The 57,671-nt window shown below is 50.3% G+C and carries 56 protein-coding genes (2 of these 56 only partly in view); 13 read left to right on the top strand and 43 right to left on the bottom strand.

Going from position 1 to position 57,671, the window contains the following annotated elements:
- The 10 genes from tolA to EHSB41UT_RS03205 form a co-directional block, all read right to left on the bottom strand.
- A protein-coding gene (gene tolA / locus EHSB41UT_RS03250) for a cell envelope integrity protein TolA (RefSeq protein ID WP_087106816.1) crosses the window boundary here: on the bottom strand, nt 1-774 show its 5' portion. Its footprint begins 69 nt before the window's first position; 774 of the gene's 843 nt are visible here — the first part of the coding sequence; it begins with the start codon at nt 772-774; the stop codon falls past the left edge of the window.
- 26 nt (nt 775-800) lie between these two features.
- Entirely contained in the window at nt 801-1,232 is a 432-nt protein-coding gene (gene tolR / locus EHSB41UT_RS03245) for a protein TolR (protein ID WP_242667222.1), read from the bottom strand.
- A gap of 2 nt (nt 1,233-1,234) precedes the next feature.
- Nucleotides 1,235-1,936 carry a protein TolQ gene (tolQ, locus tag EHSB41UT_RS03240; RefSeq protein ID WP_242667221.1) on the bottom strand — a complete coding sequence of 234 codons (702 nt, stop codon included), beginning with the start codon at nt 1,934-1,936 and terminating at the stop codon, nt 1,235-1,237.
- A gap of 32 nt (nt 1,937-1,968) precedes the next feature.
- Nucleotides 1,969-2,397 (bottom strand): tol-pal system-associated acyl-CoA thioesterase, encoded by a 429-nt coding sequence (ybgC, locus tag EHSB41UT_RS03235; RefSeq protein ID WP_087106917.1) that lies wholly within the window; start codon nt 2,395-2,397, stop codon nt 1,969-1,971.
- Nucleotides 2,398-2,645: 248 nt separating this feature from the next.
- Nucleotides 2,646-3,107 carry an outer membrane lipoprotein gene (locus tag EHSB41UT_RS03230; RefSeq protein ID WP_087106810.1) on the bottom strand — a complete coding sequence of 154 codons (462 nt, stop codon included), beginning with the start codon at nt 3,105-3,107 and terminating at the stop codon, nt 2,646-2,648.
- A gap of 6 nt (nt 3,108-3,113) precedes the next feature.
- Complete coding sequence (gene ruvB / locus EHSB41UT_RS03225; protein WP_087106808.1) at nt 3,114-4,121, bottom strand: Holliday junction branch migration DNA helicase RuvB; 1,008 nt, start codon at nt 4,119-4,121, stop codon at nt 3,114-3,116.
- A 30-nt stretch (nt 4,122-4,151) separates the two neighbouring features.
- Nucleotides 4,152-4,763 (bottom strand): Holliday junction branch migration protein RuvA, encoded by a 612-nt coding sequence (gene ruvA / locus EHSB41UT_RS03220; RefSeq protein WP_087106806.1) that lies wholly within the window; start codon nt 4,761-4,763, stop codon nt 4,152-4,154.
- Nucleotides 4,764-4,800: 37 nt separating this feature from the next.
- The gene (gene ruvC, locus EHSB41UT_RS03215) at nt 4,801-5,325 is read right to left on the bottom strand and encodes a crossover junction endodeoxyribonuclease RuvC (RefSeq protein WP_087106804.1); all 525 of its coding nucleotides are present in this window, start codon (nt 5,323-5,325) and stop codon (nt 4,801-4,803) included.
- A 352-nt stretch (nt 5,326-5,677) separates the two neighbouring features.
- Nucleotides 5,678-6,298 carry a hypothetical protein gene (locus EHSB41UT_RS03210; protein ID WP_133060372.1) on the bottom strand — a complete coding sequence of 207 codons (621 nt, stop codon included), beginning with the start codon at nt 6,296-6,298 and terminating at the stop codon, nt 5,678-5,680.
- Nucleotides 6,299-6,477: 179 nt separating this feature from the next.
- Nucleotides 6,478-7,224 carry a YebC/PmpR family DNA-binding transcriptional regulator gene (locus EHSB41UT_RS03205; RefSeq protein ID WP_087106800.1) on the bottom strand — a complete coding sequence of 249 codons (747 nt, stop codon included), beginning with the start codon at nt 7,222-7,224 and terminating at the stop codon, nt 6,478-6,480.
- A 367-nt stretch (nt 7,225-7,591) separates the two neighbouring features.
- On the opposite strand from EHSB41UT_RS03205, the gene EHSB41UT_RS03200 reads away from it, so the two are divergent.
- Nucleotides 7,592-9,742, top strand: coding sequence for a hypothetical protein (locus EHSB41UT_RS03200; RefSeq protein ID WP_087106798.1), 2,151 nt, complete (start codon nt 7,592-7,594; stop codon nt 9,740-9,742).
- Between the two features lie 79 nt (nt 9,743-9,821).
- Here the strand turns inward: EHSB41UT_RS03200 and gltS are convergent, their stop codons facing one another.
- The 3 genes from gltS to EHSB41UT_RS03185 form a co-directional block, all read right to left on the bottom strand.
- Entirely contained in the window at nt 9,822-11,018 is a 1,197-nt protein-coding gene (gene gltS / locus EHSB41UT_RS03195; protein ID WP_087106796.1) for a sodium/glutamate symporter, read from the bottom strand.
- A 240-nt stretch (nt 11,019-11,258) separates the two neighbouring features.
- Entirely contained in the window at nt 11,259-13,043 is a 1,785-nt protein-coding gene (aspS, locus tag EHSB41UT_RS03190; protein ID WP_087106794.1) for an aspartate--tRNA ligase, read from the bottom strand.
- A gap of 93 nt (nt 13,044-13,136) precedes the next feature.
- Nucleotides 13,137-13,412 (bottom strand): FmdB family zinc ribbon protein, encoded by a 276-nt coding sequence (locus EHSB41UT_RS03185; RefSeq protein WP_087106792.1) that lies wholly within the window; start codon nt 13,410-13,412, stop codon nt 13,137-13,139.
- A 350-nt stretch (nt 13,413-13,762) separates the two neighbouring features.
- On the opposite strand from EHSB41UT_RS03185, the gene EHSB41UT_RS03180 reads away from it, so the two are divergent.
- The 4 genes from EHSB41UT_RS03180 (at nt 13,763) to EHSB41UT_RS03165 (ending at nt 19,252) form a co-directional block, all read left to right on the top strand.
- Nucleotides 13,763-15,241: an OprD family outer membrane porin gene (locus EHSB41UT_RS03180; RefSeq protein WP_087106790.1), complete on the top strand. Its 1,479-nt coding sequence runs from the start codon at nt 13,763-13,765 to the stop codon at nt 15,239-15,241.
- 300 nt (nt 15,242-15,541) lie between these two features.
- The gene (locus EHSB41UT_RS03175; RefSeq protein WP_087106788.1) at nt 15,542-16,816 is read left to right on the top strand and encodes an OprD family outer membrane porin; all 1,275 of its coding nucleotides are present in this window, start codon (nt 15,542-15,544) and stop codon (nt 16,814-16,816) included.
- Between the two features lie 153 nt (nt 16,817-16,969).
- The gene (locus EHSB41UT_RS03170) at nt 16,970-17,821 is read left to right on the top strand and encodes an SDR family NAD(P)-dependent oxidoreductase (protein ID WP_087106786.1); all 852 of its coding nucleotides are present in this window, start codon (nt 16,970-16,972) and stop codon (nt 17,819-17,821) included.
- Nucleotides 17,822-18,079: 258 nt separating this feature from the next.
- Nucleotides 18,080-19,252, top strand: coding sequence for a tyrosine-type recombinase/integrase (locus EHSB41UT_RS03165; protein WP_087106785.1), 1,173 nt, complete (start codon nt 18,080-18,082; stop codon nt 19,250-19,252).
- Here EHSB41UT_RS03165 and EHSB41UT_RS25015 read toward each other — a convergent pair.
- From EHSB41UT_RS25015 to EHSB41UT_RS03140, 5 genes are all read right to left on the bottom strand, one after another.
- Entirely contained in the window at nt 19,230-19,490 is a 261-nt protein-coding gene (locus EHSB41UT_RS25015; RefSeq protein WP_423226864.1) for a pyocin activator PrtN family protein, read from the bottom strand. The two genes, EHSB41UT_RS03165 and EHSB41UT_RS25015, sit on opposite strands and share 23 nt — an antisense overlap.
- A gap of 131 nt (nt 19,491-19,621) precedes the next feature.
- A complete protein-coding gene (locus EHSB41UT_RS03155) occupies nt 19,622-19,819 on the bottom strand; it encodes a hypothetical protein (protein ID WP_087106783.1) in 198 nt (65 codons plus the stop codon).
- A 130-nt stretch (nt 19,820-19,949) separates the two neighbouring features.
- Entirely contained in the window at nt 19,950-20,171 is a 222-nt protein-coding gene (locus EHSB41UT_RS03150) for a DUF4224 domain-containing protein (protein ID WP_087106781.1), read from the bottom strand.
- A gap of 18 nt (nt 20,172-20,189) precedes the next feature.
- Nucleotides 20,190-21,149, bottom strand: coding sequence for a hypothetical protein (locus EHSB41UT_RS03145; protein ID WP_133060371.1), 960 nt, complete (start codon nt 21,147-21,149; stop codon nt 20,190-20,192).
- Nucleotides 21,150-21,242: 93 nt separating this feature from the next.
- Nucleotides 21,243-22,025, bottom strand: coding sequence for a DUF6387 family protein (locus EHSB41UT_RS03140; RefSeq protein WP_087106777.1), 783 nt, complete (start codon nt 22,023-22,025; stop codon nt 21,243-21,245).
- Between the two features lie 176 nt (nt 22,026-22,201).
- Between EHSB41UT_RS03140 and hsdR the strand changes: the two genes are divergently transcribed.
- The 5 genes from hsdR to EHSB41UT_RS03115 all read left to right on the top strand — a co-directional run bounded on the left by hsdR (nt 22,202) and on the right by EHSB41UT_RS03115 (nt 29,144).
- Nucleotides 22,202-24,613 carry an EcoAI/FtnUII family type I restriction enzme subunit R gene (gene hsdR, locus EHSB41UT_RS03135; RefSeq protein ID WP_242667220.1) on the top strand — a complete coding sequence of 804 codons (2,412 nt, stop codon included), beginning with the start codon at nt 22,202-22,204 and terminating at the stop codon, nt 24,611-24,613.
- A gap of 5 nt (nt 24,614-24,618) precedes the next feature.
- A complete protein-coding gene (locus tag EHSB41UT_RS03130) occupies nt 24,619-25,209 on the top strand; it encodes a DUF2002 family protein (RefSeq protein ID WP_087106773.1) in 591 nt (196 codons plus the stop codon).
- 70 nt (nt 25,210-25,279) lie between these two features.
- Nucleotides 25,280-26,752: a type I restriction-modification system subunit M gene (locus EHSB41UT_RS03125; protein WP_087106771.1), complete on the top strand. Its 1,473-nt coding sequence runs from the start codon at nt 25,280-25,282 to the stop codon at nt 26,750-26,752.
- The gene (locus EHSB41UT_RS03120) at nt 26,752-28,494 is read left to right on the top strand and encodes a restriction endonuclease subunit S (protein ID WP_087106769.1); all 1,743 of its coding nucleotides are present in this window, start codon (nt 26,752-26,754) and stop codon (nt 28,492-28,494) included. The genes EHSB41UT_RS03125 and EHSB41UT_RS03120 overlap by 1 nt, the downstream gene beginning before the upstream one ends.
- Nucleotides 28,495-28,505: 11 nt before the next feature.
- Nucleotides 28,506-29,144 carry a 3'-5' exonuclease gene (locus EHSB41UT_RS03115; RefSeq protein WP_087106767.1) on the top strand — a complete coding sequence of 213 codons (639 nt, stop codon included), beginning with the start codon at nt 28,506-28,508 and terminating at the stop codon, nt 29,142-29,144.
- Nucleotides 29,145-29,298: 154 nt separating this feature from the next.
- Here EHSB41UT_RS03115 and EHSB41UT_RS03110 read toward each other — a convergent pair whose 3' ends face one another.
- Nucleotides 29,299-30,747, bottom strand: coding sequence for an endonuclease domain-containing protein (locus EHSB41UT_RS03110; protein ID WP_087106765.1), 1,449 nt, complete (start codon nt 30,745-30,747; stop codon nt 29,299-29,301).
- Between the two features lie 195 nt (nt 30,748-30,942).
- Nucleotides 30,943-31,368, bottom strand: a complete 426-nt coding sequence (locus tag EHSB41UT_RS03105) for a terminase small subunit (RefSeq protein WP_087106763.1) — start codon at nt 31,366-31,368, stop codon at nt 30,943-30,945.
- 793 nt (nt 31,369-32,161) lie between these two features.
- Here EHSB41UT_RS03105 and EHSB41UT_RS03100 point away from each other — a divergent pair.
- The gene (locus EHSB41UT_RS03100; protein ID WP_087106761.1) at nt 32,162-32,743 is read left to right on the top strand and encodes a recombinase family protein; all 582 of its coding nucleotides are present in this window, start codon (nt 32,162-32,164) and stop codon (nt 32,741-32,743) included.
- A gap of 77 nt (nt 32,744-32,820) precedes the next feature.
- On the opposite strand, the gene cydX is transcribed toward EHSB41UT_RS03100, so the two are convergent.
- The 7 genes from cydX to nagE form a co-directional block, all read right to left on the bottom strand.
- On the bottom strand, nt 32,821-32,931 hold the full coding sequence (cydX, locus tag EHSB41UT_RS03095) for a cytochrome bd-I oxidase subunit CydX (protein WP_087106759.1): 111 nt from the start codon (nt 32,929-32,931) through the stop codon (nt 32,821-32,823).
- A 13-nt stretch (nt 32,932-32,944) separates the two neighbouring features.
- Complete coding sequence (gene cydB / locus EHSB41UT_RS03090) at nt 32,945-34,090, bottom strand: cytochrome d ubiquinol oxidase subunit II (protein ID WP_087106757.1); 1,146 nt, start codon at nt 34,088-34,090, stop codon at nt 32,945-32,947.
- 11 nt (nt 34,091-34,101) lie between these two features.
- Nucleotides 34,102-35,682, bottom strand: coding sequence for a cytochrome ubiquinol oxidase subunit I (locus EHSB41UT_RS03085; protein ID WP_087106755.1), 1,581 nt, complete (start codon nt 35,680-35,682; stop codon nt 34,102-34,104).
- A gap of 231 nt (nt 35,683-35,913) precedes the next feature.
- Nucleotides 35,914-37,800 (bottom strand): hypothetical protein, encoded by a 1,887-nt coding sequence (locus EHSB41UT_RS03080; protein WP_087106753.1) that lies wholly within the window; start codon nt 37,798-37,800, stop codon nt 35,914-35,916.
- Nucleotides 37,801-37,940: 140 nt separating this feature from the next.
- Complete coding sequence (locus EHSB41UT_RS03075) at nt 37,941-39,737, bottom strand: diguanylate cyclase (protein ID WP_087106751.1); 1,797 nt, start codon at nt 39,735-39,737, stop codon at nt 37,941-37,943.
- 315 nt (nt 39,738-40,052) lie between these two features.
- Nucleotides 40,053-40,613 carry an ATP-dependent zinc protease family protein gene (locus EHSB41UT_RS03070; RefSeq protein WP_087106749.1) on the bottom strand — a complete coding sequence of 187 codons (561 nt, stop codon included), beginning with the start codon at nt 40,611-40,613 and terminating at the stop codon, nt 40,053-40,055.
- 208 nt (nt 40,614-40,821) lie between these two features.
- On the bottom strand, nt 40,822-42,246 hold the full coding sequence (gene nagE, locus EHSB41UT_RS03065; RefSeq protein WP_087106747.1) for an N-acetylglucosamine-specific PTS transporter subunit IIBC: 1,425 nt from the start codon (nt 42,244-42,246) through the stop codon (nt 40,822-40,824).
- Between the two features lie 208 nt (nt 42,247-42,454).
- Between nagE and EHSB41UT_RS03060 the strand changes: the two genes are divergently transcribed.
- A complete protein-coding gene (locus EHSB41UT_RS03060; protein WP_087106745.1) occupies nt 42,455-42,991 on the top strand; it encodes a GNAT family N-acetyltransferase in 537 nt (178 codons plus the stop codon).
- Between the two features lie 21 nt (nt 42,992-43,012).
- Here the strand turns inward: EHSB41UT_RS03060 and sctV are convergent, their stop codons facing one another.
- The 4 genes from sctV to EHSB41UT_RS24585 all read right to left on the bottom strand — a co-directional run bounded on the left by sctV (nt 43,013) and on the right by EHSB41UT_RS24585 (nt 46,211).
- On the bottom strand, nt 43,013-45,109 hold the full coding sequence (gene sctV, locus EHSB41UT_RS03055; RefSeq protein ID WP_087106743.1) for a type III secretion system export apparatus subunit SctV: 2,097 nt from the start codon (nt 45,107-45,109) through the stop codon (nt 43,013-43,015).
- A gap of 57 nt (nt 45,110-45,166) precedes the next feature.
- Nucleotides 45,167-45,538: a tetratricopeptide repeat protein gene (locus EHSB41UT_RS03050; RefSeq protein WP_133060370.1), complete on the bottom strand. Its 372-nt coding sequence runs from the start codon at nt 45,536-45,538 to the stop codon at nt 45,167-45,169.
- Between the two features lie 17 nt (nt 45,539-45,555).
- Nucleotides 45,556-45,948: a hypothetical protein gene (locus EHSB41UT_RS03045; protein WP_087106739.1), complete on the bottom strand. Its 393-nt coding sequence runs from the start codon at nt 45,946-45,948 to the stop codon at nt 45,556-45,558.
- 107 nt (nt 45,949-46,055) lie between these two features.
- Complete coding sequence (locus EHSB41UT_RS24585) at nt 46,056-46,211, bottom strand: hypothetical protein (RefSeq protein WP_165767132.1); 156 nt, start codon at nt 46,209-46,211, stop codon at nt 46,056-46,058.
- Between EHSB41UT_RS24585 and sctC the strand changes: the two genes are divergently transcribed.
- Nucleotides 46,204-48,066 (top strand): type III secretion system outer membrane ring subunit SctC, encoded by a 1,863-nt coding sequence (sctC, locus tag EHSB41UT_RS03040; protein WP_165767131.1) that lies wholly within the window; start codon nt 46,204-46,206, stop codon nt 48,064-48,066. The two genes, EHSB41UT_RS24585 and sctC, sit on opposite strands and share 8 nt — an antisense overlap.
- Before the next feature lie 25 nt (nt 48,067-48,091).
- On the opposite strand, the gene EHSB41UT_RS03035 is transcribed toward sctC, so the two are convergent.
- From EHSB41UT_RS03035 to EHSB41UT_RS02980, 12 genes are all read right to left on the bottom strand, one after another.
- Entirely contained in the window at nt 48,092-48,880 is a 789-nt protein-coding gene (locus EHSB41UT_RS03035; RefSeq protein ID WP_087106735.1) for an HrpE/YscL family type III secretion apparatus protein, read from the bottom strand.
- Entirely contained in the window at nt 48,877-49,530 is a 654-nt protein-coding gene (locus EHSB41UT_RS03030; protein ID WP_087106733.1) for a SctK family type III secretion system sorting platform protein, read from the bottom strand. Before EHSB41UT_RS03030 ends, EHSB41UT_RS03035 begins: the two co-directional genes overlap by 4 nt.
- Nucleotides 49,530-50,360 (bottom strand): type III secretion system inner membrane ring lipoprotein SctJ, encoded by an 831-nt coding sequence (sctJ, locus tag EHSB41UT_RS03025; RefSeq protein ID WP_165767130.1) that lies wholly within the window; start codon nt 50,358-50,360, stop codon nt 49,530-49,532. Before sctJ ends, EHSB41UT_RS03030 begins: the two co-directional genes overlap by 1 nt.
- A 61-nt stretch (nt 50,361-50,421) precedes the next feature.
- Complete coding sequence (gene sctI, locus EHSB41UT_RS03020; protein ID WP_087106731.1) at nt 50,422-50,850, bottom strand: type III secretion system inner rod subunit SctI; 429 nt, start codon at nt 50,848-50,850, stop codon at nt 50,422-50,424.
- 138 nt (nt 50,851-50,988) lie between these two features.
- Entirely contained in the window at nt 50,989-51,363 is a 375-nt protein-coding gene (locus EHSB41UT_RS03015; protein ID WP_087106729.1) for a type III secretion system chaperone family protein, read from the bottom strand.
- A gap of 14 nt (nt 51,364-51,377) precedes the next feature.
- Complete coding sequence (locus EHSB41UT_RS03010; RefSeq protein WP_087106727.1) at nt 51,378-51,704, bottom strand: TyeA family type III secretion system gatekeeper subunit; 327 nt, start codon at nt 51,702-51,704, stop codon at nt 51,378-51,380.
- A complete protein-coding gene (locus EHSB41UT_RS03005) occupies nt 51,697-52,557 on the bottom strand; it encodes an HrpJ domain-containing protein (protein ID WP_087106724.1) in 861 nt (286 codons plus the stop codon). Before EHSB41UT_RS03005 ends, EHSB41UT_RS03010 begins: the two co-directional genes overlap by 8 nt.
- 19 nt (nt 52,558-52,576) lie before the next feature.
- Entirely contained in the window at nt 52,577-53,677 is a 1,101-nt protein-coding gene (sctB, locus tag EHSB41UT_RS03000) for a type III secretion system translocon subunit SctB (RefSeq protein ID WP_087106722.1), read from the bottom strand.
- A 44-nt stretch (nt 53,678-53,721) separates the two neighbouring features.
- Nucleotides 53,722-55,476, bottom strand: a complete 1,755-nt coding sequence (sctE, locus tag EHSB41UT_RS02995; protein WP_165767129.1) for a type III secretion system translocon subunit SseC family protein — start codon at nt 55,474-55,476, stop codon at nt 53,722-53,724.
- A gap of 4 nt (nt 55,477-55,480) precedes the next feature.
- The gene (locus EHSB41UT_RS02990) at nt 55,481-55,975 is read right to left on the bottom strand and encodes a SycD/LcrH family type III secretion system chaperone (RefSeq protein WP_242667219.1); all 495 of its coding nucleotides are present in this window, start codon (nt 55,973-55,975) and stop codon (nt 55,481-55,483) included.
- Between the two features lie 40 nt (nt 55,976-56,015).
- Nucleotides 56,016-56,642: a hypothetical protein gene (locus EHSB41UT_RS02985; RefSeq protein WP_087106718.1), complete on the bottom strand. Its 627-nt coding sequence runs from the start codon at nt 56,640-56,642 to the stop codon at nt 56,016-56,018.
- Nucleotides 56,643-56,656: 14 nt separating this feature from the next.
- Nucleotides 56,657-57,671, bottom strand: the 3' portion of a protein-coding gene (locus tag EHSB41UT_RS02980; RefSeq protein ID WP_133060369.1) for a hypothetical protein. It continues 521 nt past the right edge of the window; the window shows 1,015 of its 1,536 coding nt (coding positions 522-1,536); its start codon lies beyond the right edge, outside the window; it ends in the stop codon at nt 56,657-56,659.

Genomic DNA, 57,671 nt, shown 5'->3' with positions numbered 1-57,671 from the left:
CTCCAAAGCCTGCAACTCTGTAAACGGTGCGGCACGTTCTACCGCCTGCCAGGCGGAGCGGTCAAAAGCCTCATCGCCACTACCGGTCACAATCTGAACACTGATCAGCTCACCGGTTGGCAACAGCTGAATACGCAACACGGTTTCCATTCCGCGTTTGGCCGAAGCCGGACGTGACCACTGATCTTCCACCAGCTGCCTGATAACACCCTCTGCAGAAGCACGGGCTTCCCCGTCTGCGCGGGCCTGGGCAGCAAGCTGCTGCTCACGAGCCATTGCAGCCAGCATCTCTTGTTCCTGCTGCTTTTGCAACTGTTCCCTGCGCAGCTTTTGCTGGCGTTCACGCTCACGCTGATCAGCCAGTTCTTTCTCCCGTTTGAGGCGTTCCTGCTCTTTCTTTTTAGCCAGCTCCTGCTGCTTGCGGCGCTCCTCTTCCTTCTTGCGTTTGAGGGCTATCGCCTGCTGATCCGGCTTTGGCTTAGGTTTTACGACAGGCTGTTTAACCGGTGTTTTTTTCTCAGTACGAACCGGTCTGACTTTTTTCGGAGGAGGTTTAGGAGCGGCCTGCTCCATCGTAACCATACGGGCCGTGACAAAGCTCGGTGTTGGATCAATTTTGCGCTCTTCTGCCCGAGGAACAACCAGCAGCAACATCGCAACCACAACCGCGTGGAGCACCAGCGAGACAACAACCGGCACCAGCCAGCCTTCCTCCCGCAGGTTATCCACACGCTGCCCTGCCCAGGCTACCGGAGCAGAGAATACTTTTGCCATCCGTGAGAAGAACTGTCCTGACACGCTTAGTTCAGCTCCCCGGGTTCGGTAATCAGGCCGACATCACTGACACCGGCCTTTTGCAGAACGGCCATGGCCTCGACAACGGCACCGTAGCTTGCTGCCTTGTCCCCTTTCACCAGCACCATCGTGGAAGGACGCGCCTTTTTGATTTTGCTGACCTTGTCGGACATCTCGCTAAGCGACAGTGACTTCTCACCAGTGGATTCCAGGCTCAGGTAATAACTGCCGTCTGGCTTGATCGAAACCACCAGTGGCTCTTCGCCTTTGGGAATCTCAACCGGATTGCTATCGGTCTTTGGCAGCTCAACCTGTACACCCTGAGTGAACATGGGCGAGGAAACCATAAAGGCCACCAGCATAACCATCATGATGTCGATAAACGGCACCATGTTGATTTCCGACATGGGCTTGCGGCGCCCGGACTTGCGCGCCACGATCAGCCCTCCCCCTGGGCACGGCTCTTACCATGCACCTGACGGTGGAGAATACTGGAGAACTCTTCGGCAAAGGTTTCGTAGCTGGTCAGCAGAGATTCAACGCGGGCATTGAACCGGTTGTAAGCCACCACGGCAGGAATCGCCGCCACCAGGCCAACAGCTGTGGTTACCAGTGCTTCCGCAATACCGGGAGCGACCGCAGCCAGAGTGGTTTGCTGAACACCCGCCAGACCACGGAAGGAGTTCATAACCCCGACTACCGTACCGAACAGACCCACGTAAGGGCCGGTTGAACCCACGGTTGCCAGAAACGGCAAATTGGTTTCCAAACGTTCCTGCTCACGGGTTACCGCAACACGCATGGAACGCTGCACGCCATCCATCAACGCATCGGCATCCATGCCCTTACCACGCAGGCGGGTAAATTCACGGAAACCGGCCATAAAGATACGCTCCATACCGGTGCCGGTACCTTTATCAGCTTCTTCATGGACTTCGCGGTAAAGCTGGCCCAGATCCATACCCGACCAGAAGCGGTCTTCAAAGGCGACAGCCGCCTTACGGGCATTACGCAGAACAATACTGCGCTGAACAATAAACACCCAGGACAATACCGAGGCCGCAATCAACATCAGCAGAATCAGCTGAACAAACCAGCCGGCATCCAGCACCAGCGCCCACATGGAGGTATTTTCTGTCACTCTGTTCTCTCTTATCTCAATCCGTGTTTGACTCAGGCGTCTGACGGAGCATCCTGCGACGACAAAAGCATGGCCTGACGAATATTCACCGGCAGTCCAACCGGCTTAAGGCTGTTGGCACTGACACAGGCGATCGACACCCGGCTTTTGCATAATTCTTCACCATCACGCCAGATGGACTGAACCATATCGAAGCCCGCGCGTCCACGACGGGACAGGCTTACAGTTACATCCAGCGCATCATCCAGACGGGCGGGTTTGAGGTATTCGATAGCGGTGTTTCTTACCACAAACAGGATGCCATCATGCATCAGTGCCTGCTGATCAAACCCCAGGCTGCGCAGATATTCAGTCCGAGCCCGCTCCATAAACTTCAGGTAATTGACGTAGTAAACAATACCACCGGCATCAGTATCTTCGTAATAGACCCGCACCGGCCAGTTAAACACCCTATCGGCCACAGCCACACCTCTGATTTGAGCCTGAAACAGTGACAACCACCAAGAACTGACACTGTCTGGAAGGTGCTCTCACACCCTCCCTAAAAAAGGGACCACTGTCATCTGTGCTACGCACAACTGCCTGCGTTATACCATGGTTCAGATCACACTGTTACATGCATTTGTTACAGTAGGAGCTGACTGGCAGACAGATTCATTAGAAAGGCACTATTCACAACTGCGTTAAAACTGCGTTTAAACGGCGCCATCTAAAAAGGAACTACCCGACTGCTGCCCGGCTGGCTGTAGACCAGCACCTGCTCGCCGATCTGGAACAGAACATTCGGTTCCACTTCCTGCACGACCGAGATCAGTTCTCCATCCTTCAAGCGGATGGTGATATTCACACCCTGCTTTTTGGTTATGTTCTGCTCGGCCATATTACCGAGAATACCACCCAGCACGGCACCACCAACAGCAGCAAGATCACTGCCGCGACCACCGCCAATGGCACTGCCGGCAATACCGCCAGCCACACCACCGGCCAGAGTGCCGACAGCATTTTCATCATCTTTGATCATCACTGGAGCCAGTGCGATCACCGTCCCTTCGCGGACAGTCTGCACCTGCTGAGCCTGCGCTGAGGAGTAAACATTGGACCCCATATTATTGGCACAGCCGCCAAGTACGGCACTGACAACAATCAATGGGACGGCAAGCTTCCGAATCATAAGCCATCACTCACTTTTAACAGATAAGCCAAAATGTTCATACGCATGACGGGTTACAACCCGGCCGCGTGGTGTGCGCATAAGATAGCCCTGCTGAATCAGATAGGGCTCCAAAACATCTTCTATGGTATCCCGTTCTTCGCCGATCGCCGCAGCAAGGCTGTCGACGCCCACTGGGCCACCATCAAATTTCTCGATCATGGCCAGCAGCAAACGCCGGTCCATATGATCAAAGCCCTCACTATCGACATCCAGCATGTTCAGGGCCGCATCCGCCACATCACCGGACACCACACCATTGGCACGCACATCCGCATAGTCACGCACCCGGCGCAGCAAACGGTTGGCAATACGCGGTGTTCCCCGGGAGCGCCGTGCCACTTCCCGCGCACCTTCAGTGCCCATATCCATACCCAGAATCCGGGCAGAACGCTCCACAATGGTGGTCAGATCCGGAACACTGTAGAACTCCAGACGCTGAACAATACCGAAACGGTCTCGGAGCGGTGAAGTCAGCAGACCGGCACGGGTCGTTGCGCCCACCAGCGTAAACGGCGGCAGATCGAGTTTGATGGAACGGGCTGCCGGACCTTCACCGATCATAATATCCAGCTGATAATCTTCCATAGCCGGATACAAAACTTCTTCCACCACCGGGCTCAAGCGATGAATCTCATCGACAAATAAAATATCGTGGGGCTCAAGGTTGGTCAGCATGGCGGCCAGATCACCGGCCTTTTCCAGTACCGGACCAGAGGTGGACTTGAGATTCACACCCATCTCATTGGCAAGAATATTTGCCAGCGTGGTTTTACCCAGCCCCGGCGGGCCAAAGATCAAAGTATGGTCCAGAGCATCCTGACGCAGGCGGGCAGCTTTGATGAAAATCTCCATCTGCTCGCGTACGCCCGGCTGGCCGATATAGTCACTGAGTTTATCCGGGCGGATTGCACGGTCGATTCGATCTTCAAGGGGCGCTTCCTGCGCTGAGATCAGTCGGTCGCTTTCGATCATCACGGTTCCATTATTCTCTTCACGCCTTTCTTACACCATGGCTCGCAGAGCCTGACGGATCAAATCATCCGTACTCATGCCTTCCGCTTCAACCGCAGCAATGGCCTTGCTGGCTTCCTGCGGTTTATAGCCAAGGGCAATCAGGGCGCTGACGGCATCCTGAACCGGATCCTGCTTTACAGCGGCCGGAGCCGGTTTGCCGGCAGCTGCCAATTCCAAAGGCGCGAGTGCGGATTGCCATTCATTCAGGCGATCCTTCATTTCCACAATCAGACGTTCTGCGGTCTTCTTACCCACACCAGGAATACGGGTCAGCATCGTGGCATCCTGCTCATGAACGCTGCGGGCAAACATTTCCGCTTCCATTCCGGAAAGGATGGCCAGTGCCAGCTTCGGGCCAACACCATTGACCCGAATCAGGGTACGAAACAGCTGTCGCTCGCTTTTATCAGCAAAGCCATACAGCAGCTGGGCATCTTCCCGCACCACAAAGTGGGTGTACAGGGTCACTTCCAGCCCGGGTTCAGGCAGGCGGTAACACGTCGACATCGGCGCTTCCAGCTCGTAGCCGACACCACCCACATCCACCAGCAAACTGGGAGAGTGCTTTTCAACCAGCGTTCCGCGCAGTCGTCCAATCATCATAATTTCCTGTGAGCAGCCCCAGCTTTGCTGAGACTCAACGTAAACGGCCACGGACAATCTTACGCCCGCCAGTGCTTGATAATCCAATAAGACCTTGTCGTGTATGAGCGTGACACAGGGCAACCGCCAGCGCATCCGCCGCATCGGCCTGGGGTTTGCGGTTCAATCGCAGCATGGCCATCACCATATGCTGCACCTGTTCTTTATCCGCAGAGCCTGTGCCGACCACCGCCTGCTTGATCTGTCGGGCGGAATACTCACTCACAGGCAAGCCGTTATTCATGGCAGCAACAATCGCCGCGCCGCGTGCCTGCCCCAGTTTCAAGGCGGAGTCGGCATTCTTAGCCATGAACACCTGTTCAATACCGACCATCTGCGGCGTCCAGGCCGCGATCACCTGATCAATGCCATCATAAACCTGTTTCAAACGCTCGGGCAGCTCGCCCGGCTGAATGCGGATACATCCGGAATCGACGTATTCAATGGTGCGCCCGTTATGGTTGATAACACCATAACCCGTGATACGGGAGCCGGGGTCAATTCCAAGAATGATTGCCATAGTCTGGTTAGAACAGTCTTATCAAAACAAAGTAGTACTGTTTATTTTTACAGTAAAAGAAGGACGTGTGAAGAAGTTTCTCCCGCAGAGACCTGCTAAGAGTTGCCAAGAAGAGCAAAGTTTACGAAGTCACGCAATTGGATAACCAAAGGCTACAAACAAAAAAAACAAGTCAATTAAGCTTATGCTCAACTGTATGACAAAGAGATAGGCTACAGAAATGAAGGAATGGATGATTCCTCTCGCGATAGTCACCACCTGCACTGTTATTCTATTCGCCATGACATTGGCACTGAACATGAAGGTCTAAAGCGTGGCTCGCAGATGCGAAAGGGCGCCCTTCAGAGAAAAGTTAGTCGAAGGCACTCGGGTGATAGTTCTCCAGCCTTACTGATAACTCCTTATCCAATTGCAACAACCGAAGCTGGTTACGGCAATTCAACAGAGACTGAGTCACTGAACACACACAGCGGACACCAATAAAGGTCGAAGCCAACCCGCCCCACAATGGAGTCGCTGACACTGCCACCAAGCCCAGACCGAGCAGCGTCACCGCATCGTTCAAGGAGGGACATCCAAACGCACGACGACAATAGCTTGTGCGAAGGTCTGCAATTCTGGATCGCATCTCAATGACATCACCATCCTCGGCGTCTCTGCACTCCGTGACCAGTTGAGGAATTTGCCGATCAGCCCATACTTGATAAAGTGGAGCAACCGACCACCCCAGCATATAGCTAAAAGCCAATGTAGAAACGACCTTCCGGAATATAGCTCCTGAACCCGGCTCGTAATGCGTATCAAGATATTGCTCAGCAGCTTCCAGCTGACGTGATACAGGCTCCCCGACATTCGTCACCATAAAACCACGCCAATCGCTAGAGTGAATCACCCTGTCAACATGACCATAGGCACTGACATAAGCACTAGAAAGAGTGCTTCTGAATGTCTGTATGAAATCCGCCTGCGCCATAACCCCACCACGGCCCGTGAAAACTATCACTTAGGCTTATGCCAAATCATAAAGTTCAGCTGCGATGAGGAATGTTAGATGGAATAACAACCAGTAAGACAATCAAGAGAGAAAAACGATCGAGAGAGGAAAAAACAAGAAAGGCTCTGCCCGTAGAACACGGGCAGATAACCAATGGATCAGCCCAGCTGTTCCATAATTTCCGCAGAGATATCAGCGTTACTGTATACGTTCTGCACATCGTCCAGATCTTCCAGACGATCAATCATCTTCATGATCTTTTCCGCACCGGCCAGATCCAGCTCAGACTGGGTAGAAGCGATCATGGTCACTTCACTTTCTACCGGTGTCAGGCCCGCCGCCTCCAGCGCTTCTTTCACCGCAGACAGCTCAGTCCACTCGGTCAGCACTTCGATGGAACCGTCATCATTGGTGACAACATCTTCCGCACCGGCTTCCAGGGCGGCTTCCATCACAGCGTCTTCATCAGCACCGGCTTCAAAGTAGATCTGACCTTTTCTCTCAAACAGGTAGGCAACAGAACCGTCAGTACCCAGATTGCCGCCATGCTTGGAGAAAGCGTGACGCACTTCGGAAACGGTACGGTTACGGTTGTCGCTCAGGCACTCAACCAGAACAGCAACACCGCCAGGGCCGTAACCTTCATAGGTGATCTCTTCCATGTTGGAATCTTCACCACCGCCACAGCCACGCTCGATAGCACGGTTGATGGTATCGCGGGTCATGTTGGAGCCCAGCGCCTTATCAACCGCCGCGCGCAGACGCGGGTTATCGTTCACATCACCGCCACCAGCCTTGGCAGCAACCACCAGCTCACGGATCAGCTTGGTGAAAATCTTACCGCGCTTGGCGTCCTGAGCCGCCTTACGGTGTTTGATGTTGGCCCATTTACTATGACCGGCCATCGGCTTTCCTCAAAATTTTAAAAACCGCAATTATATCGTTATCAGCGCAGTCAGCCTAGCTTAGGCGTCGATAGAGCCCGCTCACGTCTAACCAGCCGGTCACAGACCTCCCTCAAAGCCTTCTCGGCACAGTCTATTCCCTACAGCCGCCAACTCAGAAAGAACTTATATGAAACGTTTATCATCATTTCGCGACCTCGCCAGCCAGCTTATTCAACTAGGCCCCTTAAAGCGGCCTAGAGCCGAGACCACCTTCTCAACATCCTCTTTGACAAGCACTCACACACGAGAACGACAGCACACCATACGCCCGCTGAGCACCTATACGATTCAACCGGATTCGTCGGGGATCGATGTCGGCTTTTGCATGGCTGCAAGCGATTCTGAGAGTGATATGGAAAGTGAATCCTCGTACGGTGATTACTTTATCGCTGGCGATGAAGATACGCCTGAAACAATCGGCTCCTATCAAAAAAATCATTACCAGCACAGCAAGATCGAGGAGGCCTGCCAGCAAATAGACAGCCTTCCCGATGATTCAAGCGACCATACCGGCAAGCGGTCAGTCGCCATAATCACCCAGTTTCTGGACACAATCGAGGCTACAGATCACCTCCGCAAGCTTTATTGTGATCGGTTTGGTAAGACGCTTCATCGTAAATTCCCTGAACACTTCAGGCAGAACCCGAATCAATACTTCTTTATCGGGGAAGCCCACAGTAAGTACACCGGCAAATTCCATAACGTGCGCTCCCACGCAGAAGAGCAAGACCTGAAACAGCAGAAATCCCTGACAGACACACTGCATAGTCTCCATAGCGATCAACTGCTGAGCTGGGAAGCCCTGATCATTGATATCGAAAGCGCCTGCCCCCCAAAAACCCAAGGTGACGATGGCAGACTTCTCCCCCAGAGCCTGCACCAACACCAAAGCGTTATGACCCACCTTTACCTTATGAGTCAGAGCATCAGCGAACCGGAGCGTCCCACGCTATGGCAAATGACTCAGGATATTTTCCAGCACCCTGCGCGTCTGGCACTGATTGAACTGCTTTCGTCGCTGCTCACTTATGATAATGATCCATCACTTTTTACCGACAGCCTCTACCTCGCACTCCTCTCACTCTCAGAGGAACAAATGCGCAGCCTGCACGCATTTCTATTGATCATGATTGACAAGTATCGTGCCGGTGACCCGAGAGATGTTTATTCCGTTCTGAGCAGCATGTTGAAACCAGAATACCGATGGGCACTGTCCAAAACAGTTCAGGATCAATGCTGGACTCCCTTCCCCGAAAACCCTCGAGCATTCAATCTGCACGATATTCCGGGGAACCTGAAACACATTATGGACATCAAGAGAGCAGATCCCGGGGAAGAGACCATGGCACGGGCTCAGGAACTGAGAAAAGTACTGGCCGGGTTTGTTGGAGAACTCCACCAGCCCGATACCGATATTGATACTTATCACAACTCACGCATTGTCCACGCGCCATCGGTAGAACAAAGCACACTGGACACTATGAAGAGTCTTGCTGATTTTGGCTATCTGACCGAGGTTGGTAGAGCGTTTATATCCCGAGGCACCCTCAAACGCTATCCGGGGCTGTTCACTGAGTCAGACATTGGTAAACCACTGGATCTGGAGATCATTCTGAGAAAAATGGAAGAATCCCTGGACGAAATCCAAACGGATCTGAAGCGAGAAATGAGATCCAGAAAGAAGCTGGCCAACCGTCCTGAAGACGACAACCTGAACACATTAAAACTCCCTCATTGCGAAGCCGCCAAACGGCTGATTATTGAAATGAAGGAAGATTACGCCCAGCACGGTCAGAGCAAGAGACTCGCCAAAGACAATCCAGACAAAACAGATTTCGAGGTGACAATCCGTGAGGCTGCCGCACTGTTCTTTCTGGCCTTTCATGCCAGAGGGGACTTTAGAGACAGCTCGATCTCCCGCCGCACCTGCCTGGAAGCCTTCTTTATGGGGCTTTATGCCTATCGTCGTGGGGAAAACCTCTCATCCAACGATGTCGACAATGGCGATGAAACCGACAAATCGGTCTGCCCTGAAGGCCTGATCACTAATATGTGTATGCGGCTCTCTCTATTTAATCCAAAGGCAAAAGTTATTCTCATAACGCCACAAACCGTATCGGAAAACTTCCCGATACGGGTGAGAACAATGGTTGAAGAATATAGCCAGACACTCTCACCAACAGCCAGAGCAAGGCTTGCAAGTGATATCACACCGGAGAACACAATCATTGTTGGTAGCCGGCTGTATAACCACCTCATCTCTGAACTGCAAAGAATCCTGCCCGAAGAACACCCTGCGATTTACGGTGACGAGGGAATGGGTAACGAACTGGAACTGCCGCTACTTCTGGACAATCTGGAGTACGTCACACTGAAACCGGAGTTTGTTACCTCACTCGCACCTGAGCGCCCATCAGCAGCAGACCGCCCCAAAGGAAAGGCCAAAGCCAGAAAGCGGCGTGTATCCACACGATAACCCTGAAAAACCGCTTAACAACAAAAATGACCCGCTCCCTTTTGCAGGGAGCAGGTCATTTTTACTAAGGGGCCTTAGCTTAGCCTACCCAGCTCAGGAACATCTGAATCACGAGCGAATTAGCAATATCGATAAAGAAGGCACCCACCAACGGCACCACCAGGAATGCTTTAGCAGATGGTCCGTAATGCTTGGTAACAGCTGTCATATTAGCAATCGCATTCGGCGTTGCCCCCAGAGCCATCCCCATATAACCGCTACACATCACCGCCGAGTCATAATCTCTTCCCAGTACCGGAAAGAGTATGAAATAACTGAACACCACCAGCACCACGATCTGACAAGCCAGAATCAATAGGATTGGCAATGCAAGGTCAATCAGGCTCCACAGCTGCATACTCATCAGCGACATGGACAGGAACAGGCCCAGAGAGATATCCGAGATCAGTGCCAAAGATTTACAGTCTGCCGGATCAGTCATGCCCTTAAAGACATAAGGCACGGTGTTTGACAGCACAATCCCCAGGAACAGACAGGTCACGTAGGTTGGCAGGAAGAACCCCCACTCCTCAAAAACCTCGGTCAGCTCATAGCCGGCGGTGATGACCACGGCAATCATCAACAGATTACGGAAGATGCCGTCGGCATCAATCGGCTCGTGTTCTTCACCATAACGGGAACCGATAGTGATATGTTCGGAGCTGTTTGGCTTCAGTCCATCCCGAGCAATCAGCTTACGGGCAACCGGCCCACCAACAAGACCACCCAGAATCAGACCAAAGGTTGCACAGGCCGCACCCGCTTCGGCAGCATTCTTCAAACCATACTGCTCGGCAATAATGGGCGCCCAGGCAAACGCTGTACCATGGCCACCACTGAGTGTGACCGAGCCACCAATAACACCATAAATCGGGTTAATCCCGGTCAGCTCGGCAACGCCCACACCGACACCGTTCTGCACCAACAGGAACAGACTGGCTGCCGTTAACAGGATAATCAGCGGAAGACCGCCCGCTCTCAGCGTTGAGAACTGGGAAGAGAGGCCAATGGTGCTATAGAACACCAGCAACAGGCTGTTGCGAGTATCCAGATAGAAATCAACTTCAATGCCAAAGATCAGATAGATAGCACCAAAAATCAGGGAAGCCAGAAAGCCCCCGGTGACCGGCTCTGGAATATTGAAATCACGAAAGAAGGGAACAACCGTGTTCAGTCCCCGCCCCAGAAACAGCACAAGAATAGCCAGCGCCAGCGTCTGCCATAGGGTAAAAGACATTGAATCTCCTCAAATTTAACACCGGCCAACGGTAGACCGGTCTTACGCAGTTTATACGACCACGTAACAACATCACTCAAACAACTGGGTAAAGCAGACAGCTCTGTGGCAACCGCGGATATATAGAAATCAATAGCACAAGAACACCATCCCTGCCTTTTCAACAGGAAATAGAGTTATAAATAGCGGAAGGTTTAGAACCGGTATGGATAACAATTATCCATACCGGCAAGGACAGGGTCAGTGGCTGGTCGCAGAGGCCGGATCGCGACGGATACGGATATTCAGCTCGTGCAGCTGCTGAACATCAACCGCGCTTGGCGCCTGGGTCATCACACAGGAGGCAGACTGAGTTTTCGGGAAGGCAATCACTTCACGAATGTTCTCAGTACCGCACAGCAGCATCACCAGACGGTCCAGACCAAAGGCCAGACCACCGTGAGGCGGTGCACCGTACTTCAGAGCGTCCAGCAGGAAGCCGAACTTCTCACGCTGCTCCTCTTCCTGGATATTCAGAACGCGGAATACCGCCTGCTGCATATCCTGATTGTGGATACGGATGGAACCGCCACCCACTTCATAACCGTTCAGAACCATATCGTAGGCACGGGACAGAGCGGCACTCGGGTTGGCTTCCAGCTCTTCCGGTGTACAGGTTGGGGAAGTGAACGGGTGGTGCATGGCGGTCAGGCTGCCATCATCGTTCTCTTCGTACATCGGGAAGTCAACAACCCACAGAGGCGCCCACGCCTTGGTGTACAGATTCAGATCCGCACCCAGCTTGCAGCGCAGCGCGCCCAGCGCATCGCAGACCACCTTGGCACTGTCAGCGCCAAAGAAGATGATATCGCCGTTCTGGACTTCCAGGCGCTCCATGATCGCCATGGCTACGTCCTCACCCAGGAACTTCAGGATCGGGGACTGCAGACCGTCAACGCCATTCTCGATAGCGTTCACCTTCACCCAGGCCAGACCTTTAGCACCGTAGAGGCCAACAAACTTGCCGTAGTCATCAATCTGCTTACGGGTCAGTTGCTCGCCACCACCTGGCACTTTCAGAGCCGCAACACGACCTTTAGGATCGTTGGCCGGGCCCTTGAACACCTTGAACTCCACACCAGCAACCAGATCATCGATATCTGTCAGCTGCAGAGGAATACGCAGGTCAGGCTTGTCTGAACCGTAGAGACGCATAGCGTCGGCAAAGGTCATGTGCGGGAACTCACCCAGTTCAACGTTGATCACGTCCTTGAACAACTTGGTGACCATGCCCTGAGTCAGGGACATAACATCATCCTCGTTCAGGAACGAGGTTTCGATATCGATCTGGGTAAATTCCGGCTGACGGTCGGCACGCAGGTCTTCGTCACGGAAGCACTTCACAATCTGATAGTAACGATCAAAGCCGGATACCATCAGCAGCTGCTTGAACAGCTGTGGAGACTGCGGCAGTGCGTAGAAAGATCCAGGATGCACACGGCTTGGCACCAGATAGTCACGGGCACCTTCCGGAGTCGCACGGGTCAGAACCGGGGTTTCGATATCCAGGAAGCCATTTTCTTCCAGATAATTACGAACCACACGGGTCGCCTTGCTGCGAATAATCAGTTTCTCTTGCATCTCAGGACGACGCAGGTCCATATAGCGATAGCGCAGGCGAACGTCTTCACCGACATCGGTGTAGCCATCAAGCTGGAAAGGAGGGGTTTGTGCGGTATTCAGAATTTCAACATCCAGACCCAGCACTTCAATTTCACCAGTGGCCATATTGGGATTAATGGCACCTTCCTGGCGTCGGCGCACACGGCCAGTGATTTTCAGAACATATTCACTGCGGGCCTTGTCAGCCAGAGCAAAAGCTTCTTCGGTGTCTGGATCGACAACAACCTGAGCAACACCCTCACGATCGCGAAGATCCAGGAAAATAACACCACCATGGTCACGACGGCGATGCACCCAGCCACACAGAGTGACAGTTTCGCCGTCATGGCTCAGATTCAGGTTGCCACAGTAATGGCTGCGCATGATTAACCTCAAACTTTATGCCGGCCTTTGGCCGGACCTGCCAGTTTCCCCGCCCGGGACGCCAACCGGGGCACTCAATTTCATTTGCGGTCGTCAGTCACTGGTTGCCGCACAGGATCCACAGCCACTTTTATTATTGCTTTTGTTTGGGCAGTGATTATCACTGGTCGACACATTCTTTGTCTTCCCGCCCTTGAAATCCGTTTCATACCAGCCACCGCCTTTTAAGCGGAAGGCAGGCGCAGATAAAAGCTTCTTCAACTCCGGCTTGCCGCATTCGGGACAATCGGTGAGAGGAGCATCGCTGAACTTCTGGATAGCTTCAAGGGAAGTACCGCAATCCTGACAAAGATACTCATAGATAGGCATGAATAAACCGCCAACCAACCAAAACCACTAAAACGACCGGGCATTATCACAAGGCATGACCGGGTTGTCATTACCATTTTCACGTGTTTATCCGTAATTCAAGCCAGATCAACTTCTATTACGGCAAATTGCCAACAGTCTTACTCCTGAAGCCCCTGCTTTTTTCACTCATCAGTTTGCAGAAAACCGAGTCCTTGACTATTTCATAGCGAATAAAAAATCAGAACATCGCCTGAACGGCAAAGCATCACACACGCCAAAACAGACGATGAAACAAGGCTTTAACAAGGTTTGCAGCCAGTCACGAGTTAACTACCAACACAGCTAGCAAGAAGTCGGAGTAAAAGCGTATGTCATTTGCACAAAAGCCAGGAACAGGGCCGATAACCGATAACAGTCATCACCACTCTTTTTTATCCAACGCACGCACCGGCAAACGAACTCCTCTCTCCTTGCTGACCTTGGTGATCTCAGGTCTGGCTTCCACAGCAGCCTTAGCTGATTCCGGCTCCGAACTGCAGGGAGAACAAACGGCATGGCAAACAACCCGCAACGCCAGCAAACCTTTCTTTGAAGGTTCCAGCATCGATTTGAAACTGCGTAACTTCTATATCGATAAGGATTACAAAAACAAAACCTATACGGGCAGCAAAAGCACCGATTGTGTGGAAAAAACGGCAGCCGGTGACACTCCTATCCAATGCCCGAAAGACAAAGAGGCTTGGGCTCAGGGCTTCATGCTTAATATGGATTCCGGTTACTTTGGCGATCTGATCGGTGCCACCATTTCCCTCTATGGTGTCGCCAAACTGGTCGGCAAAGAAGACAAATATGGCTCCGGCGCCCTTAAGGAGAAGAAGCCAAAGATTAAGGGCAACAAGTGGGAAGCCAAGCAGGAAAGCTATGGAAAGATTGGTCAGGCCTACCTGAAAGCCAAGTTTGGTAATGAAGATATCAACGGTAACATCAAGGCCGGTGCCATGATGTTCGACACACCTCTTCTGAACGAAAGTGATTCCCGTACCACCCCATCCAGCCACGAGGGCATCTATGCTGACGTCAACTACGATGACGTGACCGCTTATGGTGTTTTCTCAAACCGTTACTCCACCAAAACCAACAACAAGTACCTGAAGTACAAAAACAAGCTGGGCGATGGGTTCAATGTTGGCATCATGGGTGCCAAGTACGACGCGGATAACGGCCTGACACTGGAAGCCTCGGCCGGTAAAGCTCGCAACTACATGACCCAGTACTACGCCAATGCCGCCTACACTCTGAAACTGGCCGAAGAGACCAGCGTTCTGCTCGACAGCTATTACTATCAAGGCAAGGACGACGATGAGAAGAAGTACGGCAGCCGCTACAAGAGTAAATTGTGGAATCTGGTGACTGAACTCTCTGTGAGCCATCTGTCCGCAGCACTTTCCTATCAGGCCGTTATCGGTGACGAATATAACTACTCATGGAGCGGTGAAGGCATTACCGGACTCCAGACCTGGAACTCTGTGATGCACTTTGACTTTAACCGCCAGAACGAAAAGTCCTGGATGGGGAAAGTCAGCTATAGCTTTGACGGTCTTGGACTGCCCGGCCTGAGCGTATCAGCTCTGTATGTTAACGGTGAGTTCAGAGACAGTGGCAAGAACCATAAAGAGTGGGAACGTGACACCCAGGTGCGTTACGCCTTCCAGGAAGCAGCACTGAAAGGCCTTGCCGTGACCTGGAGAAATGGTACTGCGCGTACAGCCAAGAGCTACAACCCAGGATATGGTGCTGCGATTGATGAAAACCGCATCATCATTGATTACACCCTTCCACTGATTTAATCACGCCCGCTGAACAACCCAAGGTTTCTCGAATATCTATCGAGAAACCTTGGGTTGTTTTTCAGCTTATATTACCCCTCCACACCCAGCCTGAGTGATTAACAGACAAAACACGACATCATTGACAGTTCTATTGCAATTAATGTATAGCTATTGAACAATAAGTTTACACATAGCACTTGTGTAAACTGCCCAGGGAGAGGCATGCAGTTTGCCAGGATTTAGGCTTGGCAAAGCACTCTGCAGTTTGTGGTAGTTACAAGAATAAACACACAAAAAGCACCCAAGGAGTGGTGAATAATGAAAACCCTAACCAAAAGCGCACTCAGTGCGGCTATTTTGGCCGCGATCGCATCCACCTCCGTTCAGGCTGAGCAGTTTATTGATGACAGCTCCATGAACATTCATCTTCGTAACTACTACTTCGATCGCGACACCAAGACCGGTTCCGCCAAGTCTGACAATGACAAGGCCTGGTCACAGGCTATCCGGGCTGATTTTAGCTCCGGTTACTTCGCAGACATCATCGGCTTTGACTTCAGCTCTTACGCTGCACTGCGTCTGAGTGAGAGTCTGGGCTCCAACAAAACAAGCAACACCGGCCTGTTCCATGTGAACAACAAGGGTAAAGGTGAAGGTTACGGCAAGAACTTCGGTGCTGTTAAAGTGAACCTGATGGGTAACGGCGTACTCAAGTATGGTCGTATGATCCTTGATACGCCGCTGCTGAACGATTCCGACTCCCGTTCACTGCCAAGCACCACTGAAGCCTTCTATGCTGATTACTCCATGAGTGGCGTCACTGTTTTTGCTGTTCACGCCAAGAAAGGCAATGGCAAGACTGAGTCCGGCTACGAGAACTATGAAGTTAACGGCAAGAAAAAAGCTGTTAACACCTTCGGTGCTTCTTATTCAATGGACGGCCTGAATGCATCGGCCACTTACGGCAAGCAGTCTGACGCTGTGAAAGCTGTTTATCTGGATGGTTCCTACAAGTTCGATCTGGACAAGATGACTTCCGTGACTGTTGGTGCACAGTACGGCTCCAACAAAGCGATCGGTTTTGTGAAAGAGACCCAGATTGCCGATGGCGAAAAGAGCTCTATCGACTGGTACGGCCTGATGGCCAAGCTGAAGCTCGACAAAGTCACTTTGATGGCCAGCATGACTGACATCGGCGGCGGCTCCAATCCAGGCTGGAGCGATGCCGCTGTAGGCTGGGAAGCTGGTGATGATGATACCGGCTTTAACGGTTATAACTCCGTTATGATCAGCGACTTTAACGCTGCCAACGAAACCTCTTACCAGGTTCGTGCAGGCTATGACTTCGCCGATATGGTTGAAGGTCTGAGCGGCTATGTTCGCTACATCAATGGCTCTATCGACATGAAGGGTCAGAGCGATACTGACACCAGCGAATACGACATCCAGTTTGATTACGCTGTTCCCTCTCTGGAAGGTCTGAAGCTGACTCTGCGCCACGGCAAGTACGAGAAGGATCCTGCCGGTGCCAGCAACACCTACACCCGGGAAGACACCCGTGTTCTGGTGACTTACGACGTAACTGTCTTCTGATAGTCACAAAAGTGTCATCAAAAACCGCCACACTTTTGTGGCGGTTTTTTTTTGATTTGAGTCAAAAAACATCTGCCATAACTGCGGTAAATCTTTTATCATCCGCGCTACAAAAAACCACACAACAAAACATCGCAGGATCACAACATAACTATGCGAACCTTAGAGGGGAAAGTCGCTGTTATCACAGGGGCAGGTTCAGGTATTGGTCGCGCCTTGGCATTTGAACTTTGCAGAACAGGTTGCAAGGTTGCTTTGTGCGATATTAACCCTCAAAACCTTCAGGAAACGGCGGAACTGCTTCCCGAAAACAGCCAGTACTTCATTAAAGATATTGATTGTGCCAATCAGGAGCAGGTGAAGGCTTTCGCATCTGAAGCCTCTTCCTACTTTGGTCAGATCGACATACTGATCAACAATGCCGGTGTCTCGCTGACCCATAGCGTTACGGAAGGCTCTATCGAAGAGATGGAATGGCTGATCAATATTAACTTCTGGGGTGTCGTTTATGGCACCAAAGCATTCCTGCCACACCTGCAAACTCGTGACGAAGCCCATATCGTAAACGTTGGCAGTGTATTTGGTGTTATGGCTGCTCCAAATCAGGCCGCTTACTGTGCCAGTAAGTTTGCCGTGCGTGGCTTTACCGAATCTCTGAGCCAGGAACTGCGCCACTCCAACATTAATGTGTCCTGCGCTTACCCTGGCGGGATCAAAACCAATCTTATCCGTAACAGCCGCTTCCACGAAGATTCCACCAATCTGCGGGATCGTGAAGAAGCTGCGGAAAAGTTTGAAGAGCTGGCGACAACCACGCCAGAAAGAGCTGCCCAGGTCATCATTAACGGTATTCTTAACAAGCGACAGCGGATTCTGATTGGTTCAGATTCCCGTTTTATTGACTGGATCGTTCGCCTGTTCCCGGGAACCTACGACTACTTCCTGAACAAGACCAGCGACAACTGGTGTAAGGACAGTCGCGAGAGTCACAAAGCAGCCTGCTAAGCTGCTTCAGCCAATAAAAAGGGAGCTTTACGGCTCCCTTTTTCTATTTAATGGCTTTACGCTTTATTCCTGCTTCCCTTCATTATCAAAATCATGCTCGTGGAATTCATACCACATTGCATAAAAACCCCACAAATCATCAACTTCAGCCATAAAATCAGCCTTTAAGATGCACATTTACCCACAATAAGGCATGATAAAACGCAATAAATTACTACTATTCACTCCCGAATTTACTCCCATAACCAGGGCGCAGATATGAGCATTTATTGCGATGTCAGAAAAAGAAAAAAAGGGACCGTCTATAAGTACATCGTCAGCGTCAACAGGAAACACTTTAAAGCCAAAGAACAGATGACATTCTCGACAAAAGCTGCGGGCAAGGCCTGGGCCCTACATGTCGAGAAAGAAATGCTGAAACAGGCCGATGCCGAAGAACCCAAATACGAATCCGCCAGATCCCGTACCGGCGACATCACTCTCCGCACTTATCTTGAGACGTATCGCGCCAAAATGGAAACCCTTCCTGAGCGCGAGCGCATTAGCCATCGAGACATGCTGGCCATCAAATTCTGGGAAGGAACCTGGCTTGCAGAGAAACGCTCCAACGAAATTACGGAACAACACCTGATCGATCTACTTGATGAACGGTTAGGCAAAGTCACAGCGGCCACAAATCACGTCTACGTCTCAGTTCTGCGCAAGGCTATAGACTGGCAGAAACGGGTCGGCCTTCATTTTAAGCGATTCATAACTCCCGAGGTCATGAAGGAACTGTGGCGATTAAAGCTCGTCGGCAAATCCAAGCGTGACAACTTCCGGCCCACGGAAACACAAATCAAAGAACTCTATACATTCCTACTGGATGGCTATAACAAACCGACTGGCAGCATTCCGCATCACCACCTGATGCTCTTCAGCATCTACAGTACTTTTCGAGAAGGAGAGATTTGTTCGCTCAAATGGACCAATCTGGACGCCGAGAACGGTTTCATCATTATCGAAGACCGCAAGGACCCGAATGATAAATATGGAAATCATCAAAAGGTTCCCATTCCACCCGAGTGCCTGGAAATAATAGCCATGCAACCCCGGTTGGATGATGAACCGCGCATTTTCCCTTATAAGGCCAAATCAGTAGCCAGTCATTTTTCCGAGATCACAAAAAAATTGGGGGTACCAGAACTCCGGTTCCACTCATTCAGGCATGAAGGTATTTCAAGGCTTTTTGAGCAAAAAATGCAAATTCCTGATGTGGCAGCTCGTAGCGGACACCAAACATGGGAGAACCTTCGCCGCTATACCCACCTGCTCCATCGTGAGCCAGCCGACCTGTGGGCGCAGTGCAAGGAGATTGAGGAAGACTACTGGGCCACCCATGAGGTGAAGAATCGCCTCTTAAAAAAAATCAACAAACAGAGGAGTGCTTAACCCCTCGAACTTTTCGCCAGTCTTCCGCATACAGTTCATGCCGGGAGTCCAGATATCTGGCAAGATCAGAGAGCTTCACCATATATGGTGACTTCTTGCTATCAGATAGCCGAACCACTGGCACAGGTAACTCCTGGGCAGCCGCTGCCGATTTCGCTCGCTTTGAACATAGGCCGAAGTATTCTTCACAGATGTCAGCCAGTGGAACGTAGGGCTTCTCATATCTCGCCCACAACATCATTTCCGTTTTCATAATCAAATCCATTTACGATGTCAGCGATAGCGTCCATGCCATATACCGCATGATGTTATTATTGACAGTTCAGCCTGCCGGTACTCACAAGCCCCAGCAGGCATGGAAACCGACCATCAATCGCCTTTTTTCATATCCTCCACCACCGGTTCAAAAATCTTATCGAGATCACATCTGAACACCTCGACGAAGCCATCCGATTCAGCCAAGGCATAAAAACCTCGATTTAAGAGAACACCGACCTGTTGATCAGTGTCATGGGGGCCAGTCACACCAATCAGTACATCACTGGATAAAATTGTTCTTTCTTTCATTGCTATCACCTTTTTTATTAGAGCAAGGCTCTATCTAATTGAAGGCACAACAATCCCCCGACTGCATCAACCTAGGATCAGCCTATTCAGATTGAGTTACAGCTTTTACGAATTAATGCGGATGATTAATTCAGGATTCCATCCAATCCAGATTTGGTCCGAGGACCGCGTTCTGTGAGGTTTTCCCAGCCAGTACATCTTCGGCATGGCGGCGGCTCACAACCACCTTGTTACGGGCATTCAGGTGGGCAGTAATACCAAACCGGCCAAGGGCATCCATTTGGCGGGCTGGCTTCTGGTAACCGGTGATATCGCAAACTTCCTCATCGGTAAGAAGAAAACTATCTGCCATGGGTTTTTACCTGCATATTTAGCCATCACAACCATAGTCTTTATCGCATTCGATTTTGGACTTTTCTTCGGCGATCACCTGCGCTTGCTGCTGTGACCGGGCACGAAGCTCCTCAAGACCGGGTATCTCGTTAACTGACCTGGTTTTGTCATTCTGTTCCATCTCCTGCGTCTCGGCGAACTCACGCTCCTGATTAGTAATCAGAAAGGTGAGGTTAACCTCCTTGGCCTCGTATTCGAGCCATATACACTCCTCGGCGACCTTCTCGCATCGTGCTTTAAGGTCATCAAGAAGCTCATCAACTCCTCCCATACGCTCTATCGCGGCCACAATCCGCTTATCCAACTCCGGCGATGCCGCATGCCAACACAAGGGTAGGTAACAATCATTTTTGTCTACGGTCTGCTGCCAGTGTTTTAGGAAACGTTTCAACATACTCTGCTGAACCGCCGTCAGCTTTTTCACCTCGCGACTTGCTGATGTAATATCTGCCGTAGTCTCTGATGTACTCTCTGTAGTAATACATGAATTAGTTTGCCCGAAACGGGTATTTTTAATGGAGCTATTCGATCTATCCGTAGAAGCCTTTTTGGGGGATTTGGAATCATCGTTTTGAACCACTTCCGGCTCATCCGTTTCCGGCTCATCCGCTTCGGGTTTAGGCACTTTGGGGATCAAATCCTCAATTCTACATTTGAGCTGATAGTGCGTAGTTTGTGGTATTCCACGCTTTATGGTTGTCACCAGCTTTCTTTTAACAAGTTGCTTTTTGGCTGCACGGAAGGCTGTGAGCCCCATTCCTAGTTCAGCCGCCAGCTCCCGGTCTTTCTTATAAAAGTATTTGCCATGGCGTCTATCCCACCAATAATCAATCTGCGCCAAAACTAGGGCAGCATTGATCGATCCGGTTATTTTGACTAACGCAGGATAAAATCTAATAACGATATTTCGCAGATACTTTTTTTTATTTTTTTTCATACTAAGGTCATCAATTTTCGGGATGACAAACCTCCCCAAAATTCTTCGGTTTGGGGGAGGTTCAGACTACAGTAAGAAACAACGTATAAACTGCTAATGACTCAGGGAAGGGATTTTTGAAAAAGAAAAATTCGCGGCTAGACTTACGGATTCGTATGCAATGCAGTTAGCTCTTAGACGATCGACCCACTGCCTCTCCAGAAACTTTAGAGCATAGCCTTTCCGGCTTTGTCGAAACTGCTCTGTGCAATACTTTCCCGACCAACCCAAAATCTCAACATACTCACCGTGTGTCAGCTCTGGCACACCATATAGCTTTGAGAAAATATACAAATCCAGAATTGGTAACACATGCCCTGTACGTATCTTTTTTCTGGCTGATTCGGAAATTTTTTGCGGCGCCCGTTTATTACGCCGAGACCGTTCTTTGAGTAAAATATATCGTGCTTTCTCTAGCAAGGCATCAACTTCAACATTGAGATCAAATACCATATTTATTGTGCCATCATCATTGAACGCGGCGTTCATAGAATACGCATCCATCGGGTTTCGGAGGCAGGCGATGCCATTTGTTTTTAATTTCAGAGCAACCAATAATGCATCTATCGCATCCATAACCCCAGTCATAGCCTCGCAAGTTCTTCCGAAAACCAACTTTAATCGAGAGTCCATAGGCATTTCACTTTCTATATGAACTAGCCCACTCCGTTGTATCTCTTTAAACCTTTTACGAGCTCTTTTTGGGCTAATCCGTAACAACTCCTGTCTGAATTCCAATTGCTCGGCAACTTCCCGATCTGACATAGACTCCACGCCAACGTAACGTGCAAGATCAAACCATGCCTTGTATTTTTCCTGTTTTGTGGTGTTCGTCATTTTCCATGAGCCTCTAAGCATTTACTGATAAATGCCACCACTAATTTCGACATTTTTCGTATAACACCATATCTGTAACAGTTCCTAAAATCATGCGATTGAAGGGCTACTCACAAATACCAACCTGCATTACCATAACCAACAAGACGACCATGGTTACGGTTCAGGAGGAGCAGTTGGAAAAGGGAGAAAAGCAGAAGCTGTCCGAACGGGACATCTGCACCAAGTTCATCACCCCGGCTATCAAACAGGCTGGTTGGGACATAAACACCCAGGTGCGTGAAGAGGTCACCTTTACTGCTGGTCGTATAATCGTCCGTGGCAAGCTCCATACGCGCGGTAAACAACGCCGTGCGGATTACATCCTCTACCACCAGAAAAACCAGCCTATCGCCGTTATAGAGGCCAAGGACAACAAGCAGAGTGTCGGAGCAGGTATGCAGCAGGCATTGGCCTATGCCGAGGCGCTGGATGTGCCGTTTGTCTTCTCCAGCAATGGTGATGGCTTCCTGTTCCACGACCGCACTGGCAATGCCGCCCAGACCGAAACCGAACTCACACTCGAACAGTTCCCATCCCCTGCTGAACTTTGGCAGCGTTACTGCGCTTGGAAGGGCTTTTCCGAGGCTGCTATGCCTGCGGTGGAATCACCTTATTACGACGATGGTTCAGGCCGTACACCACGCTATTACCAAACGATCGCCGTGAACCGTGCGGTAGAAGCTGTCGCCAAAGGCCAAGACCGTATCCTGCTGGTGATGGCCACCGGTACCGGCAAGACCTATACCGCATTCCAGATTATCTGGCGGCTATGGAAGGCTGGGCAGAAGAAGCGCATCCTGTTCCTGGCCGACCGCAACATTCTGGTAGACCAGACCAAGAACAATGACTTTAAGCCGTTTGGTCAGGCGATGACCAAGATCACCAAGCGGCAGATCAACAAATCCTATGAGATTTACCTGTCGCTGTATCAGGCCGTGACGGGCAACGAAGAAGAGAAGAACGTATACAAACAGTTCTCGCCGGATTTCTTTGACCTGATCGTGATCGACGAATGTCACCGTGGCAGTGCCAATGAAGATTCCGCATGGCGCGAGATTCTCGAATATTTCTCCGGTGCCACCCATATCGGTTTAACGGCCACGCCAAAGGAGACCAAAGACGTCTCCAACATCGACTACTTCGGTCAGCCGGTTTACACCTACTCGCTCAAACAAGGCATCGAGGATGGCTTCCTTGCACCGTACAAGGTGGTGCGTGTCGATTTTGATCTCGACCTGAAAGGCTGGCGCCCAAGAAAGGGGCAGAAAGACAAACACGGCAACCTTATCGAAGACCGCATCTACAACCAGCGGGATATGGACCGGAATATCACATTCGATGAACGTACCCAGCTTGTCGCCATGAAGGTCACCGAGTTTTTGCAGCAGTCCGGCGAATATCAGAAAACCATTGTCTTCTGCGACAACATCGACCATGCCGAACGTATGCGACAGGCTCTGGTCAACCTCAACCCGGAGCGGGTGCAGGAAAACCGCAAATATGTCGTACGCATTACCGGTGATAACGAAGAAGGCAAAGCCGAGCTGGATAACTTTATTGACCCGGAATCCCGCTACCCGGTGATCGCCACCACCAGTAAGCTGATGACCACCGGCGTAGATGCCAAAACCTGCAAACTCGTCGTGCTGGACCAGCGCATCCAGTCCATGACCGAGTTCAAACAGATCATTGGTCGCGGCACTCGTATCGACGAAGACTACGGCAAGCACTGGTTCACCATCATGGACTTCAAGAAGGCCACGGAACTGTTTGCCGATCCGAACTTCGACGGAGACCCGGTACAGATACATAACCCGAAACCCGGTGAGCCGGTAACACCACCGGAAGACGAAACCGATGAAACGGATGACACCGGCAATGGGGATGATGAAACCGTCTCTGGTGACCCGGATTGGCCGGAAAGCGGCCCTGGTGAAGGCGGTCTCGGTGAAGGTGGTGAAGGCCCTGCCGAGCCTCGCATCAAATATCACGTAAAGGGCGAGCAGGTCACCATCATTGGCGAGCGTGTGCAGTACCTGGGCGCAGACGGCAAGCTGATCACCGAATCCATGCGTGATTACACCAAAGGCTGCGTAACCAAGGAATACGCCAGCATGGACGACTTTCTGCGCCGCTGGTCCGATGCTGACCAGAAAAAGGCGGTTATCGACGAACTGGCCGAACAAGGTGTGTTCTGGGAAGAGGTTCAGGCTGAAGTGTCTGCCAAATACGGCTCAGAGCTGGACCCGTTCGATATGATCTGCCATATCGTCTTTGACCAGCCACCCCTTACACGCCGTGAGAGAGCCGAGAACGTCCGTAAGCGCGATTACTTCACTAAGTACGGTGAGGAAGCCCGCAAGGTGCTGGAGGCGCTTCTGGAGAAGTATGCGGACGCTGGCATCGAGAACATCGAAGATATCAAAGTGCTGAAGCTGGAGCCGTTCACCGATCTGGGGACACCGGTGCAGCTTATCAGCCTGTTTGGCGGCAAGAAGCAGTACCTGCAAGCGGTTCAGGATCTCGAAACCGCACTCTACGGATAGTACCAATGAAGTATGGCGAGATTGAGCTGGCCCTTGGCCAAGAAGGACTATTTGAGCTGAGCAGAACCAAGAAAGCTATTGGTTATGGATTCAGCAAGGATGGAGCGGTTTCTCTTTATATCAACACTGAAACCCGCTCGGATAAAAACACCCTGATTCTGCACCCGAGGTTCGAGTCGGTTAAAGCAAGGCTCCTATCTATCGATGGCATTATCCCTGGTACAGCGCCCCAACGGTTCAGTAGTAATTACGGACAATTCCCAAAAGGGGAAACGCCTGCAGGCAAGGAAAATTATTTTGGCCTGCCTTTTGGAGTCGAGCATCGAGCAGCCCTGGATGACCTTCTCGACATACTCAGCACTCCTACATCTGAGAGCCAGAGTCGGCCAGTGAAGCCAACCAAGAAGGCTGCAGTGAATGTTGAGCCACCTATAACGCCCCAGACTCGTCAGAGCATAACGTCCAGCGTCGAATTCAGCCCGCAGACTTCAGTTCAAGAGTCCAGCTCTGTTCAGACTCCTGCATCGAAAGGGTTTGTAGTGGCTGTAGGTGTGGTCTGTACCCTGGCCGCTGTTCTCGTAATGAACTGGCTATAAATTTTTCTTTATACTCTTCTGGCTGCGGTTGGTGCTGCAGCCAGACTCTTGATTTTCGGATAACCCCTCCATGTCGATTTCCTCCAGTATCAAATCCATCCAGGACATCATGCGTAAAGACGTGGGTGTCGATGGTGACGCCCAGCGTATCGGTCAGCTTGTCTGGATGATGTTCCTGAAAATCTTTGATGACCGTGAACAAGAGTGGGAACTGCTGGAAGACGATTACGAGTCCCCTATCCCCGAAGAGCTGCGCTGGCGTAACTGGGCCGCTAACCCGGAAGGCATCACCGGCGATACGCTCAAGAACTTTATCGACAATACCCTGTTCCCGGAGCTGCAGGAGCTACAGGGCCGTGAGGGCGACCAGCGGGCGTTTGTTATCCGCAACGTCTTCCAGGACGCCTACAACTACATGAAGTCCGGTCAGCTACTGCGTCAGGTGGTCAACAAGATCGAAGAAGCGGTGGACTTCAACAAAGCCAAGGAGCGCCACGCCTTTGGTGATATGTATGAACAGATACTGCGTGATCTGCAAAACGCCGGTAACGCCGGTGAGTTTTACACCCCGCGCCCTGTCACCGAATTTATGGTCAACCGGGTCGACCCGAAGCTGACAGACAAAGTGATGGACCCAGCCTGCGGAACCGGTGGATTCCTTACCTGCAGCATCGAGCACAAGCGTAAACACTACGTTCGCAACCCGGACGATGAACAGGCGCTGCAGAACACCATCTTCGGGGTAGAGAAGAAGCCCCTGCCACACCTGCTGGCCACCACCAATATGATTCTCCACGGCATTGATGTGCCGTCCAACGTTCGCCACGACAACACTCTCGCTCGCCCCCTGCGTGATTGGGGTCCGAAAGAGCGTGTCGATGTGATTGTCGCTAACCCGCCGTTCGGTGGCATGGAAGAAGATGGTATCGAAACCAACTTCCCGGCCGCCTTCCGCACACGGGAGACCGCCGATCTGTTTATGACGTTGTTTATCCATCTGCTCAAAGACGGTGGACGTGCGGCTGTGGTACTGCCTGATGGCTTCCTGTTTGGTGAGGGCATGAAGACCCGCCTGAAAGAGAAGCTGCTGACCGAGTGCAATCTGCACACCATCATACGACTGCCCAACGGCGTGTTTAACCCGTACACCGGCATCAAGACCAACCTGCTGTTCTTCACCAAGGGCAAGCCGACCGAGCACGTATGGTATTACGAGCACCCGTATCCGGCAGGGGTAAAGAACTACAGCAAAACCCGCCCGATGAAGGTGGAAGAGTTCGAGCCGGAAAAAGCCTGGTGGGGCAACGAGGACGATGGCTTTGCCAGCCGTGAACAGAACGAGCAGGCGTGGAAAGTCTCCATCGACGATATCAAGGCCCGTAATTACAACCTGGATATCAAGAACCCCCATGTGGGCGAGCAGGTGAGCCATGACCCGGACGAGCTGCTGGCAACCTACGCACAGCAGCAGCAGGAAATCTGTGCCATTCGTGATCAGTTAAAGGCCATTCTCGAAACGGCCCTGAACCGGGTGGATGCGTGATGACGGACTCTGTAATAACGGCCAGCCACAAGCTGATAACCGATAACCTGCCCCTGTGGACTGCCGCGCACACCACAAAGTCCAGCGCAGGCCGTGGCACATCCAGCAAGCTCAATCTGCACGGCATCAAGAAGCTGCGGGAACTGATTCTGGAACTGGCCGTGCGTGGCAAACTGGTGCCACCAGAAGGAGGCAACGAGCGAGCATTAGAGAATCTTCTTTCAAAAGAGATAGATCGAGTATTGTCCGTTAACAAAGGCAAAAAACCAGCAATGACTGCTGGTGCAGAGTCATGGGAGAAGCCGCAGGTTCCACCTAGTTGGCGTGTTATGCGCGTTAACGAGTTATTGCTTACTCAGCAAGGAGTCCAGATCGCTAAAAGCGCACAAATAACTGAGCCTCACAGTGGTTTTAAGCGATATCTATATATCTCTGACTTTAAACATGATAACAGCTTAAAGTTTGTGGAAGATAAGTACCCCGGTAAAGAGGTAACACCGAACGATTTAGTGATGGCAAACACTGGAAGTCCTGGTGAAGTTTATTATGGAGTTGACGGCATTCTTAGTAACAACTTATTCAAAATAAGCTTCAATTCCGAGATTTTTAACCAAACGTATGTCTATTTATTCTTCAAATCCCCCTTGTTTATCAGCAGATTGAACCAAAGCATTAAGGGTGGTGCCCAGCAACACTTGGGACACAAGCTTATAGGCAGCCAGTACATCAGCGTTCCTCCACTTTATGAGCAACACCGCATAGTCGCCCGCGTCAACGAACTAATGGCACTCTGCGACAAACTGGAGCAGCAGCAGACCACCAATATAACCGCCCACGAAACGCTAGTGGAAACCCTGCTGGCCGCTCTGACCCGCAGCAGCACCCCGGAAGAGACAGCCGAGAACTGGGCGCGTATCGCCGAACACTTCGACACGCTGTTCACCACCGAGCACAGCGTTGACCAGCTCAAGCAGACCATTCTGCAACTGGCGGTAATGGGCAAGCTGGTGCCGCAGAACCCGGACGATGAACCCGCATCGGCCCTGTTAGCCCGTATAGCGGACGAAAAGGCCCGACTGGTTGCGGAAGGCAAGATCAAGAAGCAGAAGCCGCTACCGGCCATTACAGACGACGAGAAACCGTTTGCGCTGCCGGTGGGGTGGGAGTGGTGCCGACTAGCTCATGCCGGTTATGATTTGGGCGGTGGTACGCCATCAAAATCGAAGGGTGAGTATTGGAACGGTGATATTCCTTGGGTGTCTCCAAAGGATATGAAAACTGATTACATAAGTAATACGGTTGATTCGATCACTGAACGGGCTTTAAAAGAAACGACAATAAAGCTTGTGCCGACCGGTAGCCTATTAATGGTAGTGCGAGGAATGATTTTGGCTCACTCTTTTCCGGTGGCATTAACAAAAAGGCCTGTAACCATAAACCAAGATATGAAAGCTCTTGTTTACTCCGAGTTAAAGCCTGAATTTTTATTGCTTCTTATGAAAGGCTTGAAAGATGACCTTGTTGCACTTGTCGATCGGTCTACTCATGGAACCTGTAAGTTGGTATCGGACAAATTGTGGTTGAAAGTCTTGGCTATTCCACCAAACGAAGAACAGCACCGCATTGTCACCAAAGTTAACGAATTAATGACCCTCTGCGACCACCTAAAAGCCAATATCCAGCAGGCCAAGCAGACCAATCTGCACTTTGCGGATGCGGTTGTAGAACGGGCATTAGGGTAACGGAAGGCAGTATGGCAAACAGTCTCAATCAGCGCAGTGCCAATACCCTGGTGGTGCTGGACTTTGAAACCACCGGCCTCTCACCCAATATGGGCGACCGCGCGATAGAGATCGGTGCCGTACTGCTGGAGAACGGTCGGGTCACTGACCGCTTCCAGCGGCTAATGAATCCCGGCCAACGTATACCGGCCTTTATCGAAAGCTACACCGGCATTACCAACGCTATGGTCAGGGATGCCGATTCCTGCGCGGCAGTGATGCGGGAGTTCGGCGAGTTTATCGCGGGCCACAATCTTGTCGCCCACAACGCCTCATTCGATAAAAAGTTTCTGGATGCCGAGCTCACTATGGCCGGTTCCGGTTATGCCGGTGGCTTTGCCTGCTCCATGCTGGTCGCCCGCCGTCTGTATCAGGATGCTCCAAACCACAAACTCGGCACACTGGTACGCTACAAAAGCCTGCCCACAGACGGCACCTACCACCGCGCCCAGGCCGATGCGGATATGACCGCACATCTATGGCTACGCATGCTCGACGATCTGGCAGAGCAGTACCAGCTTACGGATATACCGTTCAGCCTGATGCAGACGCTGGGGAAAACATCGAAACAGGGAGTGGAGAGATTGCTGACCCGTTTTCAACCTGCCTGATCGCACAAGGCATACCACACAAACAGAACGGTAAGGGCAGTCTCCAATCTGCGGGAACGATACAGGGCTATGATTGGCAATATTTTATCTCTATCGAACATGCAGGTGGCTGCCCCGTCGAACAGCCACCTGTATAGAACGGCAGATCAACCATCTATGTTCTTATAACAATATTGATTATATTTTCGATAGCTTCAGCGCAATTCTGATAAACCTGACTCGCTGGCAATCTCACAACTTTATAACCTTTTGCCATAAGCTTTTGGTCTCGCTTTCTATCATTAACAAAAGATTTTGAATTGTCGTGATATTTCTTGCCATCAACCTCAACCACAACCATATCGTTAATAATAAAATCAACTCTAAAATCCAGAATTCGCTTCTGGCATTGCAACGTCAAGAATTTATTCCCGACAGAGCTTTCTGACTTCAAATTAAGATTTAAATCAATAATCAGTTCTTGCAACAGTAAAGCTTCCGGTTCAGACTCACAAAGCTCCACAACGCTTCTAAATGGCAACATCTCAACAAAATCAAATTTTGTATTTTCATCCAGCCTTGATAGAAAATCAGAATTCCATCCACTATCGTTTTTAGCACTTCGCCCTGAACCTTTCGCACGGTTGTTCTCTGCGCTACGAACTTTCCGTTCTCTTTTCCTATCTTCTTTTACATCTGCTTCTTTTGTCACATTTTGACTTTTATTAAGCTGATCATCCAATTGAACAACGCGCTCATTTACAAAATCATTACTGCGATCATGCTCTTGATACTTCCTATACCAGTGCAGTAAAATTTTAGCGGCCTCATTAGGGTCCGCCTCATCTTCTTCAAAAATGTTTTCATAGCAATCGGCTATTTTTAAAAAACAATCGACATATACTTTTTTCTTTTTCCCGCCAAGACATTTCTCTTTTACAGCTTTTTCATAAAGCCCTACCGCAGAGTCGAACTCAAGTTCATCATAAAGATTTTCCGCCAAATAGAAAATTGCCTTCTTATCTTTTTTTTCAATTAATCTTCGCAACTCCTCATTCGTCAGCTCAGGATAGGTGTATTCGCTTGCCTTAGAGATTATTTTTTTGGAAAGCTCCCGGCGGCGCTCCATTCTTCTTAACTGACTATCGACCCATGCCCGCTTTCTTCTTTCTTCCTCTTTATCAACAACGACACTGACTTTTGCCTCAGAAGAATCATCAACATCTCTACCTATTGATTTAATATAGGTGTCAATTGATCCATACAAGTCGCTATACTTCTTACACTCCTTATACCAGTCGAGTGTTTTCTTTGCCAATTCAACCTGATCATCTCCAGATTTTTCATATGTCTTCCTGTAGAACTCGCCCAGCCGGAAGCAGCAACGAGCATACTCCGCCTTGGTGATCCCATCTGATTTAAACTTGTAGTCCTTCCTAATATGGCTACAAATCTTTTCATAACCGTAAATTGCCGTATGAAATCGACCGTTTTCGTACAATCTATTGGCTTCAAGATATTCTTCTCTAATCTGATTAGAAACGGCCTCGTCAGATAATGCATCCTTAGGGGCAGTCATATTAAAACGCGCTAGTAAGCTTTTTCCTTCAAAACCCTGATCCATAAAACACACTTCAATCGACAACGGTAAAAGCGCAATAATTGCATCAATATAAAAATCAATAAACAGTAAAAACAAAAAAACATAATGAAACGATCATGCAACCCCAAATCAATCAGCAATCGATCAAAAAACAATCAGCGCCAACGACTCACTAACGCTTTAATCAACTATGGTAATTTTTGTGATTTATAAATCTCACTCAAACACTGTTCCTAGCCTGTCATCCTCGCCACCATCTCCAAAGTCCTGAATGAAAGTAACATAAGTTGATTCATGGCCAGCCTGAACGTATGAACCATCCATTTTATTTAATTCTGCAATCGCACTAGTTGCGGCTCTCGGATCACGCATACGCACATCCCCGCTCTGGTCTACATAGGTCTGCGAATTAAACGTAGCGATCGCCCATAGGCGTTCACGCTTCGCCTGAGCGGTTATCAGAAGCTCGGTATTGATCTGTGCCTGCTGGTCGGTAATAGTCTGGGAAATGTCAACATTCGTCAACAGGCGGCTCCCCTGGCTTCTGGCGGTCTTCTCACTGTATCCGGCGGCAATGGCTGCACGGGTGGCATTCTGATCGAGCAGGTATTCGTTTACGAAGCGTTGGTGGCGGGAGTTCATGTCATCCTCTCCGTGGTCAACATGGATGACGGTATTGTATCAGATCGTTTTTTTGATAGCGGTGAGCAGGCGGTGACGCTGCTGCCTGCGGTTGTACTTTAAGGAGGTGCACAAGACAGCAGGCCACCAATAGTAACGTTAGCATGGACCATTAAGCGCACTGGCTTCCCGCTGGGGCAGGTAGTAGCAAGGCTGAACCCGGTTACGTGGGTCTTTGTAATGGGCTAAAAATTTAGCCGATTGATTTTCCCCAATTACTTTGGGGACTTTCGCCAGAAAGTTTTTATGTGGCTAACCACACAGCTTCGCCGAATCCATGCTGGTCATTGTCTCGGTGCCGTTGTGTAAATTGAAAACGTGCGTGTACCACCCCCACCATTGTTAAAACACGGGCGGGAGTCCCATGTCCAGCCCCCGGCACACTCCCCCCCCTTATGCATCGTCACAACGCCAGGTCTAGGAAAGTCGCCCTGATCAGGAACCGAACCCGTGTTCAGATACACTGCGCATGGGCTAGATCGAATCCGTTTCTAAGCAGAACCTGGCGACACCAATCACCGTTATTCACGAAACAACGCATACAAGATCGACTGCACTTATACCGGCTGCACTCTATTCACTGAGCAGGCCAGATAAAGGCGTCAAACTGAGCATACTTTTTGGACACCACCGCCCTCGCCCGTAACCCACTGATACTGACCGTCTAACAAAGCCCTATCCCATTTTTTGGACAGGGTGTAAAGCAAGGTCTAGGTTTCCCGCGACAACGAAGAACACCAAACGGGGAATAACAATGCCTGGGCAGAACGTGGGGTACATCCGGGTTAGCAGCGTGGACCAGAACACCGACCGTCAGCTTGCAGGCACCGATCTCGACATTATCTTTGAAGACAAATGCAGCGGTAAGGACACCAATCGTCCACAGCTCATCGCCTGTTTACGTCATTTGCGCTCACAGGACGTCCTGCACGTTCATTCGATAGATCGACTGGCTCGTAACCTAAAAGACCTGCAAACACTCGTAGAGGAGCTTACAGGGCGTGGTGTGACGCTTCGGTTCCACAAAGAGAATCTGACCTTTACCGGAGACAGTAACCCGATGCAGAAGCTCATGCTGCAGATGATGGGAGCCTTTGCCGAGTTTGAGCGCAGTATGATCCGAGAACGTCAGCGGGAGGGTATCGCAGCCGCCAGGAAGAAGGGTAAGCAGATCGGAGCGAGGCGGAAGCTGACAGAAGAACAGTTAATAGTGGTGCAGGAACGGTTAGCGTCAGGGTCAGTGAACAAGACCGCATTAGCGCGGGAATTAGGAGTCAGCCGACAGACTCTTTACAACGCAATAGGGCAGGAAACCCTGCCCCACAAAACAACATGATTGAGCACGATAAAGCACCCAAAAACGAGTTTGGGAGTAAAGGAAATTTACTCCCAAATCCAATCAAAAGCAGCTAGCTACTTGTTTTCATTATCAAAATCATGCTCGTGGAATTCATACCACATCACATTGATAATGCCGAAGGAGCAGGCCAGCAGCACACCCAGAATCCATGCAAAGTACCACATCTGCTAACTCCTCTTAATACAGGGAATGGGTATTGGCTTCGATATGATCGGCGTCCACCCTGCCCCACATCTTGTAGAAGCACCAGGTGGTGTAAGCCAGAATCAAAGGCACAAATACCAGAGCCACAAACGTCATGATGCCAAGCGTGAACTGACTGGATGTCGCATCCCAAATGGTCAGGCTGACATTCGGATCCGTGCTGGACGGCATAATAAACGGAAACAGTGACAAACCAGCGGTGGCGATAACACCGGCATTACATAGAGAACTGCATACAAAGCTCAGAGCCGGCATTTTATTCACCAGCAGAAGAACTCCCAGCGCTCCTGCAAAAGCGATAACAGGTGCCAGCATTGTTTCTGGATACAGCGTGTAATTATTAAACCAGGCTCCGATTTCACCAAAAGCCACGGTCTTGTTCAGAGGATTGGCAGCGCCCGCTGTATCGATCGCACTGGTAATCACATAGCCAGGCATTTTCGCCAGCCAGATACCGGCAGCGGCAAAAGCGATAATAACAACAACAGCCAGAATGCGGGCAACACCAGTAGAACGTACCTGCACATCACCGGAGGTTCTCAAATTCAGCCAGGTTGCGCCCTGCATCAGAATCATCGACAGGCTGACAACACCACACAAGAGTGCAAAAGGATTCAGTAGCTCCCAGAAACCTTCCTGGAAGGAAGTCCGTAGATACTGGTCCATATCGTAGCCATAGCCCTGGAACAGGTTACCGAAGGCCACACCGAAAATCAGAGATGGTACAAAACCACTGATAATCAGACCAAGGTCACACCATTTTTTCTGGGGACCTTCGACCTTGGCGCGATACTCAAAGGAGATCGGGCGCAGAATCAACGCCAGTAACACAGCCAACATTGCCCAGTAAAAGCCACTGAACGCAGTTGCATAAACTGTGGGCCAGGCAGCAAACATGGCACCACCGGCAGTGATAAACCACACCTGATTACCATCCCAGTGAGGTGCCACCGCGTTGATAATGATGCGCTTATCCGTGTCATTTTTAGCAATGACTGCGAGCAGGCCTGCCGCACCCAGATCATAGCCATCAGTGATGGCGAAACCGATCAGCAGCACACCGATAAGTACCCACCAGAGAACCTTTAACAGTTCGTAGTTCGTGAACAGTTCTATCATGGCCGCCTCCTTCAGTGCGTACTCATGGCGGCATCGCCAGTGGTTGTGTGCTCAAAGTGGTAGCGCCCGGTATGCAGACTGCTCGGCCCCATTCTGGCGTACTTCACCATCAGGTAGACCTCTATCACCGCAAAGATGCCGTAGAACACGGTAAAGCCGGCAATACTCATATACAGGTCAGTCACTCCCAGCGATGAGGCAGACATCCAGGTCGGCAGCATGCCTGCCACCGTCCATGGCTGACGACCATATTCCGCGACGAACCAGCCAGCTTCTACCGCTATCCATGGCAATGGCAGACACAACACCACCAGTTTCAGGAAGCGGGGACTGATATGCTCAATACGACGGGCGGTCATGTAGAATGCGGCGACGAACACCAGCAGCATGATAAAGCCACAGGCCACCATGATGCGGAACGACCAGAACAGCGGCCATACCATCGGCACGGTATCCAGAGCGGCCTGTTTGATCTGCTCATCCGTTGCATCGATAACCTTGTCGGTGTAACGCTTCAGCAGCAGACCATATCCCAGAGTTTCCTGAACAGACAGGAAAGCCTGGCGAATCTCTGGGGTATCATTACCTGCCTTCAACTCTTCCAGCAGTCGGTAGGCTTCAATGCCATCACGCACACGATACTCATTGCGAACGATCAGATCTTTAATGCCCGGTACTTCTTCAGTGAAGGAGCGGGTAGCGATAAGGCCCATCACCCAGGGGATTTTCACCGCATAGTCGGTTTCCATATTTTCTTGATCAGGAATACCGAAAGCCGTAAATGGAGCTGGCGCAGGATAGGTGTCCCATTCGGCTTCAATCGCAGCAAGCTTCATCTGCTGCACATCACCCATCTTGTAGCCTGATTCATCACCTAGAAGGATGGTGGACAGAATGGCTGCCAGACCAAAGCCGGATGCCACAGCGAACGAACGTCGGGCAAAGCCAACATCACGCCCTTTCAGCAGGTAATAGGCACTGATGCTCAGAACAAACATGGCGCCTGTTGTATAACCAGCGGCAACTGTGTGAACAAATTTCACCTGAGCTACCGGGTTAAAGAACACCTCGCCAAAGCTGGTCATCTCCATGCGCATGGTTTCAAAGTTGAACTCCGCACCAACCGGATTGTTCATCCAGGCATTGGCCACCAGAATCCAAAGGGCGGAGAAATTTGAGCCAAGTGCCACCAGCCAGGTACAGGCCAGATGCTGAACCCTGGTCATCCGGTCCCAGCCAAAGAAGAACATGCCAACGAAGGTGGATTCGAGGAAGAATGCCATCAGGCCTTCAATGGCCAGCGGGGCACCGAAGATATCGCCCACATAATGGGAGTAATAGGACCAGTTAGTACCGAACTGGAACTCCATGGTCAGGCCGGTCGCCACCCCAAGAGCAAAGTTGATACCAAACAACTTACCCCAGAAGCGGGTCATATCTTTGTAAACCTGTTTGCCCGTCATCACATAGACCGACTCCATAATGGCGAGCATAAAGCTCAACCCCAGAGTCAATGGGACAAACAGAAAATGGTACAGGGCTGTCAGTGCAAACTGCAGCCGCGATAGATCAACAACATAATCCGAAATCATGGCAAGGGAACATCCGTGAGTTTCATTTCGGAAAGCACTGCATGAGAGCGGATATTATTAGCATTAGGAGAGCTGACGTAGCGCAGTGCCACACCAAGTAAGTAAGACACGCAATTATAGTGCTGTAAGAGAAATATGCCGCTTGACACAAGTCAACAAATCAACATAGTGCCGACAAATCTTTTCTATCAGCCTGATTAGGAATAACTATGAGATATGCCCTGGACGAGCTTATTTAAGCAGGTCCAGGGTGCGGCGGGCATTGTAAATTGTGCTTTCCCAATGCCGAGGAACCTCCGGCAGGGTCATGGTTGAACCGGCATTGATACTACCCGGAGACTGCGGTGTTTCATGCTCGGCAATAAACTCAAGACGCGAACGACTGGCGTGATATTTATCCACCAGGAAGTCGATGGTTCCGGCCGTCAGTGGCACGCGATAATAGCGAATCAAGTTCTGAGCCAGCTTTTCGGCCATGTCCGCCAAATCAACCTGGATAGCGTTCGCCATGGCCTGTCCCAGCGCTGCTTTGGTCATCGGACTCATTCCCGGCTCCAACGGTGCCATGGTTGAGAGCGGTGAACTGTCCACCGCCCGCTGGATTTCCGGATCATGCAGATGAATATGAGGATTGAGGATCAACACAGCCTCAATCGCCAGTTCCCGGGCACGGGTGATGGTCAGTACCTTTTCTTCAATCTTGCCGCCTCGGCTGTAACGCCGGATACGATTCTCTTCCAGCCAGCGGGACAGCTCCCGCGCAACAGTTATTTTATCTTCATCGTCCAGCGCAACAGTTTGCTCGGAGATCAACAGCCCACGCTTCAGCCCCAGACCACCTTCCTGCTGCCAGTTGCGGCTTCTCTGCTGCCAGACCTTTAGTGCCCGATTAAAGCGCCGCCCTTCCCGGCCTTCTTTCTGCCAGGCATCATTCACAGCACGATAAAGATTCAGAGCTTTGACCAACTGCGCCAACCGCATTTTCAACTCGGAAATATTGCGCCCCGAAGTATTCACCTGCCGACGGCAGCTGTTCACATCCTGAGTCAGCCGGTTGATTCCTTCAATGCCAGCATCCATCAACACACGCATACTCAACCCCTGAGAAGAGGCGATATTGTCCTCAGCCGGGAACACATAATCGATATACGCTGCCAGAGCCCTGAGGCGACTGTACACCCGCGCACGCGCCAGTCGGTAGTCATTACGACAACGCTCAAGACGATCAATGGCTTTGGTCAGGTTCCAGTCACCACCAGTGTATTCCACCTTGAGATAGGTGATGCTGCGACCACACACCAGCTCAAAACAGAGTGCCAGCAAGTGCTCAACATCAGGCAGGGTTATCAGCTCTTCATTATCTTCATCAATGGCAGCCAGAATACGTTCGAGGAACAATCGCTCCCGAGGCTGCCCCTGCCGAATATCCGGTGCCTGCCCTTTCAGTCTTGAAGCCATGGCCGCTGCGATGCGCGGGTGAGTCTGACGCAACTCATTCACATGCTCGGAGGCCAGCTCAGAAATGGACTGCACCAGATCATTCATACGGTTATAGAGACCGGCACGGCGGTACAACTCAATACGTTCAGCGCTTTTGGCGAGTTCCTGATTCCCGGTCAGATCCTCAATCGCACAGGCCACCCATTCCGGGCCAAGGTCAAATTTACGCAGCAAGATACCAGCGGATTCTATTCGGCGGTTATCCGTCCCCAGGTTGGCAAGCCGCAAGTCCCGGACCATATAAATAATTTCCGGCAGGCGATCCACCAGCTCAAGAAGCACCCGGGCATCCTGGCTTTCCCGACGACCATGGGTGGTGTTGTAAATAACCTTGGTGATAATACCCAGCAGGCCGGCAATCACTGAGTAGGCAAGGAAGTAGGTCGCCCGCTCAAGGTCCATGGGCTCGCCATAACCAATCCAGGTGGCGGCGGTCACAGTAAGAAGGGTCACCGGACCGGCCGTCCAGGCCAGCATCATCAGAGTGACACCCATGGGTTCTTTATGAGGTGCGCTGGCAATTTTTTCCAGGAAGCGCTGCCCGCGAACTTCCAGTGCCAACTGATCGTTATGCTTTTTGGCCTGATTCAATCCTTTGCGAAAAGGAAATGTCCACATGGTTACACGACCAGTTAAATGTTTAAAAAGTCAGCAGCAGTAATAGAAAGGAATCAACTGACGATATTCTATGTCAGCTGACAGATGGGAATCTACGCAGGTAGGGCAGGGATAATTATTTTTTTGTTACCAAAATTGGTTTAAAGCCGCGAAAGCGTCATATCACCATCATTAACAACAGTCCGGTTACGACCATTGGCTTTGGCACGGTAGAGAGCCCGATCAGCCTTTCCCATAAGATGAGGAATGTCGTAGCCGTGGGTAGCACTGTCACTGACACCAATACTGACCGTTACGTAGCCCGTTCCCAGCTCGGTAAACTGCAGTTCAGCTAGGCCTTTTCTAATGCGCTCCGCTACCACAAAGGCAGTATTCACATCAGCCTTAGGCAACAGCGCCAAAAACTCTTCACCGCCGGGGCGGGCCAGCAAGTCACGGTCACGGAGATTATCCCGACACACTTCAGCAAACTGTTTGAGGACATGATCGCCAAAGGCATGACCGTAGCTGTCATTCAGTATTTTGAACTGATCAATATCCATATAAAGCAAAGAGAAGTTCTGGTGATCTTCCCGTAAGCGGTGCACGACACTTGCCGACTCACGCATAAAGGCGCGGCGATTGTACATTCCGGTCAGACCATCCATATCCGCTTCATGTTGCAGCTTCCGGAAATTGCTGCTGGCCATAAACAGGGTGCAGGCATGATTGGAGATATCAAGACAAAGCTGCAACTCTGCAGCCTTGAGGTTATTGCCGATACTTGGCTGCATAGCCACCAGAATCCAGGATTGAGAATCCCAGTAGACCGGCACCAGATTGATTGTCCCGACACTCATATTCTCTGGAGAGGGTGGCAGGCTGGTAATCTGCCCCTGTCTGGCAATGTTTTCCAGCTGACTGTCCTGACCTTCTACAATTCGCTCATAAATCACCTTTGAGCTGAAGGTCAGCGAGATCACTTTCAACTTTCCTTCACGCCAAGCAATAACAACCGAAGAATCAATTGGAAGAAGGTTGTTCAGAACTTCAAGGAGTCGGGTACCAACAGTCTGCTCATCCATAGACGGGATATTATGAAGATACTGCCGTACAGCATCGTTGTAGACACGACGCTGGTTTTGCTCCCGCTGCAGATTATTTTCCAGTAACACATAGCCCTGCTGGTAATGGCGAAAGCGCTCATTGGTAAATGCCGAGAGTGCCAGACTGTTGGCAATGACCTGCACCACCAGCCCGACAGGAACAGTGAGCTGCAGGTAAACATCAAACGCTTCAAAAAACGTCATCCCCCGGACTTCCTGACCAAGAAAGCCGAACCCCAAGGCCAGCCACCCTACGACCAGATAGGAAGCATGCTCATAACCTTTGTACATCAGATACAGGCAAGCGGTGATAAACAAACCGGAGAGAGCTATAACGAGAGCATTGATCCAACCAGCATCAACAAGTGTTATGCCTGCGATATTGGCGGAAATGAGTACACACAGCGCGACAACCAGCCAGATACTGACGATACGAGGGTTCCACTCAAGCGTCTGGCGAAACTGGAAGTGCAACAAAGAAAGCTGAAACTGGATAACCGACAGAACCATAAGCAGTAAAATCAGCTGACTGGCAAAGACTCCGCCCAAAATAACAAGAGGTTGTCCAATTTCACGTTCATAGCCAACAGCCGCAATGTATAGACCTGCCAGCAGAGAATAGAGAAAGTACTCAAAGTAGCTGCGTTTGAGCGCACGAACGAAAATACAGAAATTATAAACAGCAAGAGCTATGACCATATCCAGGGCCATCATCTCAATTTCACTGCCATAAAGCCTGAACCGGCCCGCATTGGTTTCAAATACCCATGCTGTCTCTTCAGACTGGCTGCCATAAACGAGCAGCGCCAGACATCCACTGACAAGCATCAGTATCTGGAAAGCCCACTTCATCCTTGAGCTACCCTCACTTTTTTAGAATTATTATCTGGGCTTCATCCTTACCCATGGTGCTTTTGATCTTGTGTAATCAGGCTCGCTGAAAATCAAAAACTCCTGACCCATACTACTGCCTCAGCAATTATTGAGCCAGATTGACAAGCCTTTTGCCCACAGACTTGTCAGCCATGTAATCCCCAAAATGTCGACTTCATCACAACACAAAAACATTGTCGTATAAAGAGATGGCTTTCGACTATCAGCAATGTGATGACAAATTTCGTCACAGTGTGCCCATCATCAGCAATAACACAGATATGACTTCATGGGTTATCGAGGTGCGCTGGCGAGGTATTTTTGACTGACATCCACCAAGGCTCGGCCATCCAGATAGCTTCGCCCAATCAGAATTGGCTGGCGGAAGTTGCTGCGATTCACCAGAGTAAAATCCGTGTTCACTTTTTTATCACCGAGCATCATAGGAAGTGTAACCACTGGCCGACATTGGCTCTCCTGACCATGCCGTTTAATTTTCACGAAGCCTGTAACTGGCAGTTTGATTTCAACGCTATGACCACTCTGGCGATTACAGACCTGAAAACAAACCCATGGCTTATTATCTTTAGTGAATTCCTGAATATTACGGGCATCCAGCGAGGACAAGTCAGCACCGGTATCAACACGTGCATCCAGAGGAAAGTCCACACCACCCAGATGAACTTCTTCAATACTGCCAAGCACCTGGATTGCCGCCGGACCAGCAGAGACTCTGGTATGACTTTGTACAGCCTGCCCCCGAAAACTAAAAGCACAGGCCACCAGCACTGATAGCATGACCAGCAGGCCAAGTGTCCGCAGTTGAATCATTTTGTTGGAATAAGCTTCCGACATTCGAGCCGCGCCTTATCCGGTTTATTCTTTGGGTTTGGAAGATTAGCAGCGGATTGTCTTTCTGAATCAGAAAAGTTCCCCGTAGATGTTCGGCTTTTGTGACAAAGTGAAATCCAGCTCGAAGAAAACAAACCGAACGTTACCCTATGTTAAAGATAGCCAGATAAATGTTGATTCCGGTTCCAATATTCAGCTCGATTGTTTTCATTTATGAAAGGCGCTGTAGTTTCTTTATTTGTCTGCAGATAACCTCAGCCTTTGCTCCCAGAATGATCTGCAGATTCTGGCTGCCAAGCCGGACGACTCCTGATGCTCCTGCCAGCATTAATGCCGGTTCATCCACAACAGAGGAATTTCTTAGAGTCAGCCGCATCCGGGTGATACAGGCATCAATCTCAATAATATTTTCCAAACCACCCAGCGCTTGAAGAATGCTCTGAACTTCTGGATCAACCGGGAAGCTGCTTTCTTTAATGACGTTATCTGCACCCTTTTTCTCAGCAGGTATGGGTACAGTGCTTTCCCAAACATCCTCACGGCCAAGAGTTTTCAGATTCAGCATTTTGATCAGAAAGTAAAACACGACAAAGTAAGCGGCTCCAAAGGCCAGCCCGATACCTATCAATGTTGCAGGATTGGTGGCCAGCCCCCAATTCAAGGCAAAGTCAAACAAACCGGCTGAAAAACCAAAACCATGCAGTGTTCCCATACCGTTAGTGACCACCAGAGAAAGCCCTGTCAAAATTGCATGGGTGATATAAAGAACAGGAGCGAGAAACATAAACAGAAACTCAACCGGTTCGGTAATACCGGTCAGAAAGGCTGTTAGCCCGACAGAAAGTAGAACACCGCCCACTTGGGTCTTACGCTCCTTTCTGGCGGCGAGATACATGGCCAGCGCAGCAGCTGGAAGACCAAACATCATCACTGGAAAGAAACCAGTCATAAACACACCAGCAGTTTTATCCCCCACAAAAAAACGATTTAAATCACCAGTCACAACCGTGCCAGCATCGCTGGCGAACTCTCCGAGCCCAAACCAGAAGTAAGAGTTCAATACATGGTGCAAGCCAAATGGAATCAGTCCGCGATTCAGTACGCCATAGACAAAGTGCCCCAGAGAGCCCGATTCAGAAACGCCACGACCAAAGGCATCAATACCCGCCTGGACCGTTGGCCAGACATAGCCTGCCCCCCAGGCAATCAACAACATAAACAATCCGGTAACAATGGGAACCAGACGCTGGCCGGAAAAAAAGCCCAGATAAGAAGGCAGTTCCACATCATGGAAACGGTTATAACTGTGACCGGCAACAACACCGGCAATTATCCCCCCGAAAAAGGACATATTGATGGAATCATTAATGGTTCCGGATGCAGCCGTAAGAATAAAATAACCAACAGCTCCAGCCAGAGCCGCTGCACCCGCACCATCGCAGGACAGCCCAACGGCAATCCCCATGGCAAACAAGATGGGCAGGTGACTGAAAATGGCATCGCCCGCTTTAGCAATAAAAGCAATATTTAAGAGATCTGGCTGCCCCAGCCGTAATAGGAGCGCTGCAACAGGCAGTACGGCGATCGGAAGCATCAATGCCTTGCCCAACGACTGCAGATAGCCAAGCACATTCATGACACAACCTCAGTAGACTTATGGACTCTTCCCAGCAGCGCAGCGACATCCCCATTGTCCGTAAACATCAGCAATACTGGCATAAATCAGCCAAAACGCTATTTCCGTTACGAGCGGGCAGAAGCACCGAACAACAGTCTGAAAACAGCTCTAACCCAAGCTCTCCGGCAGCCGATAAATACCCTGTGCACAGAAACAGGGTTTCAGGATGGAACACCCCATTGGCGATGGATTCGTCATTCGTAACTTTCTTTATGGCGACGCCTCAGGGCTGTCCCGCAATGGCGACAACCCTAATATCGCCATAAACCAGCGGGAGTGTTTTCCTCACCCCTACACCATTGAGCTGGCTCGCAACTGGATTCAGTATGTCCGTGATAATGAAGCGGGCACACGCTTCTGCATTGCCAACAACAAGGAAGCTATTGGTGAGATCGGGATCGTGATTCAGCCCGATGTCCATCGTCACAGTGCCGAAATTGGCTTCTGGATTGGCGAGGCTTACTGGGGCAATGGCCTGATGACCAAAGCGGTCGACTGGATGGTGAACCACTGCTTTGAAGAGTTTGGATTAAAGCGCATTTTTGCGGATGTTGTGGAATACAACGTGCCTTCCCAAAAGGTTTTGCAGAAATGCGGTTTTGAGCTGGAAGGTGTATTTCGTAAGAATATTTTCAAGAACGATCAGTTCTTTGACCAGTATGTTTATGCCCGCTTGAACGAAAAGCCACCAGCCAAGAACTAATCCTGTTTTCTTAATTCAGATTTAATTCAGAGAAATTCTCCCCAGAGGCTGAACGGTAATATCTTCGGTCAGCTCCTGGTGGGAAAGAACGGCCAGTTCATACACTTCTGCTTCCAACAGTTTGCGCACATAACGGCGGATATCCATAGCCGTGATCATCACCGGCTTGTTATCCAGGTGTCCGATCTTGCCAACCGTACTTTTTACCTTCTCAACAAATTTCGCGGTTACCGTTGGATCGAGAGCCAGATAGGCACCGGCTGACGTCTGTCGAATACCGCTGCGAATCGTATCCTCCAGATCCTGATCCAGCAGATAGACCGGCAGAATATTCTGACCATTACTGTATTTGTAACTGATATAACGCTTCAGGCTGCCGCGTACATATTCAGTCAGCTGGACTACTTCCTTTTCTTTATGTCCCCAGATCACCAGTGATTGCAGAATGGTACGCAGATTTCGGATAGAGATATCTTCCGACACCAGACGCTGGAATATCTCAGCAATCTTGTTCACCGGAATCAGACGCTGCACTTCTTTTATCAATTCACCAAAACTGTCTTCCATCTTTTCCAGCAGGAAGCGGGTTTCCTGAATACCGATAAAGTCTTCCGCATACTTCTTCAATACAAAAGCCAGATGGTTGGTCAGAACCTGTGAATCACTCATATAACTCACACCGGCTTTTTCCAGCGCGCCCTTGCGGCTCTCCTTCACCCAGAGCGTATCCAGATTGGGGATAAACTGTTCGCCGCCTTCATAAGGAATCTTGAGCATATCAAGATGCTCAGACTGCTCCCGGGCAAACACATACCCTTCACGGAAGTGACCATGGGCAACAGGCACTTCGTTCAGCATGACGCTGTAGTGATCATCTTCCAGTGAATCATTAAAACGTAGATGGATGCCGGGGAAAGGAACCCCCAAATCCATATAGAGCGCTTTACGTACCTTTAACAGTTCATTATTGAGCTCATTAGTATCCAGCCGGTTCTGTAGCGTTGTTGGCACATCAATAATCAACGGCAGGGTCTGGGTAAATTCTTCCTGCTGGTCGAGACGCTGATCTTTGGCTGGTTTGCCAGACGCTGCTGCCTGCATAGCCGGTATACCACCCTCGCCGCCAGACTCTTCCTCTTTGGTTCGCTTATTAAGGAGATAGAAGCCGCCGCCACCAATCATCCCGGCCAGAGCCAGAAAGGTGAGAGTCGGGAATCCCGGAACCATGGCAAAACCAAGTAAAAGACCACCGCCTACCATAAGAGCTTTGGGCTTATCCAGCAGCTGGGTGCCGATCTCACTCCCCAAGTCCGATGCTTCTTCGGTAGATACCCGGGTTACGATAATACCGGCGGTAATCGAGATCAGCAGGGCTGGAATCTGGGAGATCAGACCGTCCCCCACAGTCAGAATGGAGTAAAGCTGTAGGGCTTCACCAGCAGGAATCCCCTTATTGAAAACACCAATACTCACACCGGCGGCAATGTTTACAAAGATGATGATCAGACCGGCGATCGCGTCACCTTTTACAAACTTCATGGCGCCATCCATGGAACCATAAAGCTGGGACTCTTTCTCTACCAGGCCCCGACGACGCTGGGCTTCTTCCATATCGATGGCACCGCCACGCATATCCGCGTCGATACTCATCTGTTTACCGGGCATACCATCGAGAGAGAAACGGGCTGATACTTCCGCTACCCGCTCGGAACCTTTGGTAATAACCAGAAACTGAACAATGGTAATGATCAGGAAGATTACGATACCAACGGTCAGATTACCGCCGACCACAAAATTCCCGAACGTGTATACGATTTGGCCCGCATCAGCTTCCAGAAGAATCAAACGGGTTGTGGTAATCGAGAGTGCCAGTCGGAACAGCGTGGTGACCAAAAGCACCGAAGGGAAGGTGGAAAACTCTAGCGGCCCTTTGAGATAGATTGCCGTCATCAACAGAATGGTGGAGATGCCCATGTTCAGGGCAATCAACAAATCCACCAATACCGTCGGCATTGGCAGAATGATCAGAACAATAATGGATACAAGCAGGAGGGCAAGCATCAAATCATTACGCTTGCCTATGCTGGTCAGTACCGATTTAACGCTGATTGCGCTCATACGCCTGCTGCAGCTCCCTGACAGAAAGCTGCATGACCTGGATAATCGGGCAGCTATCTATGAATTATCTTCGGGCCCGCTGGTCTGGGCCTTCTCCATACGCACCTTGGCTCGCCCCTGAATCCAGTTAATTTCCTGATGATCCGTATGGGGCGGGAGACACTGCAGATATCTATCGGCCATGACCAGACACTCTTCAGGCTTGTCCGCCATCAGCAAGGCATAGCTGAGCATGCGGTATACCTCAGGGTCTTCAGGCAACAAAACCTTCAAGCCATGAAGCAGAACCAGAGCATCGGTGTACTGTCTTTGCTGAAGACGGGTGTAGGCCTGGGTCAGCATCCAGTCCTTGTGGGATTCGGTGATTTGATTGTCGGAAGCATCCGGGGTTAGTTGCGGCTCCCGCGATTCTGGCAGCGAGTCAGACAAATCCATTCCTCCGGATATCAGGCGGGAATCAGAATATTGCGAGCCATGGTGGCCATCATATCCAGCTCGGCATCCTGACGCAGGAGAGCAACCATTTTATCGAGATCCTGCTTCTCTTCTGCAGAAATCCCCTCTGGTGCTTGCTGTTCAGCCAGATTGATAATGCCGGTACGGAGATCACGATTATCCTGCGGGGTGTAGGAACTCAGGCGATCCCCACGAATAAACTGCATAAGTTTGTTCTGGGAATCGTCCGCAGCCAGCGCCTTGCTGATATGAACATCATTCACAGCTTGGGTATTTACGCTGGGGCGAATGGCTGATTTGGAAGGCATAGCCTGGTAATCATTGCCACTGGTATGACTGACACCGACCAACCCACTATTTATATCGCCAATTGAACCTGCCATTCCTGTGCTCTCAATACTGTTTATTGGTATCCCAATAATGAGTGAAGCCTGAAATGTGCTTTTATGCAGATATGCAGAATTCCAAATGGCTGTATAAACTTGGTATATCAACAACGATTTTTCATAAAGGGCAGCTCTTGCCCGGATGCAGGCATGGACGCACGCTTCTTGAATTCTCGAACAATCACACCAAGTTGTCTCCGGTTCCCTGCTTTTTTGGCGAACTTCCTTGCAATCAGCACTGCAGCGTTGATATTGCTCATTCCGCTATCATCCGGCGCCAACAGCACTGTCATTTACAGTCCGTGGAGTGAAACAGCGGATTATCCCTCTGAACCTGATAGTCAGAAACATATTGTTCAGCAGGGAGAAACCCTCTCTCAGATTGCTGAAATGTATGGAATCCCATCGGCACTCCTTGCCCATCACAACGGTATTCCTGATCCTGAAAGTATTACTGAAGGGCAGATTATCTATCTGCCAGACGGCAACTACCCGGAAGAGCTTCTACTTCCTGATGCTCCGACTGCTGCCGGTCCATCCACAAACAATGCGCCAGATACCGCACTGTCTGGAGGACAAACAACAGCCGCTCAAACGCAGTCACCTGCCGGACAGGATTTTGGAGCCAAACCCTACGCCTACTTCGGTAACAGTGAACCTGCTGCCGATGTTCTGAAGAACTTTGCCGCCAACTACAGCATTCCCGTGATCATCAGCCCCAATCTTGATGGTGTGGTGAACGGCAAGATCGGCCCACTGCCTCCCGTCGAGTTTCTCGATAAGCTGGCCCAGCTGCACGCTTTAATCTGGTACTTTGATGGCAACACGCTCTATGTCTACAACAGTAATGAGATAGAGAAGCAGATCATCAATCTGCAATTTATGGGCACGGAACAGTTCCGCAAAACCCTGATGGAGATTGGTATCTGGGACAGCCGCTTTTATTGGCGAGCCCGCCCGGAAGAAGGGATTATTTACCTGTCTGGTCCACCCCGTTATATGGAATTGGTTTCAGAAACCGCCCGCCTGCTGGACAGCAAATCCGGAGAACGGCAAAAAAGCCAGCTGACCGTTAAGGTATTCCCACTGCGCTATGCCTGGGCCGATGACCGCCAGTTCAACTTCCGCAACCAGGACGTCACCATCCCGGGCGTTGCCACCACGTTGCGGCAAATCGTTCAGGGCGGCGGCATTCAAGCTCAGTCCACCGCAACGGCTGATTCCATGCGCTCCGTTCCGGGCATGCAACCTGCAACCCCAGCGGGGCAGCAACCCGGACAGCAGAATCAAGCTCCACAGAGAAACATTCAGGCGGACAGTGTGTTTATTAATGCGGATCGCCGGCTGAATGCGGTCATCATTCATGACCTTGAAAGCAAGATGCCCATGTATGAGAGCCTGATCAATACACTGGACAAGCCACTGGCTCAGGTTGAGATCAATGTCTCCATTATTGATATCAATACCAATTCTCTGGAACAGCTCGGCGTCAATTGGAGACTGGGCAAAGAGGATGGCGATTTTATTCGTTTCAATCCATTTAAAAACTCGGATGACTCCGTTCCAGCCAATACCTTTAGTACCATTATCAATATCACCTCCGGCAAGCTGCTGGCCCGAGTCAACCTGCTCTCCGACAGCGGCAATGCCAAGATCCTTGCCCGCCCATCTGTTCTCACTCTGGACAATATGGAAGCGGTGCTCGATAACAGTCAGACCTTCTACGTTCGGGTCGCTGGTCAGGATTCTGCAGAGCTGTTTCCGGTCACCTACGGATCCGTTCTCAAAGTCACCCCGCGTATTGTTGACGAAGTCACCGGCCGGAAGCTGCATCTAAGTGTGAATATTCAGGATGGCGGTCAGGCTTCAGGAACAGGAGTTGATGATATTCCCGTCGTTAAGAACAGTTCCATCAGCACTCAGGCCGTTATTGATGAGAATGAAAGTCTGCTGGTTGGCGGGTATTACTACGAAGAGAGCACAAAAGGGCAAACCAAAGTGCCGGTTCTCGGGGATATGCCGATTGTTGGCGCTGCGTTCAGAAATAACACCGATGAGCAGAAAAAGAATGTTCGCTTATTCTTGATCACTCCACGCATCGTGAACCTGATGTAATTCATATGCAGGAGTTGAGAGCAATTTAGCTAAACCAGGTCTGATTATTCTGATCGTGGTCGTGGCTCTGCACCTGAGCAGAAGGATGCACCGGATGTGAATCAGTAACACTGCCGTCATCATCAGAATCAGACTCAATATTATCAGCCCATTCCCGGCTGGACTCACGCATCTCATTCTGCAACTCATCGGTGGCATTCGCGGTCATCTGGCTAAAACGCTTTTGCAAAGCTTGCAGCTGAATATCGATACTGGCATCTACAACACCGATCTTGCTCTCCAGAATACAGCTTCCCGCTTTTAAGCGCGGGTCTGACACCGGAATCAGAATACCGACGCCTTTATAGCCAGAGAGAATCTCAGCAACCTTCTCTTTCACATAAGAGAAATGGGCTGGAGGAACCCGGACAGACACCTGTCGTTCGTTACGGACATGTTGCAAACCGGCCTTGATCAAACCAACCGTCAGCGCCCGATCATCATAGTCTTCAATAATCTTGCGCACAGCCGTCATCAGAATATCCGCCAGAGAAGCTTCGACGTCGCTTAAATAATTAATGGAGCGGTCCACCATCTTCAGCATCTGCTCAGACTGCTCCATCCGGCTCTGCATCAAACCTTCCTGATAACCGCGTTCCTTTTCCTGCTCAAAAGCGGCTTTAGCTTCAACAATGATCTGCTCAGCCTGCTCTCGCGCCTTATCGATTAAAGATGTCGATTTTTCGATAACAGAGTAATCAGCAGCCTTGATAACCTTCTGGCCGGGCTGCAAATGAAAATCCTGCTTGGTAATCGTAATAATATTGAGGCTCATCGGATAAACTCTTTCATCAGTTTACGGAGCATAATTCCTCCAAGCCGAACAACATCCGGCGAATAGCCAGCGGCACTGCCCGCATAAAAATATTCCTTACTGGGCATGGGGAATTTAAACAACAGGCGCTTCTGAAAAGCATCAGGCTCACGACCATAAACACCACCCAAAAGCCGGACACCGGTTCGGAAAATATGCTTTTTCAACTCATCGGGATTATTCCAGTCAATCCTGAAGCCTGAATCGATATGGCGAGGCAAGTCCCCTGCGATAAACGGGCCTTTCTTAATCGCATAGTGATAGCTTTCTTTGCCGAGACAGGATTCCACAGCCTGGCGCTCCTGCCTTTTGATAATGCCTTTCAGCAGCGGGCCATTGAGCGCCAGTCCGGCATGGAAAACGATAGGGGTCAGATGCTTACGGCTGGCCAGAGCAAGATGCTTTTCCGGTTTCTGAAAATCCAGATCCAAATGGCCCGTTAGACCATAGGCTTCAAGAATATGTCGGGACGCCCAGGATGAACCGGATTCACTGGACTGCAGGAATTCAATAGCAGATTGATTGGGAAGGCTCGCCAACCAGCTGGGATCAATATATCCCGCTGGCTGGAAATTAAATTCAAGAACCGGAGCAAGCTGGCCAATATCCATTATCCAGCCTCAACATTATCAACCTCGGCGATCTCAGCCTCGATATCATCATCCAGCATGCCCTCTTCATCATCCTCTTTTCTCGACCGGGAACGCCACCATAGCCAGAAGAACACACCAGCCGAAGCCAGTGAAATCACAAAGAGGAATAGCAACGCACCAAACATCAGCACCAGCCGTGAGGATGACTCAGGGGTCACATCAATCGACATCACAGTCTCCAGCTCCTGAGGCAAGAGCATGCGTTCCGCAGCCACCTGAGAGGACGGAAACAGAGATACCGTTATTTTTTCGAGGGAGAGACCTTCAATACTATTGGCCACCAGGGTTTTCACCTTTGGCACAAACCCAGCCAGCTCAAGCTCCGGCGTGTACTTGATAAAGACTGATGCTGACGATGGGAAGTTTTCCTCACTGGAGCCGCTATCCTGAGGCAAAACGACATGAACCCGCGCCGTGAGAACACCATCGATCATCGACAATGTCGCCGAAAGCTCCTGAGACATGGAGTAGGTGTAGCGCGCCTTCTCTTCTGTGGGGGACGAGATCAGACTGTCTTTGGGGAAAATATCACTGACTGAGGAGAAGCGGTCTTTCGGGTAACCATGCCCCCTGAGCAGGCGAATAGCACGGGAAACATCGTCATTGCCAACAGTCAGGGTAACAATTCCGTCTTTATCAATGGTCTTGGTGGCGGGGATATCGTTGTCCAAAAGGATGGACAACATATCATTACCTTCCTTCTCGGTAAGCCCGGTATAGAGTTGGACTTCACAACCTGCCAGAACCAGCAGGCAGAGCCCGAGAAAGAAGATTCGTAATTTTTTCACGCTGCATTCCCTGCAAAACAGACAGCTCAGACGATAGAAACCCTCACAAGGGTATCGTCCGTTATTGCTGCTTCATGAGGGTCTCTACAGTCTGGGTAGCCTTACCGACGACTTTACCAATCAGGTCCTCGGTCAGCATCAGGTTGGTCATCGCTTTCTGGGTTTTAAACATATCCTTCATAGACATGATTTCATCAGAGCTGAGCATGCTATCAATCTTCTGATGGCGATTATCGATATTGTCCTTCAAGCCCTGAAAACCGTTGAGAATGCGATCAGCTAGATTGTCCGGAGCCTGCTTTAGCTCAACCGGGGCTCCATTGAGATTGGTCTGGCTCTCGTTTTTAAAGCCCTGCTCCATTTGCTTGTTAAAGTTATCAGCATCCCGGTCATCGGGCTTATCCAGCATCTTGTCAAACTGGTGCTGATCCTGCTTTTTTAGCGCTTTCTCGGTAACTGAACCGATATTGTTAACTCCGGCGCCCGGCATAACGGATACCTCTTGCGGTGCTGATCCTACAGTGCTGTAGGGAAAGGGTACTTTAAGCTTAGATAACCCGAGTATTCCGATTGCCAGCCTGAAACTGATAATCCGAAATTTGAAACTTATTTTTATAACTGAAATGAATTAAGAGACGACCATATCCTGCAGTTTCATCAAATGCTGAAGAACAACTTCAATATCCGGTCCGGTTATCGCATCAGATGACAGTGAAACAATAAAAATCAGCTGATTACCGTCTTTCAACGCACACTGAGTGTCGAACTTCCGGCTCTGTTGGTGATGGCAAAGGGTCAGGGCTTTCAGGGAGGAAGAATCGATACTGAAGTCGGGAATCTCACGTAACAGGTAAAGTAGGACGCCATTTTCCTGAAGCTTGATAAAAAACCGGCTGCCGCTCTCAAAGGCAAAATCCATAATCCCGCTTTCCGGCAGGCCGACACCTTGAATCCCCAAAGTTCGGTTAAAGTCTTTGACCGCATCATCAATCCGCTCACGCATGTCATGCACCCGGCTTAGATATCAAAATCCATATCGAAATCATCATCGTCATCTTCGTCCTCAAACTCCTCTTCCTCCTCCTGCTCGATCAGATCATCAAGCGCTTCCTGGGAGGCTTCGAGGATATTTTCCCGATGCTCTGCTTCCTTAAAGTACTGATCGGGAATCTTACGGAATGTTTCTAGAACCTGGTTCAGGACAAATATTTTGATGGATAGGTCATCCTGGACGCCCATCTTATCGGGGATACCTTCCACATCAGACGCAGAAATCCAACGCTGGTTCAGAAGGCGCAAAACTTCCTCAATCAAAACCCCTTTTTTGATCTCAGCCTCAAGCATTCGCGTTCACCAACTTGGCCGCTACGTTCTCATTTTCCTTGCTGAACTCGATAATGGTCTGCAAACCATATATCACTTCCAGACGACCACGGACATGCTTGAGATGATTAGGATCCACTGATGGCGTCAAAGCACTCATCTCTACAGAGAGAGCCTCCATCAACCATTTCACACCTTTCTCAATCTCATCATATCCGCACTTCTCTTTGGCAAACTGATAAGCTTCGAGAGGTTGCTGAAAATCCGGAACATCCAGCCCCTGACGCCAGATATCTCGAAGCTCCTGAACGGAACTGAATCCAGATTGCTCTGCATAGTCCGACGCCGCCGCAGAGACATTGATACCGGATTGAATATCCTTTCTGTTCTGTTCGTAGAAATTATCGTTATAAATTTTTAACGTGGCAGCGAGTTCCTGATCATCTTCTCCCTGGGTTTGAAGATGCTCGATCAAAGCTTCCATAGCCAGATATTGGTGGGTCGGATCGCCGGAGTATTCCTCGATAAACTCCTTGATTTGATCTTCAGTTAACTCACCATTGTTCTTGGCGTTATGGAGTTGCTGAAGGAACTTCTCCATCTTTTCCATACCCGGTAAGTCGGGCACGGTCTCTTTCAGGCGCTCAAGTTCCTTCTTGATGTCCTTATCTTTCTTGGAATCCTTGGATTCAAACTTCCGTAACGAAGAGAGGGTGATGGAGGCTTCTTCAAAAAAGTCAGCGCTGGCAGGACCAACGCTGACTTTGCTGAACTGACTATGCATTCCCTCAACATTACTGGATGAGGAGCCCTGATTGACTGGCAGTGAAGAATCTGTCGCGACAGGCCCTGAAACACCACCTACTGAACTCATAGTCTTTTCCTAAACAAGCTCAAATATTGCCAATCGTTTTGCTCTGGGACTGCAGCCACTGACTGTACATTTGCTGGAAAGTATCCCGTGCTTTGGTAGCCAACTCATGAGCTACCTGCATCTGATCCTGCTCTGTGGTTTTCACAAAGCGAGCCTGCTCTTCCTCAGCTCTCAGCTCGGTTGAACGTGCTTCATGCAGGCCTGCCTTGTAATGGAGCATACTGGAACCAGCTTCACCGAGACCTTCAACCATCTTACCCATGGCACTCCATTGTTGGGCAATCATGTCCCCAACCCGGCCATTACCACCGGTAGCCTGGTCAGCCTTCATACCTTTCATGGAACCGGCCATGGTCAGCATACCGGAGGTCACTTTCACGGCACCGCTTACGCAACCTGCTACCAGCTTGGCCGCGGCAGCATTTCGCTGCTCCTGCGCCTGTGATTTGATTTTTTGAACTACAGATTCATTAGCGAGGTTCCGCCCCTGACGGCTCATCTGCCGCTGCTCCACACCCATTTCATGGAACAGTGCCATCAACATAAACAGATCACTCATGCCTTTGGTTTCATCAACACCAAATTCCATTGGAACGCCATCTGCGGTGGCAGATTGGATTTTGAAGTTATCACCAAACTGAACATCGATCTGTTTGCCTTCCGACATAAACTGCATATGGTTGCCGGCAACATCGACCTTGAATCCCTTACCATCAAGGGTCCCCTGATAACCGTTACTGGTTTCTGATACCTCGGAAGACAAAGCAATATTTCCCCCCGGCATGGTGCGCGCGGGTGGACCAGCTTTTTGGAGATCGTTGTAAAGAGCCTGTCGATTGGTGGACCAGTCACTGACCATCTTATCCATGCTGCCCATGGTGGCTTCATAGCCGAGAGCATTTGGCTCTACCGTTGGCGGTGACAGGTTTGGTCTGGGAATACCTTTTTGCCCGGCAAGCATCACGTTAGTATTTCCGGCCTCATGGCCCACTCTCAGATTATCGCCGGAGAGATTGCCGGCCTTGGAGCCTTTGGCAACCTTTCCCACGGGCATATCAACACCAACATTAGGACGATCCAGCGGTACCGATCCCTGCCCTTGATCAATTCTTACACCCATATCGACAACTCCCTGTAAACGTCCTGATTCCTGCCTGACCGAAATTAAATTTTCCGGGCAATCTTGAACTTATTCTGCTGAGCCTGAGCCAGCATATCCGAGGCGACTTCCTGCCCCTGGGTTATCTCCTGCAGAGCCCGCTGAATAGCTTCCATCCAGTCTTCCATTTGCATCTGCATTTTGGTGATAAAAGCCAAATCTTCCTGAGCATCTGCCTGATACATCTCACCCTCATTGCGCACCTTGGCGGCATAAATAGTGGAAGAACCATCGGCCACATGGGCTGCCCCTTCAGTAAACCGGGCAATGTGGGCAGCACGTTTAAAGTACATGGTTTTCTTGGAGATCTCGGCCATCTGCTTAGCCGTTTCTTTTGAGGCAGTCTCGGCCGTGGACTTGGCAGTTTCCTTGGCCGTTTCCTGGGCACTCTTCACCGCGACCTTGGCCGCCTGCTGGGCAACATCGTCAGCAGCATCAGTGGCAACCTTGGCGGCATTCTTTGCAGTTTCCTGAACGGCTGTTGCCGTTTGTTGTGCGGTCTGCTGAGCAGCTTGTGCTGTGGCATTCGCACCTTGTTGAGCCGTTTGGGCAGCGGCATTGGCACTTTGCTGAGCTGCCTGACTGGTCGCATTGGCTGTTTGTTGAACGGTAGTGGTCGCAGCGTCAGTCGTGGCTTTTGAGGCACCACCAGCAATACCGGCACCCAACGACAGTGATGCTGCCAGTACCGCCCAGGCAATCCCCATAACTAACTGCAGTTTGTCGTCTTTGATCAAACCGCCCATATTCGTCATCCAGTCACCGGTATTCTGGGAGATGGTCATGGCAACCATAATAGTGGCCGCCATAATCAGCATAACCCCAGCCTTTGCGCCAACACCCGTAGCAATCGTTACAGCCGCAACAACAACCGCTAATGCCGTGGCAATAGCACTGAATATTTTCCCAAGAATCCCAGCTTTATCAGCCTCTTTCATCTTGTCGAGAGCTTCCGTCAGCTTGCCAATACGTTCTGTATGAGCCTGCTCACGCTTGAGGCGGCTGGTTTGAATCGCCTGCTCATCAAACTTGATGCGCGTGTCCTGCAGCTTGGTTTGCACTTCAGACAGGATACGGGCGACATCTTCAATATCACCACTCAGCATGGACTGGGTCAGCTGGGCACTGGCAGCTTTTAAATCAGCCATCACTTCAGGTGGAGCACTGATAATGCCCGAGACTCTTTCCATTACACCCATGACTTCATTCTGCATATTCAGCAGGCCAACCGGGTCTTTCATACCCGCCTGAGCCAGCGCTGAAGAGCCCTTCATCATCGTGTCCAGCATTTCCAGATTCATCTGGCCGCCGGGGTTACGACCCATACTGTCGCCGCCCTGCTGGTTTTGTCCCTTGGTTTTTCTTGGTGCGCTACCGAAAAGAGAACCTGTGAGTGTACTTTCAGAATCACCTTCTTCGACGTCATCAGCAGCCAGCTGATTCAGAAGTTCATCAAAGGTGAACATTAGCTCTGTTGTATCCATTGCCTGACTGACCTGCGCCAGCATCTCAGGCGTAACGGCCTTGGCATGATCAACAGTGGGCTGGGGAAGACGGACTCTTTGTTCCCCGCGAACCTGCTGTTGAGGGCGGCCAGAATCTCGAAAAGAGACGGAGTTAGTGTTCGAAAACCCACGTCCCACTGTCGCAGTTTTACCAGCAGCTTTTCCTTTTTTAACGTCTTCACTTAACACGCCTGGAGGTGGTGCGTTCACACCGCCAAGACCCTGCTGCGAATGTATGCCTCCAGTACCACTCATAGCTTTACTCATCCTCTTCCAGAACAGCACCTGCACTCGCAGCCATATTCACGGCACGCTCATGCTCCTCCTTGTACTCTTCCTGATCGCCGGCCCACTCAGCCGCTGTTTCATACGCTACTTTTGCAGCCGCTGGTTTACCCATGGCCATATGGCAATCACCGATATACATCATCGCCCTTGGATCATCGGTATCGAGAGCACTGGCAAAGCTGAAAAGTTCTACGGCCGTATCAAAATCCTGCTCCATCATCTGGCAGGCTCCGAGGCCAAGAAAATATTTCTTGTTGTAGTGATCGTAAAAACAGAGGAATTGGAAAACCTTCTTGGCCTCATCGTAACGGCCACCCTGATAGAGATTGAAGGCCACGCTGTAGATCGCCTCCATCGATTCATCGCTAAGATTCTTCAGCTCTTTAAAAGTCCCGCCACGGCTGAAATAATCCGCCAGCATGTCATCGACTTTTTCCTGTGACCAATCCAAATCCTGCTTATCCACTGACAGCCCTCCATAGCCCCGCAGAGGCTTGTTAAGTCCTTTAAATATTTTTGATAATGGCGTCGCCACTCCGGTAGTACTTGGAAATAAACTGCGACATCATTTCAAAGGTCTGGTTGAATTTCCCTGAGGTTGATTGCAGCTTGGTCATATCCAACTGTGAGGAGCTGGTTAAACTCTCTGACCAGCCTTTCATGTTTTCTATCGCCAGATCCCACTCACCCGAATTGAGTTGATAAGTTTTACTCGGGTCTATTTTTTCGTTCTGCTTGCCCCAGGGGATATCGTTGTCAGCAAAGAACTGCGCCACTTCCTTCGGCATCGGACTGTCTTCTTTCTCTTTAGAGTGAGACTTGGCCTTACGCGCCTCTGCCATCATCTTGTTGGCTGTTTTTAATTTATTATTCTTGGCGCGAACTTCTTGAACCTGCTCACGAAGTGTTTCTTCCAACAATTCGGCACGTTCACTCATAATGGCAATCATCAAGGCATCAAGATCAGCTTTGGCGATAAAGTTCTGGTTAAGAGAAGCCCCTGCAGCATTATTAATCAGCTGTACAGACTTTTTCAGAACCTGCTGTCCCGACATTGGCTGCTTGGCAGCACGCATGATTTTTTCGTGCTGCATCTGTTGTACTGAAACGGAGCCACCGGCTGTTGTGGTCATTTAGTTCAACCCTCTTAAATCGGTTTTTCCAGCAACTCCGGGAACCGGTCCTTGCCTTTATTTTGTGTTTTACGGGCTTCATCAAGACAGTACTGTCGAGTCTCGAGGTACCAGCCCGCCAATGCCTTGCGTGACTCTCCATGAGGCACTTTCTGGAAAGCTTTTGTGTTGGGATTATTAACATCGTTAAGACCAACATCATGCATAGCTCTGGCCAGCAGGTAGGGACGGCTGATTTTGGCACTATCTTTCTCAGCCATGGACATCTGGAACTCCCATCCATGCTTCGCACCAAAGGCCACCAGTTCATCGGCTGCATGCTGAGTCATCTCTTTGCGCAACGATTCCCACTCATCAGGTCGAATGGCACTTTCACCATGAATAGGTGCCCCTAACGGATTGCTGGCTGGAAGGAAGAAGCTCATCTGCAAGGCAATCGCATCAGCTACCTCTTCAATTTCTTGCTGAGAGCTAAAGTGAGCCTTCAATGGCGTGGATTCTGGATTGACCAGATACTCTCGAACATCAAACTTTTGCTGATTAGGCTTTTCAGAGCGGGCAGATATATCACCCAACTCATTCAATTTGTCCTGCAACTCACTCTTAGGAACAACGATCGCAGAACCATCGAGACCATGTTTTGCAAAAGTCTGAGTGACCTTATCTTTGACTTTTTCGCCCTCTTTTAGCGCTGCTAGTTCTTTCTCTCTTTGTTCTTGTCTCAGGCGAGCCTTTTCCTGATCTTCCCGCTTTTTCCTGGCTGCCAGATCATCCTCATTACCTTCTTTTTTGGTCACCTTTGGAGGATCGCCACCTTCTCCCTCGGTCTTCTTGCCAGAGTTGTTTTCGTCCGAGTTATTTTCAGTCTTCTTTTCTGGATTGTTTTCTGGCTTATTTTTATTGTCCGGGGTGCCACCGCCACCTTCCGGTCCGGTTAGCATGGGGTTATCAAGGAAGCCGTTTGTGAAAATCAAAACGCAGGGGCCTACACCTATCAGTAGAGCCGGGCACACACAAACCCCACCCAAT

It is taken from the genome of Parendozoicomonas haliclonae (genome assembly GCF_900174585.1).
Taxonomy (GTDB): Bacteria; Pseudomonadota; Gammaproteobacteria; order Pseudomonadales; family Endozoicomonadaceae; genus Sansalvadorimonas; species Sansalvadorimonas haliclonae.
The sequence above is the reverse complement of the archived record's forward strand: the minus strand, read 5'-3'. Positions and strand labels throughout refer to the sequence as shown.

Bases quoted from the DNA above. Each gene is read 5' to 3' on its own strand.
- EHSB41UT_RS03230 (WP_087106810.1), bottom strand. From the start codon at position 3,107: ATGATTCGGAAGCTTGCCGTCCCATTGATTGTTGTCAGTGCCGTACTT.
- ruvB (WP_087106808.1), bottom strand. From the start codon at position 4,121: ATGATCGAAAGCGACCGACTGATCTCAGCGCAGGAAGCGCCCCTTGAA.
- ruvA (WP_087106806.1), bottom strand. From the start codon at position 4,763: ATGATTGGACGACTGCGCGGAACGCTGGTTGAAAAGCACTCTCCCAGT.
- ruvC (WP_087106804.1), bottom strand. From the start codon at position 5,325: ATGGCAATCATTCTTGGAATTGACCCCGGCTCCCGTATCACGGGTTAT.
- EHSB41UT_RS03210 (WP_133060372.1), bottom strand. From the start codon at position 6,298: ATGGCGCAGGCGGATTTCATACAGACATTCAGAAGCACTCTTTCTAGT.
- EHSB41UT_RS03205 (WP_087106800.1), bottom strand. From the start codon at position 7,224: ATGGCCGGTCATAGTAAATGGGCCAACATCAAACACCGTAAGGCGGCT.
- EHSB41UT_RS03200 (WP_087106798.1), top strand. From the start codon at position 7,592: ATGGCTGCAAGCGATTCTGAGAGTGATATGGAAAGTGAATCCTCGTAC.
- gltS (WP_087106796.1), bottom strand. From the start codon at position 11,018: ATGTCTTTTACCCTATGGCAGACGCTGGCGCTGGCTATTCTTGTGCTG.
- aspS (WP_087106794.1), bottom strand. From the start codon at position 13,043: ATGCGCAGCCATTACTGTGGCAACCTGAATCTGAGCCATGACGGCGAA.
- EHSB41UT_RS03185 (WP_087106792.1), bottom strand. From the start codon at position 13,412: ATGCCTATCTATGAGTATCTTTGTCAGGATTGCGGTACTTCCCTTGAA.
- EHSB41UT_RS03180 (WP_087106790.1), top strand. From the start codon at position 13,763: ATGTCATTTGCACAAAAGCCAGGAACAGGGCCGATAACCGATAACAGT.
- EHSB41UT_RS03175 (WP_087106788.1), top strand. From the start codon at position 15,542: ATGAAAACCCTAACCAAAAGCGCACTCAGTGCGGCTATTTTGGCCGCG.
- EHSB41UT_RS03170 (WP_087106786.1), top strand. From the start codon at position 16,970: ATGCGAACCTTAGAGGGGAAAGTCGCTGTTATCACAGGGGCAGGTTCA.
- EHSB41UT_RS03165 (WP_087106785.1), top strand. From the start codon at position 18,080: ATGAGCATTTATTGCGATGTCAGAAAAAGAAAAAAAGGGACCGTCTAT.
- EHSB41UT_RS25015 (WP_423226864.1), bottom strand. From the start codon at position 19,490: ATGTTGTGGGCGAGATATGAGAAGCCCTACGTTCCACTGGCTGACATC.
- EHSB41UT_RS03155 (WP_087106783.1), bottom strand. From the start codon at position 19,819: ATGAAAGAAAGAACAATTTTATCCAGTGATGTACTGATTGGTGTGACT.
- EHSB41UT_RS03150 (WP_087106781.1), bottom strand. From the start codon at position 20,171: ATGGCAGATAGTTTTCTTCTTACCGATGAGGAAGTTTGCGATATCACC.
- EHSB41UT_RS03145 (WP_133060371.1), bottom strand. From the start codon at position 21,149: ATGAAAAAAAATAAAAAAAAGTATCTGCGAAATATCGTTATTAGATTT.
- EHSB41UT_RS03140 (WP_087106777.1), bottom strand. From the start codon at position 22,025: ATGACGAACACCACAAAACAGGAAAAATACAAGGCATGGTTTGATCTT.
- EHSB41UT_RS03130 (WP_087106773.1), top strand. From the start codon at position 24,619: ATGAAGTATGGCGAGATTGAGCTGGCCCTTGGCCAAGAAGGACTATTT.
- EHSB41UT_RS03125 (WP_087106771.1), top strand. From the start codon at position 25,280: ATGTCGATTTCCTCCAGTATCAAATCCATCCAGGACATCATGCGTAAA.
- EHSB41UT_RS03120 (WP_087106769.1), top strand. From the start codon at position 26,752: ATGACGGACTCTGTAATAACGGCCAGCCACAAGCTGATAACCGATAAC.
- EHSB41UT_RS03115 (WP_087106767.1), top strand. From the start codon at position 28,506: ATGGCAAACAGTCTCAATCAGCGCAGTGCCAATACCCTGGTGGTGCTG.
- EHSB41UT_RS03110 (WP_087106765.1), bottom strand. From the start codon at position 30,747: ATGGATCAGGGTTTTGAAGGAAAAAGCTTACTAGCGCGTTTTAATATG.
- EHSB41UT_RS03105 (WP_087106763.1), bottom strand. From the start codon at position 31,368: ATGAACTCCCGCCACCAACGCTTCGTAAACGAATACCTGCTCGATCAG.
- EHSB41UT_RS03100 (WP_087106761.1), top strand. From the start codon at position 32,162: ATGCCTGGGCAGAACGTGGGGTACATCCGGGTTAGCAGCGTGGACCAG.
- cydX (WP_087106759.1), bottom strand. From the start codon at position 32,931: ATGTGGTACTTTGCATGGATTCTGGGTGTGCTGCTGGCCTGCTCCTTC.
- cydB (WP_087106757.1), bottom strand. From the start codon at position 34,090: ATGATAGAACTGTTCACGAACTACGAACTGTTAAAGGTTCTCTGGTGG.
- EHSB41UT_RS03085 (WP_087106755.1), bottom strand. From the start codon at position 35,682: ATGATTTCGGATTATGTTGTTGATCTATCGCGGCTGCAGTTTGCACTG.
- EHSB41UT_RS03080 (WP_087106753.1), bottom strand. From the start codon at position 37,800: ATGTGGACATTTCCTTTTCGCAAAGGATTGAATCAGGCCAAAAAGCAT.
- EHSB41UT_RS03075 (WP_087106751.1), bottom strand. From the start codon at position 39,737: ATGAAGTGGGCTTTCCAGATACTGATGCTTGTCAGTGGATGTCTGGCG.
- EHSB41UT_RS03070 (WP_087106749.1), bottom strand. From the start codon at position 40,613: ATGTCGGAAGCTTATTCCAACAAAATGATTCAACTGCGGACACTTGGC.
- nagE (WP_087106747.1), bottom strand. From the start codon at position 42,246: ATGAATGTGCTTGGCTATCTGCAGTCGTTGGGCAAGGCATTGATGCTT.
- EHSB41UT_RS03060 (WP_087106745.1), top strand. From the start codon at position 42,455: ATGGAACACCCCATTGGCGATGGATTCGTCATTCGTAACTTTCTTTAT.
- sctV (WP_087106743.1), bottom strand. From the start codon at position 45,109: ATGAGCGCAATCAGCGTTAAATCGGTACTGACCAGCATAGGCAAGCGT.
- EHSB41UT_RS03045 (WP_087106739.1), bottom strand. From the start codon at position 45,948: ATGGCAGGTTCAATTGGCGATATAAATAGTGGGTTGGTCGGTGTCAGT.
- EHSB41UT_RS24585 (WP_165767132.1), bottom strand. From the start codon at position 46,211: ATGAGCAATATCAACGCTGCAGTGCTGATTGCAAGGAAGTTCGCCAAA.
- EHSB41UT_RS03035 (WP_087106735.1), bottom strand. From the start codon at position 48,880: ATGAGCCTCAATATTATTACGATTACCAAGCAGGATTTTCATTTGCAG.
- EHSB41UT_RS03030 (WP_087106733.1), bottom strand. From the start codon at position 49,530: ATGGATATTGGCCAGCTTGCTCCGGTTCTTGAATTTAATTTCCAGCCA.
- sctI (WP_087106731.1), bottom strand. From the start codon at position 50,850: ATGCCGGGCGCCGGAGTTAACAATATCGGTTCAGTTACCGAGAAAGCG.
- EHSB41UT_RS03015 (WP_087106729.1), bottom strand. From the start codon at position 51,363: ATGCGTGAGCGGATTGATGATGCGGTCAAAGACTTTAACCGAACTTTG.
- EHSB41UT_RS03010 (WP_087106727.1), bottom strand. From the start codon at position 51,704: ATGCTTGAGGCTGAGATCAAAAAAGGGGTTTTGATTGAGGAAGTTTTG.
- EHSB41UT_RS03005 (WP_087106724.1), bottom strand. From the start codon at position 52,557: ATGAGTTCAGTAGGTGGTGTTTCAGGGCCTGTCGCGACAGATTCTTCA.
- sctB (WP_087106722.1), bottom strand. From the start codon at position 53,677: ATGGGTGTAAGAATTGATCAAGGGCAGGGATCGGTACCGCTGGATCGT.
- sctE (WP_165767129.1), bottom strand. From the start codon at position 55,476: ATGAGTGGTACTGGAGGCATACATTCGCAGCAGGGTCTTGGCGGTGTG.
- EHSB41UT_RS02985 (WP_087106718.1), bottom strand. From the start codon at position 56,642: ATGACCACAACAGCCGGTGGCTCCGTTTCAGTACAACAGATGCAGCAC.